At 63.7% G+C, this 55,833-nt stretch carries 57 protein-coding genes (2 of these 57 cut by a window edge); 39 read left to right on the top strand and 18 right to left on the bottom strand.

What is annotated here, in order from left to right:
- Positions 1–275 carry the 3' portion of a MaoC family dehydratase gene (locus ACFUOZ_RS14890; RefSeq protein ID WP_377549454.1) on the top strand. It extends 223 nt beyond the left edge of the window, so only the last 275 of its 498 coding nucleotides appear in the window; the start codon falls outside the window, past its left edge; its stop codon occupies positions 273–275.
- A 20-nt stretch (positions 276–295) separates the two neighbouring features.
- A complete protein-coding gene (locus ACFUOZ_RS14885; protein ID WP_377549452.1) occupies positions 296–1,138 on the top strand; it encodes an HpcH/HpaI aldolase/citrate lyase family protein in 843 nt (280 codons plus the stop codon).
- A 59-nt stretch (positions 1,139–1,197) separates the two neighbouring features.
- Here ACFUOZ_RS14885 and ACFUOZ_RS14880 read toward each other — a convergent pair whose 3' ends face one another.
- The 7 genes from ACFUOZ_RS14880 to ACFUOZ_RS14850 are packed head-to-tail and all read right to left on the bottom strand — an operon-like array spanning position 1,198 to position 8,408.
- Positions 1,198–2,319 (bottom strand): Gfo/Idh/MocA family protein, encoded by a 1,122-nt coding sequence (locus ACFUOZ_RS14880; RefSeq protein ID WP_377549450.1) that lies wholly within the window; start codon positions 2,317–2,319, stop codon positions 1,198–1,200.
- Complete coding sequence (locus ACFUOZ_RS14875) at positions 2,304–3,005, bottom strand: ThuA domain-containing protein (protein WP_377549448.1); 702 nt, start codon at positions 3,003–3,005, stop codon at positions 2,304–2,306. The genes ACFUOZ_RS14880 and ACFUOZ_RS14875 overlap by 16 nt, the downstream gene beginning before the upstream one ends.
- Before the next feature lie 47 nt (positions 3,006–3,052).
- Complete coding sequence (locus ACFUOZ_RS14870; RefSeq protein WP_377549446.1) at positions 3,053–4,057, bottom strand: sugar phosphate isomerase/epimerase family protein; 1,005 nt, start codon at positions 4,055–4,057, stop codon at positions 3,053–3,055.
- On the bottom strand, positions 4,054–5,241 hold the full coding sequence (locus ACFUOZ_RS14865; RefSeq protein ID WP_377549444.1) for a Gfo/Idh/MocA family protein: 1,188 nt from the start codon (positions 5,239–5,241) through the stop codon (positions 4,054–4,056). Before ACFUOZ_RS14865 ends, ACFUOZ_RS14870 begins: the two co-directional genes overlap by 4 nt.
- Before the next feature lie 14 nt (positions 5,242–5,255).
- Positions 5,256–6,161 carry a carbohydrate ABC transporter permease gene (locus ACFUOZ_RS14860; protein ID WP_377549442.1) on the bottom strand — a complete coding sequence of 302 codons (906 nt, stop codon included), beginning with the start codon at positions 6,159–6,161 and terminating at the stop codon, positions 5,256–5,258.
- Between the two features lies 1 nt (position 6,162).
- Entirely contained in the window at positions 6,163–7,086 is a 924-nt protein-coding gene (locus ACFUOZ_RS14855) for a carbohydrate ABC transporter permease (protein WP_377549440.1), read from the bottom strand.
- The gene (locus tag ACFUOZ_RS14850) at positions 7,083–8,408 is read right to left on the bottom strand and encodes an extracellular solute-binding protein (protein WP_377549438.1); all 1,326 of its coding nucleotides are present in this window, start codon (positions 8,406–8,408) and stop codon (positions 7,083–7,085) included. The genes ACFUOZ_RS14855 and ACFUOZ_RS14850 overlap by 4 nt, the downstream gene beginning before the upstream one ends.
- 239 nt (positions 8,409–8,647) lie before the next feature.
- Here ACFUOZ_RS14850 and ACFUOZ_RS14845 point away from each other — a divergent pair, with 239 nt between their 5' ends.
- Entirely contained in the window at positions 8,648–9,688 is a 1,041-nt protein-coding gene (locus tag ACFUOZ_RS14845; RefSeq protein ID WP_377549436.1) for a LacI family DNA-binding transcriptional regulator, read from the top strand.
- Here the strand turns inward: ACFUOZ_RS14845 and ACFUOZ_RS14840 are convergent.
- On the bottom strand, positions 9,680–11,140 hold the full coding sequence (locus tag ACFUOZ_RS14840) for a lipase maturation factor family protein (protein WP_377549434.1): 1,461 nt from the start codon (positions 11,138–11,140) through the stop codon (positions 9,680–9,682). The two genes, ACFUOZ_RS14845 and ACFUOZ_RS14840, sit on opposite strands and share 9 nt — an antisense overlap.
- A gap of 100 nt (positions 11,141–11,240) precedes the next feature.
- On the opposite strand from ACFUOZ_RS14840, the gene dxr reads away from it, so the two are divergent.
- From dxr to ACFUOZ_RS14810, 6 genes are all read left to right on the top strand, one after another.
- Positions 11,241–12,428, top strand: coding sequence for a 1-deoxy-D-xylulose-5-phosphate reductoisomerase (dxr, locus tag ACFUOZ_RS14835; RefSeq protein ID WP_377549432.1), 1,188 nt, complete (start codon positions 11,241–11,243; stop codon positions 12,426–12,428).
- Between the two features lie 33 nt (positions 12,429–12,461).
- Entirely contained in the window at positions 12,462–13,793 is a 1,332-nt protein-coding gene (locus tag ACFUOZ_RS14830; RefSeq protein WP_377549430.1) for a M50 family metallopeptidase, read from the top strand.
- Between the two features lie 63 nt (positions 13,794–13,856).
- Complete coding sequence (locus ACFUOZ_RS14825; RefSeq protein ID WP_377549428.1) at positions 13,857–14,150, top strand: YciI family protein; 294 nt, start codon at positions 13,857–13,859, stop codon at positions 14,148–14,150.
- 48 nt (positions 14,151–14,198) lie between these two features.
- On the top strand, positions 14,199–15,365 hold the full coding sequence (ispG, locus tag ACFUOZ_RS14820; protein WP_377549426.1) for a flavodoxin-dependent (E)-4-hydroxy-3-methylbut-2-enyl-diphosphate synthase: 1,167 nt from the start codon (positions 14,199–14,201) through the stop codon (positions 15,363–15,365).
- Positions 15,328–16,206 (top strand): GNAT family N-acetyltransferase, encoded by an 879-nt coding sequence (locus ACFUOZ_RS14815; protein WP_377549477.1) that lies wholly within the window; start codon positions 15,328–15,330, stop codon positions 16,204–16,206. Before ispG ends, ACFUOZ_RS14815 begins: the two co-directional genes overlap by 38 nt.
- Positions 16,207–16,283: 77 nt before the next feature.
- Entirely contained in the window at positions 16,284–17,018 is a 735-nt protein-coding gene (locus ACFUOZ_RS14810) for a hypothetical protein (protein WP_377549424.1), read from the top strand.
- 58 nt (positions 17,019–17,076) lie between these two features.
- Here the strand turns inward: ACFUOZ_RS14810 and ACFUOZ_RS14805 are convergent, their stop codons facing one another.
- The 3 genes from ACFUOZ_RS14805 to ACFUOZ_RS14795 are packed head-to-tail and all read right to left on the bottom strand — an operon-like array spanning position 17,077 to position 19,216.
- Positions 17,077–17,691 (bottom strand): TetR family transcriptional regulator, encoded by a 615-nt coding sequence (locus ACFUOZ_RS14805; protein ID WP_377549422.1) that lies wholly within the window; start codon positions 17,689–17,691, stop codon positions 17,077–17,079.
- Positions 17,688–18,431, bottom strand: coding sequence for an ABC transporter permease (locus tag ACFUOZ_RS14800; RefSeq protein WP_377549420.1), 744 nt, complete (start codon positions 18,429–18,431; stop codon positions 17,688–17,690). Before ACFUOZ_RS14800 ends, ACFUOZ_RS14805 begins: the two co-directional genes overlap by 4 nt.
- Before the next feature lie 8 nt (positions 18,432–18,439).
- Positions 18,440–19,216, bottom strand: a complete 777-nt coding sequence (locus tag ACFUOZ_RS14795) for an ABC transporter ATP-binding protein (RefSeq protein WP_377549418.1) — start codon at positions 19,214–19,216, stop codon at positions 18,440–18,442.
- A gap of 188 nt (positions 19,217–19,404) precedes the next feature.
- Between ACFUOZ_RS14795 and ACFUOZ_RS14790 the strand changes: the two genes are divergently transcribed.
- The 3 genes from ACFUOZ_RS14790 to ACFUOZ_RS14780 all read left to right on the top strand — a co-directional run bounded on the left by ACFUOZ_RS14790 (position 19,405) and on the right by ACFUOZ_RS14780 (position 22,449).
- The gene (locus tag ACFUOZ_RS14790) at positions 19,405–19,629 is read left to right on the top strand and encodes a hypothetical protein (protein WP_377549475.1); all 225 of its coding nucleotides are present in this window, start codon (positions 19,405–19,407) and stop codon (positions 19,627–19,629) included.
- Positions 19,630–19,846: 217 nt separating this feature from the next.
- On the top strand, positions 19,847–21,658 hold the full coding sequence (locus ACFUOZ_RS14785; protein ID WP_377549416.1) for a proline--tRNA ligase: 1,812 nt from the start codon (positions 19,847–19,849) through the stop codon (positions 21,656–21,658).
- On the top strand, positions 21,655–22,449 hold the full coding sequence (locus tag ACFUOZ_RS14780) for a sulfite exporter TauE/SafE family protein (protein ID WP_377549414.1): 795 nt from the start codon (positions 21,655–21,657) through the stop codon (positions 22,447–22,449). The genes ACFUOZ_RS14785 and ACFUOZ_RS14780 overlap by 4 nt, the downstream gene beginning before the upstream one ends.
- Positions 22,450–22,480: 31 nt before the next feature.
- On the opposite strand, the gene ACFUOZ_RS14775 is transcribed toward ACFUOZ_RS14780, so the two are convergent.
- From ACFUOZ_RS14775 to ACFUOZ_RS14765, 3 genes are read right to left on the bottom strand one after another with little or no spacing between them, the layout of a single operon-like run.
- Positions 22,481–23,485 (bottom strand): aminoglycoside phosphotransferase family protein, encoded by a 1,005-nt coding sequence (locus tag ACFUOZ_RS14775; protein WP_377549473.1) that lies wholly within the window; start codon positions 23,483–23,485, stop codon positions 22,481–22,483.
- 49 nt (positions 23,486–23,534) lie between these two features.
- Positions 23,535–24,263 carry a VIT family protein gene (locus tag ACFUOZ_RS14770; protein ID WP_377549412.1) on the bottom strand — a complete coding sequence of 243 codons (729 nt, stop codon included), beginning with the start codon at positions 24,261–24,263 and terminating at the stop codon, positions 23,535–23,537.
- A 51-nt stretch (positions 24,264–24,314) separates the two neighbouring features.
- Positions 24,315–25,439, bottom strand: coding sequence for a DUF4439 domain-containing protein (locus tag ACFUOZ_RS14765; RefSeq protein WP_377549410.1), 1,125 nt, complete (start codon positions 25,437–25,439; stop codon positions 24,315–24,317).
- 105 nt (positions 25,440–25,544) lie between these two features.
- Between ACFUOZ_RS14765 and rimP the strand changes: the two genes are divergently transcribed.
- From rimP to ACFUOZ_RS14735, 6 genes are all read left to right on the top strand, one after another.
- Positions 25,545–26,156, top strand: a complete 612-nt coding sequence (gene rimP / locus ACFUOZ_RS14760) for a ribosome maturation factor RimP (protein ID WP_377549408.1) — start codon at positions 25,545–25,547, stop codon at positions 26,154–26,156.
- Complete coding sequence (nusA, locus tag ACFUOZ_RS14755; protein ID WP_144663014.1) at positions 26,156–27,136, top strand: transcription termination factor NusA; 981 nt, start codon at positions 26,156–26,158, stop codon at positions 27,134–27,136. The genes rimP and nusA overlap by 1 nt, the downstream gene beginning before the upstream one ends.
- Positions 27,137–27,329: 193 nt before the next feature.
- Positions 27,330–27,671 carry a YlxR family protein gene (locus ACFUOZ_RS14750; RefSeq protein WP_377549406.1) on the top strand — a complete coding sequence of 114 codons (342 nt, stop codon included), beginning with the start codon at positions 27,330–27,332 and terminating at the stop codon, positions 27,669–27,671.
- Between the two features lie 152 nt (positions 27,672–27,823).
- Complete coding sequence (gene infB, locus ACFUOZ_RS14745; RefSeq protein ID WP_377549404.1) at positions 27,824–30,679, top strand: translation initiation factor IF-2; 2,856 nt, start codon at positions 27,824–27,826, stop codon at positions 30,677–30,679.
- A gap of 77 nt (positions 30,680–30,756) precedes the next feature.
- The gene (gene rbfA / locus ACFUOZ_RS14740) at positions 30,757–31,224 is read left to right on the top strand and encodes a 30S ribosome-binding factor RbfA (protein ID WP_377549402.1); all 468 of its coding nucleotides are present in this window, start codon (positions 30,757–30,759) and stop codon (positions 31,222–31,224) included.
- A gap of 85 nt (positions 31,225–31,309) precedes the next feature.
- Positions 31,310–31,792, top strand: a complete 483-nt coding sequence (locus ACFUOZ_RS14735; RefSeq protein WP_377549400.1) for a nucleoside deaminase — start codon at positions 31,310–31,312, stop codon at positions 31,790–31,792.
- Positions 31,793–31,803: 11 nt separating this feature from the next.
- Here the strand turns inward: ACFUOZ_RS14735 and ACFUOZ_RS14730 are convergent, their stop codons facing one another.
- The gene (locus ACFUOZ_RS14730; RefSeq protein WP_377549398.1) at positions 31,804–32,973 is read right to left on the bottom strand and encodes a pyridoxal phosphate-dependent aminotransferase; all 1,170 of its coding nucleotides are present in this window, start codon (positions 32,971–32,973) and stop codon (positions 31,804–31,806) included.
- A 34-nt stretch (positions 32,974–33,007) separates the two neighbouring features.
- On the opposite strand from ACFUOZ_RS14730, the gene truB reads away from it, so the two are divergent.
- The 8 genes from truB to ACFUOZ_RS14690 all read left to right on the top strand — a co-directional run bounded on the left by truB (position 33,008) and on the right by ACFUOZ_RS14690 (position 40,779).
- Positions 33,008–33,973 carry a tRNA pseudouridine(55) synthase TruB gene (gene truB / locus ACFUOZ_RS14725; RefSeq protein WP_377549396.1) on the top strand — a complete coding sequence of 322 codons (966 nt, stop codon included), beginning with the start codon at positions 33,008–33,010 and terminating at the stop codon, positions 33,971–33,973.
- A gap of 2 nt (positions 33,974–33,975) precedes the next feature.
- Positions 33,976–34,329: a hypothetical protein gene (locus ACFUOZ_RS14720; RefSeq protein ID WP_262278037.1), complete on the top strand. Its 354-nt coding sequence runs from the start codon at positions 33,976–33,978 to the stop codon at positions 34,327–34,329.
- A gap of 20 nt (positions 34,330–34,349) precedes the next feature.
- Positions 34,350–34,784, top strand: coding sequence for a hypothetical protein (locus ACFUOZ_RS14715; RefSeq protein ID WP_377549394.1), 435 nt, complete (start codon positions 34,350–34,352; stop codon positions 34,782–34,784).
- 88 nt (positions 34,785–34,872) lie between these two features.
- Positions 34,873–35,856 (top strand): bifunctional riboflavin kinase/FAD synthetase, encoded by a 984-nt coding sequence (locus ACFUOZ_RS14710; RefSeq protein WP_377549392.1) that lies wholly within the window; start codon positions 34,873–34,875, stop codon positions 35,854–35,856.
- 159 nt (positions 35,857–36,015) lie between these two features.
- Positions 36,016–36,285, top strand: coding sequence for a 30S ribosomal protein S15 (gene rpsO / locus ACFUOZ_RS14705; RefSeq protein ID WP_144663024.1), 270 nt, complete (start codon positions 36,016–36,018; stop codon positions 36,283–36,285).
- Between the two features lie 238 nt (positions 36,286–36,523).
- Entirely contained in the window at positions 36,524–38,776 is a 2,253-nt protein-coding gene (locus tag ACFUOZ_RS14700) for a polyribonucleotide nucleotidyltransferase (RefSeq protein ID WP_377549390.1), read from the top strand.
- Positions 38,777–38,864: 88 nt separating this feature from the next.
- Entirely contained in the window at positions 38,865–40,208 is a 1,344-nt protein-coding gene (locus ACFUOZ_RS14695) for a M16 family metallopeptidase (RefSeq protein WP_377549388.1), read from the top strand.
- Between the two features lie 91 nt (positions 40,209–40,299).
- Positions 40,300–40,779: a DUF1579 family protein gene (locus ACFUOZ_RS14690; protein ID WP_377549471.1), complete on the top strand. Its 480-nt coding sequence runs from the start codon at positions 40,300–40,302 to the stop codon at positions 40,777–40,779.
- Here the strand turns inward: ACFUOZ_RS14690 and ACFUOZ_RS14685 are convergent.
- Both ACFUOZ_RS14685 and moaA read right to left on the bottom strand, forming a co-directional pair.
- A complete protein-coding gene (locus ACFUOZ_RS14685) occupies positions 40,776–41,042 on the bottom strand; it encodes a MoaD/ThiS family protein (RefSeq protein ID WP_377549386.1) in 267 nt (88 codons plus the stop codon). The two genes, ACFUOZ_RS14690 and ACFUOZ_RS14685, sit on opposite strands and share 4 nt — an antisense overlap.
- A gap of 6 nt (positions 41,043–41,048) precedes the next feature.
- Positions 41,049–42,188 (bottom strand): GTP 3',8-cyclase MoaA, encoded by a 1,140-nt coding sequence (gene moaA / locus ACFUOZ_RS14680; protein WP_377549385.1) that lies wholly within the window; start codon positions 42,186–42,188, stop codon positions 41,049–41,051.
- Positions 42,189–42,322: 134 nt separating this feature from the next.
- Between moaA and ACFUOZ_RS14675 the strand changes: the two genes are divergently transcribed.
- The 9 genes from ACFUOZ_RS14675 to ACFUOZ_RS14635 are packed head-to-tail and all read left to right on the top strand — an operon-like array spanning position 42,323 to position 49,942.
- A complete protein-coding gene (locus ACFUOZ_RS14675; protein ID WP_377549383.1) occupies positions 42,323–43,069 on the top strand; it encodes a response regulator transcription factor in 747 nt (248 codons plus the stop codon).
- Entirely contained in the window at positions 43,059–44,288 is a 1,230-nt protein-coding gene (locus ACFUOZ_RS14670) for a sensor histidine kinase (RefSeq protein ID WP_377549381.1), read from the top strand. Before ACFUOZ_RS14675 ends, ACFUOZ_RS14670 begins: the two co-directional genes overlap by 11 nt.
- Entirely contained in the window at positions 44,285–45,880 is a 1,596-nt protein-coding gene (locus ACFUOZ_RS14665; protein WP_377549379.1) for a molybdopterin-dependent oxidoreductase, read from the top strand. Before ACFUOZ_RS14670 ends, ACFUOZ_RS14665 begins: the two co-directional genes overlap by 4 nt.
- Before the next feature lie 55 nt (positions 45,881–45,935).
- Positions 45,936–47,168 carry a gephyrin-like molybdotransferase Glp gene (glp, locus tag ACFUOZ_RS14660; protein ID WP_377549469.1) on the top strand — a complete coding sequence of 411 codons (1,233 nt, stop codon included), beginning with the start codon at positions 45,936–45,938 and terminating at the stop codon, positions 47,166–47,168.
- Complete coding sequence (gene moaC, locus ACFUOZ_RS14655) at positions 47,156–47,695, top strand: cyclic pyranopterin monophosphate synthase MoaC (RefSeq protein ID WP_377549377.1); 540 nt, start codon at positions 47,156–47,158, stop codon at positions 47,693–47,695. Before glp ends, moaC begins: the two co-directional genes overlap by 13 nt.
- The gene (locus ACFUOZ_RS14650; protein WP_377549375.1) at positions 47,692–48,195 is read left to right on the top strand and encodes a MogA/MoaB family molybdenum cofactor biosynthesis protein; all 504 of its coding nucleotides are present in this window, start codon (positions 47,692–47,694) and stop codon (positions 48,193–48,195) included. The genes moaC and ACFUOZ_RS14650 overlap by 4 nt, the downstream gene beginning before the upstream one ends.
- A complete protein-coding gene (locus tag ACFUOZ_RS14645) occupies positions 48,185–48,640 on the top strand; it encodes a molybdenum cofactor biosynthesis protein MoaE (protein WP_377549373.1) in 456 nt (151 codons plus the stop codon). The genes ACFUOZ_RS14650 and ACFUOZ_RS14645 overlap by 11 nt, the downstream gene beginning before the upstream one ends.
- 51 nt (positions 48,641–48,691) lie before the next feature.
- A complete protein-coding gene (dapB, locus tag ACFUOZ_RS14640) occupies positions 48,692–49,450 on the top strand; it encodes a 4-hydroxy-tetrahydrodipicolinate reductase (protein ID WP_377549371.1) in 759 nt (252 codons plus the stop codon).
- 3 nt (positions 49,451–49,453) lie between these two features.
- Complete coding sequence (locus tag ACFUOZ_RS14635; protein WP_377549369.1) at positions 49,454–49,942, top strand: hypothetical protein; 489 nt, start codon at positions 49,454–49,456, stop codon at positions 49,940–49,942.
- Here the strand turns inward: ACFUOZ_RS14635 and ACFUOZ_RS14630 are convergent.
- A complete protein-coding gene (locus ACFUOZ_RS14630; RefSeq protein WP_377549367.1) occupies positions 49,918–51,153 on the bottom strand; it encodes a heparan-alpha-glucosaminide N-acetyltransferase domain-containing protein in 1,236 nt (411 codons plus the stop codon). The two genes, ACFUOZ_RS14635 and ACFUOZ_RS14630, sit on opposite strands and share 25 nt — an antisense overlap.
- Positions 51,154–51,257: 104 nt before the next feature.
- On the opposite strand from ACFUOZ_RS14630, the gene ACFUOZ_RS14625 reads away from it, so the two are divergent.
- The 4 genes from ACFUOZ_RS14625 to ACFUOZ_RS14610 form a co-directional block, all read left to right on the top strand.
- On the top strand, positions 51,258–51,593 hold the full coding sequence (locus ACFUOZ_RS14625; RefSeq protein WP_377549365.1) for a hypothetical protein: 336 nt from the start codon (positions 51,258–51,260) through the stop codon (positions 51,591–51,593).
- A 98-nt stretch (positions 51,594–51,691) separates the two neighbouring features.
- On the top strand, positions 51,692–52,624 hold the full coding sequence (gene dapA / locus ACFUOZ_RS14620) for a 4-hydroxy-tetrahydrodipicolinate synthase (RefSeq protein WP_377549363.1): 933 nt from the start codon (positions 51,692–51,694) through the stop codon (positions 52,622–52,624).
- Positions 52,625–52,630: 6 nt separating this feature from the next.
- The gene (locus ACFUOZ_RS14615) at positions 52,631–54,322 is read left to right on the top strand and encodes a ribonuclease J (RefSeq protein WP_377549361.1); all 1,692 of its coding nucleotides are present in this window, start codon (positions 52,631–52,633) and stop codon (positions 54,320–54,322) included.
- A gap of 75 nt (positions 54,323–54,397) precedes the next feature.
- Positions 54,398–55,833: the 5' portion of a DNA translocase FtsK gene (locus ACFUOZ_RS14610; protein WP_377549359.1), read on the top strand. The gene runs 1,429 nt beyond the window's last position; only the first 1,436 of its 2,865 coding nucleotides appear in the window; the start codon lies at positions 54,398–54,400; its stop codon lies off the right edge, out of view.

Raw genomic sequence — 55,833 nt, 5'->3', positions numbered from 1 at the left:
GACAGTCCGTTCCCCAGCTGACGCAGGGAACCATCATTGCCCAACTGGGGCTGACGGATGTCACCTTTCCGTACCCGCTCTATCACGGGGATACGCTGTACACGGAGACGGTGGTTACCGGAAAGCGTTTGTCTTCATCCCGGCCAGGGCAGGGCGTGGTCACCATGCAGCACACCGGCCGCAACCAGGACGGTACCGTGGTGGCCCTGGTTACGCGAACCTGCCTGATGTGGACCAGGCAAGCGCACGCGGCAACCGTTTCGGAACATCAGTAGGCCCAGCAGCAAGGAACTTCATGCACTCTCCCTTCACGATGGGCCCGGCCCTTCTCTTCTGCCCTGCCGACCGTCCGGAGCGGTACGCGAAGGCCGCGGACCGCTCGGATGCGGTCATCCTGGACTTCGAGGACGCCGTGGCTCCCGCGGACAAGGCGCGCGCCCGTGATGCTGTCCTGGAACAGGCAGGAGCTGATGGACTGGACCCCAGCCGGACCATCGTCAGGGTCAACCCCGTTGGCACTCCTGACTTCGACCTTGATCTTCTGGCCTTGGAGAAGACACCGTACCGGAATGTCATGCTGGCCAAAGCGGAGAGCGCGGAGCAGTTGCGGGCTTTGGCTGGTTTCAGTGTGATCGCACTCTGCGAAACAGCAGCGGGGATTGTGAATGCTTCCGCCATCGCCGCCGAGCCCAACGTTGCTGCCTTGATGTGGGGAGCTGAGGATCTGCTGGCGTCGCTGGGCGGGCTCTCCAGCAGGAACGACGACGGCGGGTACCGCGCCGTCGCCCTGCACGCGAGGTCCTCTGTGCTGCTTGCCGCCAAAGCTGCGGGCAAGGAGGCCATCGACGCGGTGTATGTGAACATTCCCGACCTCGACGGCCTCGCAGAAGAGTCCCGGGATTCCGTTGCCAGCGGTTTCGGAGCCAAGGCGTGCATCCATCCGAACCAGGTTGCCGTGGTCCGGGAAGCCTATGCCCCCGCCCCCGAAGCCGTGACCCACGCCACGGAACTCCTGGAAGCAGCGGCCTCGGCGGGCACCGGTGTCTTCCAGTTCCAGGGCAAGATGATTGATGGGCCCATCCTGAAGCATGCGGAGGCCACACTCCGCAGGGCCGGGCACCCGCGAGATGGCAGTTAATGACAATGTTCCCCCAAAACATTGTCATTAACTGCCATCTCGACGATAAGTCTGGAGCCCTAGGCGTGGACCGCCGTCGCGAGTTCCGTCAGTTCCACCGCGGCGGGCCGGGAGGTGGTGCTCTTGATGGCCACCGCTTGCCCGCTCTTGGCTGATGCCAGTACCGATTCCATGACTTCCAGCGCGTGGAAGGCCAGCTGACCGCCGGCCCTCGGCTCTTGCCCTGCAGGTGTTGCTGCGAGGTCGGCGATGCCGAAGCCGCGTCCTGAATCTTTGTAGCCCGCTGAGACCGGCAGGGTTTCCCAGTCCTCGGCGCCGAGGGCGAAGAGCTGGACATCCCCGTCAAAATGGTTGGGATCCGGGACGATCAACGAGCCCTTTTCGCCGTGGATCTCGATGTTGGGACTCTTGGTCTTCACGGCGTCGAAACTCATGAAGAGCGTGGAGAGCGCGCCGGAGGCATGGACCAGGACACCTGTGACGTGCGAGTCGATGTCCACCGGAACGGTTTGCCCTTCACGTGGCCCAGAACCAATCGTGCGTTCGGAGCGTGTGTGGCTTGCGGCGCCCACGACTGATACGACCGGCCCCAGCAAGGTGACCAAGGCCGAAACGTAGTAAGGGCCCATGTCCAGGAGGGGACCACCGCCGGGCTGGTAGTAGAAGTCGGGGTTTGGGTGCCAGCGTTCGTGTCCCGGGGTAGCCATCGTGGCGGTTGCCGATACAGGTGCGCCGATCAGTCCGTCGTCGATCGCCTTCCTGGCGGTTTGGATGCCTGTGCCCAGCACGGTGTCGGGTGCGCAGCCAACCACGACACCCGCTGCGGCGGCCGCCTCCAATACCTCTTTGGCCTCCTCCGTAGTGGCGGCAAGGGGCTTTTCACCGTAGACGGATTTGCCGGCGGCGATCGCCTTGAGCGCGATCTCCGCGTGGGCGGCGGGGATGGTCAGGTTGAGGACCAACTCAACGTCCTCGGCGGCCAGGAGTCCGTCCACGCTGAGGGCACGAACACCCTCGTAGGAGTCGGCCACAGCTTGTGCCCGTGCGGGATCCAGGTCTGCCACGGCGACGAGGTTCACGGAATCGAGGCGCCGGAAGTTGCTCAGGTACTGGGCGATGATGGCGCCGCAGCCGATGATGCCAACATTCAGCGGCTTGGCGGGGTTCAGCGGGATGCCCACAGCATGCCCCTTTCGATGATGGTGCGAACGTTGGTGTCCTGAAGGATTTCCACCCGGTGGCCAGGGGTGCAGACGAAAATTTTGCCCTTGCCCCACTGGCGTGTCCAGATCGCGGGCGAGGTCACTTCGCGGTTCCAGGGATCCCATTCCCGCACCTTTTGGGTGGTGGTGGCCAGGACGTCGATGTAGTCATCGCTAAGCACCCAGTATTGCTCGGTGACCAGGTCAAAGTCGCCGATTCCCTGGGTAATGGGGTGCTCGGCGGCAGCGGGAAGCATATTGACGGTGTAGGGAACATAGTTGTCCGACTGCTCGCCAATCTGCTCGTCCACGTGCTTGCCCGGGTGGCAAGCGAACTGCCCGCCGATCAGGTGGAGGTAATCGGAATTGTTGCGGTATGAATCGGCGATGCCGCCATGCCAGCCCGCCAGCCCGGTGCCGTTTTCGACGGCGGTCCGCAACCCTTGGAACTCGTCCTTTTCGATGGTGGACATGGTCATGCACTGCACGATCAGGTCCACTCCTGCCATGTACTCGGCGTCGGCGTAGATCTTGGGTGATTCTTCGACGCGCACGTCATAGCCGTTGTCCCGCAAATAGGGGAGAAAGAGCTCGGTGGCCTCAATCGGCTGGTGTCCATCCCAGCCGCCGCGGACCACCAATGCGGTCTTGTTATTGCTTGTCATGGTTTCCTTCGTATCAGGGCGTAGTCGTTCGAGTCGGGGTGGAGTGTTCAGCGTGTTGCAAAGGCCGCGTCAAAGGCAGCAGCGGGGGGACGGATGTCGGCCAGTTCGCGGACCATCCGAAGTGCCTGGGGAGCTCCCACCAGACGGTCCATGCCGGCGTCCTCCCATTCGATGCTGGTCGGCCCCTCGTAGCCAACCGCATTCAAGGTGCGGAAGATCGGCTCCCAGTTCACGTCGCCATGGCCGGCAGTAACGAAGTCCCAACCGCGGCGGGGATCGGCCCATGGCAGGTGTGACCCGAGGCGTCCGTTGCGTCCATTGAGCTGCCTGACGGACTCCTTGACGTGGACGTGGATGATCTTTTCGGCGAAGTCCTGCAGGAACATCACCGGGTCCAGGTCCTGCCAGATGAAGTGGGACGGGTCAAAGTTCAGGCCGAAACCATCACGGTGCCCTATGGCCTCGAGGGTGCGCTTGGCCGTCCAGTAGTCGTAGGCGATCTCTGACGGGTGGACTTCCAAGGCGAACCTGACGCCCACTTCGTCAAACACATCCAGGATCGGGTTCCATCGATCTGCAAAATCCTGGTAGCCCCTCTCGATCATCGCCTCCGACGCCGGTGGGAACATGGCCACGCACTTCCAGATGGACGAGCCAGTGAATCCGGTGACCGTCTTGACCCCCAGTTTCGCCGCCGCGCGTGCAGTGGTCTTCATGGCCTCGGCGGCACGTTGGCGCACGCCTTCGGGATCGCCGTCGCCCCAGACCTCCGGGGAGAGGATGTCGCGGTGCCGCTCGTCGATGGGGTCATCGCAGACCGCCTGGCCCGTGAGATGGTTGGCGATGGCGTGGACGCTCAGCTTGTGCTTTTCCAGGATGTCCAGTTTGCCCTGAAGATAGGCGTCGTCCTCCACCACTCGCTGGGGATCCAGGTGGTCTCCCCAGCAGGCAATTTCCAGGCCGTCAAAGCCCCACTCGCCTGCGAGCCGTGCCACTTCTTCGAAGGGCAGGTCGGCCCACTGGCCGGTGAAGAGGGTGATGGGTCGGGTCATGATGCTTCCTTTTCGACATTTTCCCAGCGGCTTGAGTTCTCCGCGCTGGCTTCGACGGCGGCCAGTACCTTCTGGACCTGCAACGCATCAGCGAACGACGGCGAGGGCTGCTCGCCTGCGCCGATGGCATTGACGAGGTCCACCACCTGATGGGTGAACCCGTGCTCGTAACCGAGGCCATGTCCGGTCGGCCACCAGTTGGCGGTATAGGGGTGGGAGGGCTCCGTGACCATGATTTTCCGGAAGCCCGCGTCCGGTTCCAGTGCGGAATCGTAGAACTGGAGCGAGTTCATATCCTCAAAATCGAATGCCACCGAACCCTTGGTCCCGTTGATCTCCACGCGCATGGCATTCTTGCGGCCCAGGGCAAAGCGGGTGGCTTCGAAGATGCCAACAGCGCCGGTCCCAAAGCGTGCAGTGAACAGCGCCGCATCATCCACGGTGACCGGTCCACGGGGTCCATCCGAACCGCCGTGCCCGCCCAACCCCACAAAATCCCCGCCAATCGGGCGTTCCTTCACGAACGTCTCCAGAAGGGCTGAGACACCGGTGATGTTCAGTCCTGTGATCCACTGGGCGGCGTCGATGCTGTGTGCGCCGATATCGCCCAAGGAGCCGGAGCCGGACTTGGATTTGTCCAAGCGCCAGGTCAGTGGAGCGTCGGCGTCGCTGAGCCAGTCCTGGAGGTACTGGGCACGGACGTGGCGGATCTCGCCCAGCCTGCCTTCTTCCACCATTCGCTTGGCCAAAGCCAAAGCAGGCGTTCGGCGGTAGCTGAAGCCGCACATTGACAGGACTCCGCGCTCGGCCGCTGCCTGGGCAACAGCCGTCATCTTGGCGGCCTCTTCCACGGAGTTGGCCAATGGCTTCTCACACAAGACATGCTTGCCGGCCTCCAGGGCAGCGATGGCAATTTCTGCATGGGTGTTGCCCGGTGTGCAGATGTCGATCAAATCGATGTCATCACGCTCGATCAAGCGCCGCCAGTCAGTCTCGGTGGATGCCCAGCCGTACTTCCCGGCCGCTGCCTTGACCCCCTCCGGGTTCCGGCCGGCAACGGCCGTGAGCTCGGGTGTCAATGGCAAGTCAAAGAAGCGTGGCGCCGTACGCCAGGCGTGGGAGTGGGCGGCGCCCATGAACGCGTAGCCCACCATTCCTACGCGGAGTGGTTTTGCGGTTGTCACAGCAAACATCCTTTCTACTTGCTGAAGCCGGCGGTGAGGCCGCTGACCAGCTGGCGGCGTCCAAGGACGTAGATCACCAGGATGGGTAGCGTGCTCAGAACCACGGAGGCAAGGACGGCAGGGATATTGACACTGAACTCACCCTGGAAGGTCCACAATCCCAACGGCAGGACGCGCAGCCCGGGGCTTTGGGTGAGCACCAGCGGGAGGAGGAAGCCGTTCCAAACGTGCAGGCCGTTGTAGATCGCCACCGTGACGATCGCGGGTTTGGTCAGCGGAAGGGCCAAACGCCACATGGTCTGCCACTCGCTGCAGCCGTCCAGGCGCATCGATTCGAAGAGTTCGTTCGGGACGTCGCGGATGAAGTTGGACAGGATCAGGACCGTCAGCGGTATGGCGAAGGCAATGGACGGAAGCATGATCGCCAGGAGGCTGTCATAGAGGTTCAGGCGGATGATCATCAGGTAGATCGGGATGATCGTCGCCTGCAGCGGAATCGCCAGGCCCATGAGGAACATACCGTTGACGAACTTCAGGTACCTTCCGTGCCCACGCACGATCGCGAAGGCGGCCATGAAGGCAATCAGGACCGTTGGGACCACGGAGCCCAGTGTCACGATGACGCTGTTCATGAAGTAGGTGGAGAAGTTGGCCTCAAGGACCATCTTGTAGTTCTCCAGTGTGGGTGCCGTTGGCGGGGCCAACGGATTCTGCCCGAAGTATCCCTCGGAAGTCTTCAGGCTGGTGATGACGATGTAATAGACCGGAAGGATGATGACGGCGAGCCAAATCCAGCCACCGAGGCCGCCGGGGATATTGAGCCGCTTGATACGTGTGCCCAAGCCTTGCTTGGCCCTGACGTCTGGGGCAGCCGAAGCGCGCGTTCCGGTTTTCGAGTCACTCTTGAGGACAGTACTCACGTTACATACCTTCCAATTGGCTGCCCTGTTTGTCTTTGCCTCCGAGGCGTTGGAGGAACAAAGCCAGTGCCAGGCCTACGACGACGAGAATCACCGCGATGACGCTGGCAGGACCCATGAGGTTGGCCCGGAAGCCGCGCAGATACATGTCGAGCGCCAGGATGCGGGTGGAGTTGCCTGGACCGCCTCCTGTGAGGACAAAAATGAGGTCGAAGTACGTCAGCGACCCGACGACCATCAGCGTAGACGACGTGATGATGGTGTATTTCAACTGCGGGAGGGTGATGTGGAAGAACTGCTTTATGGTTCCCGCCCCATCGATCTGGGCCGCTTCGTACAGCGACTTGGGGATCTGCCGGACGCCGCCTTGGTAGATCAGCGTGTGGAATGGCACGAACTGCCAAGCGATCACGAAGATGATCAGGGAAAGGGCGAGCTGAGGGACGCCCAACCAGTCCTGGGCGAGGAACGGAAGCCCCAGTCCCATGGCCAGGCCGAAGTTCGGATCCAAGAGGGCTTTGTAGGCGATGGCGACGGCAGCCGAGGAAAGCAGCAGCGGCAGGAAGTACAGCACGGCCAATGCTGCCCTGTACCGTTGCGTTCCAGCTGTGAAGACACCCAGCAGCAGGCTGATGGGAGTCTGGACGAGCCAGGAGACGATCATGATCATGAACGTCAGGCCCAGGGAGTTGTAGAGCTCGGGGTCGGACAACACCGATGTCCAGTTCTCCATGCCGGCCACGCCGATGGCGCCGATCCCGTCCCAGTTGGCAAAACTCAGGAGCAGTACCCCTCCGAGGGGTATAACGGCGAAGACGACGAAGAAGAACAGAGCCGGAACGGTCAGCCAGGGAAGCGCAGACTTACGCTCAGTTCTCTGGGTCGGCCTGCCTGAGGGAGCCCGGTGCGAAGATATGGCGCTCATTTGCCCAGGGTGGCATTCATGTTCTCAGCAAACTGCTGCGGCGTGATCGACTTCAGGAAGAGCTGGTCAATGTTGTTCAGCAAGGCTTCGGCGGCCGTTGGGCTCAGGGCCTGGTCCCAGGACTGCTGGAAGTTAGGGGCATCCTTGCCTAAGGCATAAACGAAGTTCAGGAAGTCCTTGTCAGGGGAGGAGGCGAGCTTGTCTTCAATGCCTGTGACGATCGGAACCGAACCGGAGTTGATGTAGGCGTCAATGACGGTGTCGGTCATGATGCCCTCCTTGAAGAACTTCTTGGCGGTCTCCTTCTCCTTGTCCGTGGCCTTGGAGGAGATCGACATGTACTGGGCCGGGTTTCCGACGCCGTTCTTGGGATCGCCCTTGCCGCCGGCAACGGTCGGGAAGTTGGCGAAACCGAGTTTTCCGTTCTGGACGAAGTTCTGCCCGTCCTTCTTCATTGCACCGTAGGTCCAGGAACCCTGAAGCATCATGGCTGCCTTGCCGGTGAACAGGAGCGCCTGGTCGGCTTTGGAGTCTGCTGTGATGGAAGAGAAGCCCTTGATGAAGCCGTCCGCGGAAACCAGCTCCTGGATCTTGGCGCCGGTCTCGATGACGGCCGGATCCATCCAGGCGTTGGGCTTGCCCTCGAAGATGGCCTTGAAGACTTCGGGTCCACCGATGCGGTCCAGAAGGTATTCAAGCCACATCATGGAGGTCCAGCGGGACTGGCCGCCAAGGGACAAGGGGGCGACGCCCATGTCGTTGAAGGTCTTGACCAGGGACATCAGGTCGTCCCAGGTCTTGGGCGGCTGGACTCCGGCCTTGTCGAACAGTTCCTTGTTGTAGAACAGGACGATCGGTGCGACGTACTGGTTGGGGAGGGCGTAAATCTTGCCGTTGACCGTTGCGGCACCGAATGATGCGGGGAAGAACTTGTTCTTGAGGTCCGGGTTGGAGTCGAACCAGCTGGTCAGGTCTTCCACCTGGTTGGCCTCAGCGTAGGTCTTCAGGCCACCGCCACCCCAGCCGTAGATGATGGTGGGAGCCTGGCCGGCGCCGATGGCGGTCTTGATCTTGGTCTTGAACGCGTCGTTCTGGAAGTACGTCACGGCGATCTTGTCATTGGGATTCGCCGATCCGAAAGCGTCCACGGCTTTCTGCATGGTGGTCTGGTTCGGCTCACCCGAAAGGAACCACATGCTGGCTCCACCTCCGCTGGCACCACCTGGACCGGACGTGCCGCAGGCGCTCGTTGCCATGACGGCGAAGGGAGTAACAGCCGCGAGGGCCAGGAAGGAACGCCGGGTTGATTGGAACTGCTTCATTGCTTCTCCAGGGGTAGTCGCATCATCGAGCAAGCCTTGGTGCTTACTGCCAAAAAAGAGTGACTGGCTTCGAAATTTCTCGAAATATTTCGAGACCATGATTTAGGTCACGGTCTAAACTAAAGCCTTGTAAACGGTCCGTCAATAGTCTTTACATAAGGTTTTGATGCTCGTTTGCGCTTGCCGCGTTACCAGCCCATACTGAATTGCACGTCGAAAGATTTCGAAAGTTGGGGACCATGGTTCGAGAAGTCCGTCCGCCCAAGTTGACCCTGGCCGCCGTCGCCAAGGAGGTGGGCGTGTCCGCGCCGACGGTTTCCAAGGTGGTCAACGGCCGGCAGGATGTTGCCGAGGAGACCAGGAACCGCGTTCTCGCAGCACTGCAGAGGACGGGCTACAAGTCCCCGCTCCAACGGAAAAGCCCTCCCGTGCAACAGGCTGTGGAGGTGGTCTTCGACTCCCTGAACTCCGCCTACTCCGTGGAAGTACTCAACGGCATCCTGGAGCAAGCCGCAGCCTCCGACATGGAGGTCATCCTCTCTGTCACCAGCCGCCAGGCCGGCTCGCCGTTGGGACCTGAAGAACGCGCACAGCGCATGCTCGACGAGGGCCGCAGCGGCATGATCGTTGTTACGTCAGCCTTTGGTTCCGGGCAACTGGAGCCGTTCCAGCGTCGCCGGATACCTGTCGTCGTGGTCGATCCCCTCAACCCGCCGCCGGGAGACGTGTTCAGTGTTGGGGCCAGCAACTGGGCCGGCGGAAAGGCCGCAGCCACCCACTTGCTTGACCTTGGACACCGTCGTATCGCCCACATAGGAGGGCCCGCCGGAGCCGAGTGCAGCCAAGCCAGGTTGCATGGCTACATGGCCGCCCTGATGGCGGCTGGCGTGCCGGTCGTGGAGGAATATATTTCTGCCGGCCCCTTCCGGTCCACGAACGGAGTGAACGCGATGAAATCGCTCCTGGCCCTGGACGAACCACCGACGGCAATTTTTGCCGGCAGCGACAGTATTGCCCTTGGCGTCCTGGCTGAGGCCAGGCGGCAGGATATCCGGATTCCGGAGGACATGAGCCTGGTCGGATTTGATGGCACCCCCCAGGCGGAAGAGTCGCTCCCGCCGCTGACCTCCGTATCCCAGCCCCTGCAGGACATGGGGCGTTCGGCACTGAACTTCATCCTCCGCCAAAGGAGCGGGGAGGACATCGACTCCCGACGGGTCGAACTGGCCACGCACCTGGTTGTCCGCGAGTCCACTGCACCTCCGCGGGCGCTAGGCTGAGTGTCGCCGATCGGGCCGGGGGCTGAGCGGCGGAATGGCTTCGTAGAGCAGCACCCGCACCCATCGATCACCGGTTTCACGGAACTCTGCGCGGGTGGCGAAGCGGTATAGGTAGCTGCGGGCGCGCACCCAACGAGGACGCTCGCCGTCGAACGGGTCATGGCGAAGCAGCCCAAGCGTTGGCGGGTCCGCCTCCAGGAGTTTGTTGAGGAAAGCGTAAAACCAGTCCTCGTGCACGGTCCGCAGCGGCAGGAACCACATCATCCAGTCCAGCCGCAGATGGTACGGCGCCCATTGCCGGGGCAGGCGGCGGACATCGCCGGGCTTGCCCTTGAAGCCGTATTCCTGCCAGTTGTGATCGGCGGCGTCCGGCTCCGCGGACATCGTGCCTTCCACTACGATCTCGATGCGCTGCTTGGTGACGGTCCCGAACGCTCCATAGGCGTTGACCAGACGCCACCGGTTGAAACTGGCGTTCATGAGCTGTCGTCGTGAAAAGAGGTTCAGGAGCGGACGATAGCTCAGGACCAGCAGCAGGCCGGACACCAGGACGACGACGGCGAGCCACCACGCCGGGGTCCCGGCGCCAGGGTGCCACTGAAGCGGGAGGAACGGCAAGAAAGCGTGCGCCACGGGGTCGCTCACGGCGGCGAAAGCAAGAACGATTGCCGCCCAGTTCAGCCACGCGAAGTTACCCGATGCCACAAGCCAGAGCTGGGTGAGGATGATGATCCCTGCGGCGACGCTGGCCAGAGGCTGCGGTGCAAAGAGGAAGAACGGCACCACCAGCTGCGCAAAGTGGTTTCCCACCACCTCAACTTTGTGCAGCGGCCGGGGGAGAAGATGTGCCTGCCGGCTGAGTGGGCCGGGCATTGGCTGTGTCTCGTGGTGGTAGAACATTGCCGTCATGTCCCGCCACTCCCTTCCGCCCCGGATCTTGATCATGCCGGCGCCGAACTCCAGCCTGAAAACCAGCCAGGTGATCAGGATCAGGATGGGCGTGGGTGGCGGCGTCTGGTCCGAGCCAAGGAATGCCACCACGAATCCGGTCTCAAGGAGCAGGATCTCCCAGCCGAACCCATAGAAAGTCTGGCCGACGTTGACGATAGACATGTATCCAAACCACAGGGCAAGGAAGGCCAGCATCGGCAGCCACGGCGGGCCTGCTTGCGGGACGCCGAGCAACAACAGCGCCGCCAGGGCGATTCCCACCCAGCACACGGTCCTGAGCACCGCATCGGAATAGTGGCGGCGGAAGAGAGTAGGCCGCCTCATCCGACGGGCCAGGTCCAGGAAATCCGGCACTGGCAACAGTCCCCGCTCACCCAACAGGGCGGGGAACTGGTTCAACGTTGACAGAAAGGCGACAGCGTAGAGTGCCGCCGTGCCGCGCTGCAGCACTTGGCGGGCGAACTCGTAGTCCCATGCATCAAACCAGGACAGCCATTCCACAATTCCACCGTACGCAGGGGAGTCCTGCGGTCAAGCAAGGAGGCCTTCCATCAGAGCGCATCCGTTCGCCGCTCCCGGTACCGGCTGGGATACTTAAGCCATGCAGCCGCGCAAGATCGTCATACTCGGGTCCACAGGTTCCATCGGCACACAGGCGATTGACGTCGTCGACGCCGCCCCGCACCGTTTCGAGGTTGTGGCACTGAGCGCCGGCGGAGGGAATCTGGAGCTTCTCGCGAATCAGGCGGTACACACCCAAGCCCGGGCCGTGGGCATATCGCAGGGGGATCCCGCGGCCCTCCAGCGCCTGATTACCGCAGCGGCATCAGAAGCCGGCCTGAAGAACTTCGCCCCTGATATCTTTGCCGGACCCGACGCCTCCACCCGGATCGCTGCCATCGAATGCGATGTCGTCCTCAATGGCATCACCGGCTCCATCGGACTGGCCCCCACGCTCGCAGCGCTCGGCACCGGGGCCACCCTTGCCCTGGCAAACAAGGAATCGCTGATCGTTGGTGGTGCCCTGGTCAAGGCAGCTGCCCGCCCGGGCCAGATCGTTCCTGTCGACTCAGAACACTCCGCGATCGCCCAATGCCTGCGGTCCGGGACCGAGCAGGAAGTCGAGAAGCTGATCCTGACAGCTTCCGGGGGTCCTTTCCGTGGCCGCTCCCGCGAAGAGCTCCACCACGTCACCCCGCAGGAAGCTTTGGCACACCCCACCTGGGACATGGGGCTCATGGTCACCACCAATTCAGCCAGCCTGGTCAACAAGGGCCTGGAAGTGATCGAAGCCCACCTGCTCTTCGACGTTCCCTTGGACCGGATCGACGTCGTGGTCCATCCCCAGTCGGTGGTCCACTCGATGGTGCAGTTCGTGGACGGATCCATCATCGCCCAGGCCTCGCCTCCGGACATGCGCCTGCCTATTGCCCTCGGGCTGGGGTGGCCGGACAGGGTTCCGCATGCGGCGAAGGCGTGCGATTGGACGCAGGCCACAAGCTGGACCTTCGAGCCGCTGGACGCGGTGGCCTTTCCCGCCGTCGACCTCGCCAAGGACGCAGCCAAGCAAGGCAGCACCTTCCCGGCCGTGTTCAACGCAGCCAATGAGGAAGCCGTCGAAGCTTTCCATGCAGGCCGCATCCGTTTCACGGACATCGTCGATACGGTCGAGTCCGTCCTCAGCGAACATTCAGGCTCCTCTGAGCTGACAGTGGAGTCCGTGCTGGATGCTGAGAAGTGGGCACGAGCCCGAACCCACGATCGTTTAGCTTCAAGCAGCGCCCTGTAGTCCCAAACCCCTTACGGAAGCAGTCCCACCGGCATGAGTCCCGTCCTTCTCTTCATTCTTGGAGTCGTCTTCGTCGCAATCGGCGTTGCTGTCTCCATTGCGCTGCACGAGGTAGGCCACCTGGTGCCGGCGAAACTCTTCAAGGTGCGCGTCACCAAGTACATGATCGGTTTCGGCCCCACGCTCTGGTCCAAAAAGAAGGGCGAGACGGAGTACGGCTTCAAGGCACTGCCCTTGGGTGGCTACGTCTCCATGATCGGCATGTACCCGCCCAATAAGGACGACGGCGGTGTCCGCCCCTCCAGTACCGGCATGTTCCAGACGCTTGCGTCCGAAGCGCGCTCCGTGGCCCATGAAGAAGTGGGACCCGGCGATGAGGGCCGTGTCTTCTACAAGCTTCCGGTCTGGAAGAAGATCATCATCATGCTTGGCGGACCGGCCATGAACATGATCATCGGCTTGGTCCTGCTTGCAGTGCTCCTCATGGGCTTCGGTGTCGCCAAAGCGACCACCACCATTGCCGACGTTTCCAAGTGCCAGGTGGCAGCAGGAGAGACCGTTGACCCTGACTCCGCCGACTGCAAGCTCACGCCGGCCGCCGCGGCCGGGCTCCAGCCCAATGACACCGTCACATCGTTTGATGGCAAACCCGTCACCAACTGGGATGAGTTGACCGGCTGGATCAGGGCCTCCGCCGGCAGGGAAGTCCCCATCACGGTGGAACGGAACGGTGCGTCCGTCGAGACAACAGTGACACCTGTACTCTCATCGCGCCCTGTCATCGGCTCCGATGGCCGGCAGGCCCAGGACGCCAACGGGGTTATGCAGTACCAGGAAGTCGGCTTCCTCGGCATCGGCGCGCAAAGCGCCTTGGTGCCCCAACCGGCGTCGGCCGTTCTTCCCATGGCGGGCGAGAACATCAAGCAAATTTCCGGTGTGATCTTCAACCTGCCCGCGAGGGTGGTCGGGGTTGCCAAGGCAGCCTTCAGCGAGGAGCCACGGGATCCCAACGGACCCATCAGTGTGGTGGGCGTGGGCCGGGTTGCCGGAGAAGTAGCAGCCATGGAGCAGGTGCCGCTGCAGGCCCGGATCGCCACCCTGATCGGGCTGCTGGCGGGCCTGAACTTCGCGTTGGCCATCTTCAACCTCATCCCGCTCCTGCCGCTCGACGGCGGCCATGTAGCCGGCGCCCTGTACGAAGGAGTACGACGCCGGGTGGCCAAGTTGCGCGGCAAGCCGGACCCGGGAGCCTTCGACATCGCCAAACTGCTTCCGGTGACCTACGTCGTGGCGGCGTTGCTGCTGGGCATGAGTGTCCTCCTCATTTACGCGGACATCGTCAAGCCCGTGAACATCTTCGGCTGAACCATTGCTGTCCCGATTGACCTGTGAACAATTCAGGCCGGGCGAGGGAGATAGGCTAGCTCCATGACTGTTTTCGCTGTTGAGTATGTATACGTCGCCGATTCCGACGCCCTCCGCGACGAAGCCCGCCCAGCACACCGTGCCTGGCTCGCCGAACTGGCGGAGAACGACCGGCTGCTCGCCAGCGGCCCGTACGGCGACGGTGCCGGTGCATTGTTGATCTTTAAGGCCGCGGAAGAAGCCGAACTCAATAACCTCCTCAAGCAGGACCCATTTGCGGAAGCCGGGGTTATCGCCGGCATCCGCACCACCGAATGGGCACCCATCATCGGCGTCCTGGCAGCCCACGCTTCCTAGCCCCGGCGTCCTCCAACACAACGATCCACCCCAACCCAAGGAGTCCACGTGACCTCGGTCAGCCTGGGAATGCCAGCAGCCCCACCCCCCGTCCTTGCCCCGCGCCGTAAGACGCGGCAAATCAAGGTCGGTTCCGTTGGCGTGGGCTCTGACTCGCCCATCAGTGTTCAGTCGATGACCACTACTCCGACCACGGATATCAACGCCACCCTCCAACAGATCGCCGAACTCACGGCGTCCGGATGCGACATCGTGCGCGTTGCCTGCCCGTCCGCCGACGATGCCGAAGCATTGCCCATCATCGCCCGGAAGTCCCAGATCCCCGTGATCGCCGACATCCACTTCCAGCCCAAGTATGTTTTCGCCGCCATCGAAGCAGGCTGCGCGGCAGTCCGGGTGAACCCGGGCAACATCCGTAAATTCGATGACCAGGTGAAGGAAATCGCAGCCGCTGCCCGCGACCACGGCACGTCCATCCGCATCGGTGTCAACGCGGGCTCCCTTGAGCCGGGGATTTTGAAGAAGTACGGCAAAGCCACTCCCGAAGCCCTCGTTGAGTCTGCTGTCTGGGAGGCGTCCCTGTTCGAAGAGCACGGTTTCCACGATTTCAAGATCTCCGTTAAGCACAATGATCCCGTGGTCATGGTGGCCGCGTACGAGATGCTGGCAGAGCAAGGCGACTGGCCGCTCCACCTCGGAGTTACCGAAGCCGGACCCGCCTTCCAGGGCACCATCAAGTCGGCCACGGCGTTCGGTGCGCTCCTTTCCCGCGGCATCGGGGACACCATTCGCGTTTCCCTCTCCGCCCCGCCGGTGGAAGAGATCAAGGTGGGCAACCAGATCCTGCAGTCCCTGAACCTGCGCCCCCGCAAGCTGGAGATTGTGTCGTGCCCATCCTGTGGCCGTGCCCAGGTGGACGTTTACACCCTCGCGGAGCAGGTGACTGCCGGTCTTGAAGGCATGGAGATTCCGCTGCGCGTTGCTGTGATGGGCTGCGTCGTCAACGGACCGGGTGAAGCACGCGAAGCGGACCTTGGCGTGGCCTCCGGAAACGGCAAGGGCCAGATTTTCGTGAAGGGCGAAGTCATTAAGACTGTGCCCGAGAGCGAAATTGTTGAGACACTGATCGAAGAGGCCATGCGTATCGCTGAAGAGATGGGGGAGGCCGATGGCGAAGATGCTGTCAAGGGTAGCCCCGTGGTTAGCGTCTCGTAACGAGAACGGCTTAGGGGTCAGGGTGCTCGGCGGTGCCGACACCCTGGCTCTTCGCGCGCTCGCAAACGAGGACGCGGTGGCCAACGTCTTTATCCTTGCCCACCTCGAAAGCACGGGAACCGCGGCACCCACCAGCGGCGGGGCCAGCGTGTACGGAGTCTTCGACGGCGACACCCTCCTTGGTGCCTGTTGGGCCGGAGCCAACCTGGTCCCCGTTCAACTGGATCCCGGGCTGGCCGGCTACGTGGCCAACGCCGCCCATCACAACGGGCGCCGCTACGCATCGATTTTCGGACCGGCCGAGACAGTGCTGGCGCTCTATTCCCGCTTCGAGCAGCTGGGCCACCTTGCCCACGAGGTCCGCGCCGAACAGCCACTTCTCTCAATCTCCGGCGGCCCTGTCATCAGCGCCAATCCTGCCCTGACTTTTGGCTCAATGGCCGATTTCGACAGGATCCTGCCCGCATGTGCCGCCATGTTCGAAGAAGAAGTAGGCTACTCGCCGTTCCTCGGTGGCCAGGAGTTCTACAGCAAACGGGTGGCCGGCCTCATCCGGCAAGGCCATTCGCTGGTGCATATCGACGCTTCCGGAACGGTGGTCTTCAAGGCCGAGTTAGGGGCTGTTACCAAGGAAGTCACCCAGGTGCAGGGTGTGTGGATGAATCCGGAGCTGCGTGGCCGCGGCCAGAGCGCCGGTTACATGGCCGCCGTCGTGAATCTCTCAAGGTCCTTTGCGCCCGTGACGAGCCTGTATGTCAACGACTACAACACCAAAGCCCGTGCCACCTACGAGCGCGTGGGTTTTGAACAGGTGGGCACGTTCGCGACGGTCCTGTTTTAGGCCTGGAGTCCGCTGCTTGTAGTCTTATCGCGGTTGGCGCATGCCACCGCATCACTCAAAACTCCGTTGGGGAACAAATGAATAAGAATGCGCTGCGCGGTTTTGCCGTGTCAGGACTGTTGGTTATGGGCCTTGCCGCGTGCAGCGGTGCCTGTACTTCCACGGAAGCGGCGTCCGCGCCGGCCAGCGAAACGGCGACACCGACGCCGACGACCGTTGAGTTCCGCACGTACTCAAAGGCGGAGCTGACTAAGATGGTCGGAGATGTCCGTGACGGCAAAGGCACCAGACTTATGGTGATGCCTGACGACCGCTTGGCAGACACCCTGCAGCAGGTGAAGGACCTCCTGACGAACAGCGTCATTGAGCCCGCGTCCTGCACCAGCTTCCTGACTGGTGGCGGTATCCAGATGGAAGAAGGCGCCACGATGAGCATCGGCGCCTCGGCCAGTTCAACGGCAGAGACGGCTTACCTGCTTTCTTTGTTCTCCGGCGCTTCGGAGGACAAGGTGAAAGCCGTTGCGGAGAACAGTGCCAAGGATCTCGCTGCCTGTGGTGACATCCAGATGACGGTCATGGGAAATGCGGTACACGCCACCATCAAGGCGCTGCCCACCTCCGCGAAGACTCCGGGGGCCATTGCCTACCACAACACCGCGGCCGGGCCAGCTGGATCGCAGGAACAGTTGTTCGTCAGCACAGTCAAGAGTGGAGTCGTCCTGGTGGCACAGTCCACCGGTACGAAGGTCTCGGATTCCGATCTCCCCAAGCTTGAGGCAATGCTGGACCAGGCTGCCGATCTCATCAAGTAGCCGCCGGAAACTGTGTAGCAGTACATGCCGTTTTGTGGCTTCATAACAGCATGTACTGCTACTTACTTGGGGAGGCCAGGTTACCGGTGAGGTAGTGCTGGATGTTCGGGGCCACCAAACGGACCACCTCTTCGCGTGGGGCAGACGCCAGGGGCTGTAGCCGGATCACGTATCGAGCCAGCATGAGACCCACCACCTGGGTGGCCACGAGGTTGCCGCGCAGCCGCACCTCGTCGGCGGAGCCCGGCAATCCGTCCATGATCCGTGGCAGGACCGCCCTGCTGACTACTTCCTTCATGAGCGCCGTCTTGGCCTTGGAGCCGATGGTTCCGCGGGCGAAGGCCACCATGGCGTGCTGTGCCGGGCCTTCCCAGAGCTCCAGGACGGTGCGGACAATGACTTCCGCCCTCACCTGGGGGTCTGCGTTTTCGACGTCGGACAGGACCGCCGCGGGGTCTGCAGGCAACTCGACGCTTGCTGCGAACAGCTCGTCTTTGCCCTTGAAGAAGTGGTGCACCATGGCCGGATCCACGCCGGCTTCGCGGGCTACTTGGCGCAGGCTTGTTCCATCGAACCCCTGCTCCGCGAAAAGCCCCCGGGCGGCAGCCAGTATGGCTTCCCTGGAGTGATCTTCCTGACTGCGTCGGCCGCGTCGCAGCTGCGGGAGGCTCATCGCGTTTGTCGCCGCAAGGTCAGCGACGCCAGGACCAATACGCCCACCACGATCGCAGCCATCACCGAGGCGTCCTGCCACATCGCCGACGTCGCCTCGGAATTGCCCGCGATCTCCTTCAGGGCGTCCACCGAGAACGTCAGCGGCAGGACGCCCGAGATGCCCTCCAGGACCTCATTCATGTGCTCCCGTGCCACGAACAGCCCGCACAGCAGGATCTGGGGGACCACCACCACCGGCATGAACTGCACCGCCTGGAACTCCGTCCGGGCGAACGCCGAGCACAGCAAACCGAGGGCCACGCCCAGAACTGCGTTGATCACCGCAATCAGTACCACCAGGCCAGGGCTTCCTTTGATGTCGAGATTGAAAATCCAGTACGCCACACCGGTAGCCACCAGCGATTGCAGGGCCGCCATGATGGAGAAGGCCAAGGCATAGCCGAACAGCAGGTCCGCTTTGTGGATGGGCGTGGTCAGCAACCGCTCCAGGGTTCCGGAAGTGCGTTCGCGGAGCATGGTGATGGAGGTGACCAGGAACATCACCACGAAGGGGAAGATGGCCAGCATCATCAGGCCCACCCGATCAAACGTCCTGGGCGCCCCTGGTGGCAGGCTTTCGTTTTCGTAGAGGAAGTACACGGCCGTCAGCAGGAGGGCCGGCACCACGAGGATCAGCGCCACACTCCGGTGGTCGTGCCGCAACTGGCCGAGGACGCGGGTGGTGGTTGCGATGGTCATCCGGAGGTTCATGATGATGCCACCTGGCTTTCCTGCTGGCCGCGGCCGGCGGCCTTGATCATGGTCAGGAACGCCCGTTCGAGGTCTTCGCTGTGTCCTCGTTCGGCGAGCTCGGCCGGTGTGAGTTGGGCCAACAAAAGGCCGTCCCTCAACAGCAGCAGGGTGGAGCAATGGGAGGCTTCCTCCATGACGTGGCTGGAGACCAAGAGGGTGGTCCCCTGTTCAGCCATGGCGGCGAAACGCTCCCACAGCTCGGCACGAAGCACGGGATCCAAACCGACAGTTGGCTCGTCCAGAACCAGCAGTTTCGGGTGGGCCACCAGCGCGCATGCCAGGGACACACGGCTGAACTGGCCTCCGGACAGGTCAGCGGCTTTCTGCCGGGCAACGTCCTGGAGCCCGACGGCGGCAATCGCCTCGGTGACGTCGGCCGCCGTCGCGCCGTGCATGGCGCCAAAGTAGCGTACATTCGCCTCGACGCTGAGGTCGCCGTAGACGCTGGCGCCTTGGGTGACGTAGCCGACGTCGTGCCTCAATGGCGCGCTTCCGGCGGGCAAGCCGAGGACGGTGACGGAGCCCCGGGTGATCCGCTGGACTCCGACAATGGCGCGCATGAGGGTGGTCTTTCCGCTTCCCGATGGCCCCAGCAGTCCGGCTATCCGGCCGGATTCCACCGAGAAGTCGAGCCCGCGCAGGACGGGGGTACGTCCCAGCGAAACGTGCAGCCCTGCCGCGCTGATGGCGGCATCGGGTGGGGGTGCGGCGTGACGGGCAATGTGCGACATGGTGGCCTCACGAACATCAAGTAATTCATCAAGTGATGAATTAAAGCTAAGACTGCTTCCCAACCAGGTCAAGGGATTTTCCTTGTCCATCGAAAGTACAAAAATCCTTGAAATCGTGTCCGCCATCACATAGGTTCGTCCCAACCGTGTCGTTGGGGCGCGGATGATCACTGAGGGGAATCGTGACAATGGCAGTTGGCGTTGATCTTTCCAAAGCACTGGACAAGGCGTACGAGGACAAGGGTCTCAAGGAAATTCTGGATGCATCTCCGGCCGCCTTGGCAGGTGTCACGGATGCCACGGCAAAGGCCTTGAAGGATTCCCTGGGTATCGACACCATCCGCGAGCTCGGCAGCAATAAGTTCTTCGCAGTCGCAGGCGTACTCGTCGCCCTGGAGGGCAAGACCAAGTAGTCAACGGATAACGCTTGCGGCCGGCCGGCCGTTGAGCCACGCCCTCGCAGGATGACCAGCCCACGGCGGCCAGGGGCTTCCGCTCGCGAAGGCGTGGCTCTTCCGTGTTCAGGGCCAGGCGGAGGGTGAATCCGTACGTTAAAGGCGCAAGGCCGCAAACCGGTAGATTAGTACGCAGTTGTTTTGCCACACCTGCCAAAGAAACGGATACGTACCCGTGGTCCTTCGCCTTTCCCAGTTATTCCTGCGCACCCTGCGTGAAGATCCCGTCGACGCCGAGGTCGCCAGCCACAAGCTCCTGGTCCGCGCCGGCTACATCCGCCGTGCCGCGCCCGGCATCTACACCTGGTTGCCGCTGGGCCTGAGCGTCCTGCGCAAGGTCGAAGAGATCATCCGCCAGGAAATGGCCGCCATCGGGGCCCAGGAAGTCCACTTCCCGGCTTTGCTTCCGCGCGAACCCTATGAGGCCACCAACCGCTGGACCGAATACGGCGAAGGCCTGTTCCGCCTCCAGGACCGCAAGGGTGCCGACTACCTGCTGGCCCCCACGCACGAGGAAATGTTCACCCTGCTGGTCAAGGACCTGTACTCGTCCTACAAAGACCTGCCGCTGAGCCTCTACCAGATCCAGAACAAATACCGCGATGAAGCCCGTCCCCGCGCGGGCCTCCTCCGCGGCCGCGAGTTCATCATGAAGGACTCCTACTCGTTCGACGTCGACGACGCCGGCTTGGACGCCAGCTACGCCGCCCACCGGGCCGCCTACCTGAAGATCTTCGAACGGCTGGGCCTCGAAGTGATTCCCGTTGCAGCCACAGCCGGCGCCATGGGTGGCTCCAAGAGCGAGGAATTCCTGTTCCCCACCGAGATCGGCGAGGACACGTTCGTTCGCTCCGCAGGCGGCTACTATGCCAACGTCGAAGCTGTCACCACCGTTGTCCCGGACGACATCGACTTCAGCAACGCCCCTGCTGCCGAGGTCCTGGAAACACCGAACACGCCCACCATCGAGACCCTGGTCGCCGCAGCGAACCAGCTTGCTCCGCGCACCGGTTCCGACGACGGCCCCTGGTCTGCCGCCGACACGCTCAAGAATGTGGTCCTCGCCGTCACGCTGCCCACCGGTGAGCGCCAGATCGTGGTGATCGGCGTTCCGGGTGACCGTGCCGTTGACCTCAAGCGCGTGGAAGCAAACATCGGATCCCACCTGCCCATCGCAGGGGAGATCGGGCTTGAGGCCGCGAATGAGGAAGACCTCAAGAAGCTGCCGTGGCTCGTCAAGGGCTACATCGGCCCCGGGCTGTCCCTTGACCAGCCTGTCCTGGGACTCGAAGGCTCCTCCAAAGTGCTGTTCCTGGTGGACCCCCGCGTTGTGTCCGGCACCAGCTGGATCACCGGTGCCAACTCCGAGGGCAAGCACGTCTTCGGCCTGGTGGCCGGCCGCGACTTTACCTGGGACGGCGTCATCGAGAGCACAGAGGTGCGGGCCGGCGATCCCGCCCCCGACGGCTCCGGCCCCCTGGAGACCGCACGCGGCATCGAAATGGGACACATTTTCCAGCTCGGCCGCAAGTACGCCGAAGCCCTGGACCTGAAGGTCCTGGACCAGAACGGCAAACAGGTTGTCGTGACCATGGGCTCCTACGGAGTAGGCGTGACCCGTGCCGTTGCTGCCCTGGCTGAAGCGAACCACGACGAACGCGGCATCGTGTGGCCCCGCTCGGTTGCTCCGGCCGATGTCCACGTCGTGGCTGTCGGACGCGGCGAGGAGATCTTCGAGGCCGCCGAGAGGCTCTCAAGCGAGCTCGAGGCTGCCGGGCTGGACGTCATCTTCGATGACCGGCCCAAGGTATCTCCCGGCGTCAAGTTTGGCGACGCCGAGCTCGTGGGTGTGCCCACCATCCTGGCTGTTGGACGCGGACTGGCAGATGGCGTTGTCGAAATCAAGGACCGTCGCAGCGGCGAGGCCGAGAACGTCGCCGTCGACAAAGCCGTGGATTACGTGGTCAACGCCGTCCGTTCCCGGTGATTTCGGGCTTCGAATCCATCCAGCTCACCACGATCATCCTGATTGTGGTGGCTGGATTCGCGGCCGGCTGGATTGACGCAGTAGTTGGAGGCGGGGGACTGATCCAGCTCCCCGCCCTGCTGCTGGTGCCGGGCATCACGCCTGTTCAGGCGCTGGCGACCAACAAAATGGGTTCCATCTTCGGAACCACCACCAGTGCCGTGACGTACTACCGCCGCGTAGGGCCGGACCTGAAGACCGCAATTCCAATGGCGGTGATTGCGCTGGCCGGGAGCTTCGGCGGCGCGATCCTGGCCGCATCACTGCCCGCGAGTGTTTTCAAGCCGATCATCGTCCTGGCCCTGATCGCCGTCGCGATCTTTACCGCGCTGCGTCCAAGCGCAGGCGAGCTGACGGCCTTGCGCCATGATGGCCACAAACATTACGTCGTGGCCTGCCTCATTGGTGGTGTCATCGGTTTCTACGACGGTCTTATCGGCCCCGGTACTGGTTCGTTCCTGGTGATTGCCCTGGTTTCGGCCATGGGCTACGCGTTCCTGGAAGCCAGCGCCAAAGCCAAGATCGTCAACATGGCAACCAACGCCGGAGCACTGATCTTCTTCCTGCCGCATGGCTCATTGCTGTGGGGCGTGGGCCTGGTCCTCGGACTGGCCAACATGGCAGGAGGCTATCTGGGAGCCAGAACAGCCGTGGCCAGGGGAAGCAAGTTCGTGCGCCTCGTTTTTCTCATCGTGGTGGCGGCGCTGATCGTCAAACTGGGTGTGGATGTCTGGAACGAAAACTTCGCCTGAGGCGGCACGACTGCTCAGTTTCTGAGGGTGCTCAGCTTTTGAGCTCACCTGGGTCAGGAAGTTCGTGGGCTCGCGGCAAATGGTCCAGCGTCCGGCCTGCCATGGTGCTGGCAACCCACAGGGAGCGCGCCAGATCGCCGTCGTGTTCTTGTTTTGCGGCGTACCACAAAGCGTTCGCCACTTCGCGGGCAACGCTCCACTGCCGTGCGATCTCCGGGTCAAGGCCGGCGGCAAGGCTGAAGTCCGTGCAGCGCTCATGCAACGCGGTCTCCGGATCTGTCCGGGAGAGGTCATGAATGCGGTTCCAGAGAAGCGGCGCCACCGAAAACTCCGCCTCGCCGATCTGCGGCTGTGGATCGATGGCGAGATAGCTCCCGCGCCCATGCTGGTCTGCACGCGTGGCAAGGATGTTCATGAAGTGCAGATCGGTGTGCACCAGCACGTCTCTACCCGAACGGCGGCCTACGGCTCCGCGCGTTTGGCACACCTCAAGGGCCGCCTCCAACAACCATCTGGGGAAAGGCCGCTCAAGGCGTTCCCATTCGGCGGGCAGTTCATCGCTCCAGCGCTCCGCGGTCCCCGCTATGTGGTCAAAGGCCCGCCACTGGAGCCCATCGCCGGGCGGGATGGACAGTTCCCGGACAATGCCGCCCCACGCGTCAACTGCCTGGTCCATCGAAGCGTCCTGCAGCCAGCGTGAGGCATCCAACCGTTCCAGGAGCATGGAGCAGCTGGCGGCATCGGAAGCCAGGAGGCGGACAGCGCCACGGCCGTCCCACAGTTCCAGTGCGTACCGCTCCACCCTCGCCTCGTCGTGGGGGAAGGCAATTTTCAAGGCTGCAGCGCCGCTGTCCTGCACGACCGGCACCACCAAAGCGCCGTGGCCGTTCCATGGTTCCTCGCCAGGGGCCAGGTCCACGATGAGCTGCCAGCGTTCCAGTGCTTCGGAGATGAGTCCCGGCAGGCTGGCCAGCCAGTCCCGGCCCGCGGAGTCGCGGTTGTAACGGGCGTGAAGGTCGCCCGGAATGGGAATCATCGCGTGAAGGGTCACGCGAACAGCCTAACTCCGTGGCAAGGCACGGACCTTAGAAAACGCCGCTGGCACCCAAGAGCGTTCCGATCGAGAACGTCGCCGCCAAGGCCAGGGCACCGCCGAGAACCACCCGGACTGCAGCCCGGAAGCGGGACGCCCCGCCAATCCAAGCCCCAATGGCTCCTGTGATGGCGAGTGCCAGTAGCACCGCAACGAACGTCAGGGGCACACGCATTTCCGGGGGAGGAAGCAGGATTGCCAGCATTGGCAGCACTGCTCCCAAAGTGAACGCCACTGCGGAGGCAAGCGCAGCGTTCCAAGGGCTCACGATGTCGTTTTCGTGGATGTTCAGTTCGGCGGACAGGTGGGCAGCCAAGGCATCGTGCTCGGTGAGCTCCTCGGCAACGGTCCTCGCCGTCTTGGGGCTAAGGCCCTTGGATTCGTAGATCGCGGCAAGCTCATTGAGTTCGTCCTCGGGTTGTTCAGCGAGTTCCCGGCGTTCCTTTTCGATCAGGGCCTTTTGCGTGTCGCTCTGGCTGCTGACGGACACGTATTCTCCCAACGCCATGGAGATCGCTCCGCCCACCAAACCCGCTGTTCCCGCGGCGAGGATGCTGCCAGTGTTGGTGGTGGCACCTGCCACGCCCACCACGATTGCGGCGACCGATACGATCCCGTCGTTCGCCCCAAGCACCCCGGCCCGTAGCCAGTTCAGCCGGTGCGCCAGGTCGTCGCGGTGTGGCTCGTTCTCGTGGGTGGTGGCAGTTTCTGTGGAGGCCATGTTCCAAGCCAAGCACCGGTGGACGGCCTTGACCAGCATGGCTAGGCTCGCCTATCCCGCGCTCGTTGCCTGTGCCGGTGCAGAAGTTGCCTGTACCGGTGCAGAAGCAGTACCTGGGGTCGGCAGTGCAGGCAACTGTCCGGCGTCGAACGTCACTCCGGGCAGGGCCGGAAGAGCGGCGCCCCAAGCGACGCTCCTGCGGGCCGAGGCAAGCAGGCCGTCCAACGCCCAGGCGCGGGTTTCGCCGGTGGACAAGGCAACAAGGTCCGCGAAGCCTGGCAAAGAAGACGCTTCGAGCGCACCCAAGGCGGCGGCGGGGTTCTTTGCAAAGAGCTCCGGCAGCTGGTATCCGGCCGATGCCGGGGGAACGTCGCCGCAGTTGGCGCGCGTCAAGGCCTCGGCCTGCCTGAGCAGGAGGGCGTGCACTTGCAAGTCCTTGGCGGCGAGGGTGGCAGCGCCGGCGTCCAGCCTTTTCTGGGCTACCTGGTAGGCATAGACGGCTTCCTGCTGAGAGCGGACCGCTGCGGCGAGAGCCGAATCGGTGGTGGCCGACGACGGTTTTGGCGTCGGGCTGACGGACGGGCAGGCGGCCGCAGTGGGTGTGGCCGCCGGTACCGTCGTTGACGCCTCGGCGTTTGCGGGAGACGAAGGGGCCGCGGGCAAGGGCAACTGCCATGACGCGGCCAGGGTTTCGGAGTGGATCAGTTGGGCAGTGCCGACGGCGGCGAGCAGGCGGGCGATTCCGCCGTCGGCCTCCCGCGCGTCCGCCAGGCGTTTCCTTCCGCTCGCGGAGAGGTGCTCCAGCAGGGAAGCACGCGTCGCAGCTGCGGGGCCGGGCGTGAGGGTGGACGCAGGGGCGGAGCTGACGGTGGTAGCTCCAGGAGCCATGAGTGCCCGGGCTTGCGTTGTCAGCAAAGTCACAACGCCTGCAAGGGCCGGGGTTTTGGCCTCCGGAGCTTCGGCGCTGGACAGGGCTCCGGCCGATTCCAGCAACTCCACTGCATCGGAGGAGGCCTCGGCACGGGCGGATTCGGAGAAGGAAACGGGCGCAGGAGTCCCGGAATCGCGCGGAACCAGCACCATTCCGGTGCCCGCGACCAGCAGGGCCACCACGGCAACCAGCAAAACCCGGCCCCAGTCCGGTGTTCGTCGTTTTTCGCTTGTTTGCCCGTTCACAACACACCATGGTGTCACGTGGGCGGGCGACTCAGTGCACCATGTCGCGCGGAAAATCGTTAGGCTAGTAGTCACAACAACATCTATCGGGAGGCGGCGGGCAACGTGAGTGACTCGGAAGCCACGACTTCAACAGACCGTTCTGAATCGAACTCAACGGCCACCATCCACAACCCGGAAGAGAGCAGGCTCAAAGCGCTGCTCGAACCGGCGGTCCTTGCCAGCAGGCTCTACCTCGAGGATGTTTCCATCCACGTTGCCGGATCCCACCGCACCGTCCACGTCGTCGTGGATCTTCCGCAGGAGGAAACCGGCGGCGTCAGCCTTGATGCTATCGCCGATGTCTCCCGCGGACTGTCGGATATCCTTGACAACGATCCCCACGACGACGGCCGTCCCTATGACCTCGAGGTTTCCTCCCCGGGCGTTGGACGTCCCCTGACCGAACCCCGCCACTGGCACCGGGCCCGTGGCCGCATGGTCCGGGTCAACGTCATCCAGGGCGAGAACGTGCTGGGCCGCATCACGTCCGTCGGTGACAACGATGTGACGCTGATCCCCGAGCACGAAGTCAAGAAGGGCATGAAGCCCAAGCAAGGCGACCCCATCACTATTCCTTTCGACAGGATCCGCCAAGGAAAAGTCGAGATTGAATTCAGCCACCTCCATGAGGCTGCGCTGGAAGACGAGCACAACGGACCTTCCGAGGAGGCCTAATGGATATTGACATGAGCGCACTGAGACTCCTGGAGCGTGAGCGTGAAATCCCGCTGGATCTCCTGATTCCCACCATCGAACAAGCGCTGCTGGTGGCATACCACAAGACGCCCGGCGCCTACGAGAAGGCCCGCGCCGAGCTGGACCGCAAGAGCGGACACGTCACCATCTGGGCGACTGAAATCGACGACGACGGCGAGGCCATCGGCGAGTTTGAAGACACCCCGGCCGGCTTCGGCCGCATCGCGGCAAGCACCGCACGCCAGATCATCCTCCAGCGCCTGCGCGACGTAGAGGACGACAACGTGCTGGGCGAGTTCAAGGGCCGTGAAGGCGAACTCGTTGCTGGAATGATCCAGCAGGGCAACAACCCGCACATGATCCAGGTCAACCTGGGAGCCATCGAAGCGCTGCTTCCCCCGCCCGAGCAGGTTCCCGGCGAGAAGTACCTGCACGGAAGCCGCCTGCGTGCCTTCGTTGTGGACGTCCACCGTGGTGCCAAGGGGCCGTCCATCACCCTCTCCCGCTCGCACCCCGGCCTGGTCCGGAAGCTCTTCGAAATGGAAGTTCCGGAGATCGCTGACCGTTCCGTGGAGATCGTGGCGCTGGCCCGCGAGGCCGGTCACCGTACCAAGATCGCGGTGAAGGCCAACATTCCGGGCGTTAATGCCAAGGGTGCCTGCATCGGTGAAATGGGTTCACGCGTCCGCGCTGTCATGACCGAGTTGAACGACGAAAAGATCGACATTGTCGACTTCAGCGAAGACCCGGCAACCTTCATCGCGAACTCGTTGTCGCCGTCGAGGGTGAATTCGGTCACAATCACGGACGAGGCTACCCGTTCTGCGCGCGTCGTGGTCCCTGACTACCAGCTTTCGCTGGCGATCGGCAAAGAGGGCCAGAATGCCCGGCTTGCGGCCAAGCTGACGGGATGGCGCATCGATATCGTTTCGGACGCCGCGCCCGCCAAGTCTGAATAGCGGGGAACGGGCCTGCCCCGGCCGCCGGTTCCGCGCCACGCTCCCGGCGCCCTGGTTTCAGGACTCAGGGGCCGGGGGGCTAGAATGGATGGAACCGGGCTTACGTCCGGTATCCATGTGTTTTGGTGTGCCACGGCTGATTTGACCAGCCTGGACGCCGGGCGACAGTAGCGTAAGGCAGGTTGGACACGTCGTGGCTGAACTGCTTGAACGCGTCCAAGGGCCTGTTCGCACGTGCATTGGATGCCGGAAGCAAGGCTCCCGGTCCGAGCTTGTCCGGCTGGTCGCCCAAGGCGGCGGTTCACCCGCCGTCCTCGTCGATGTTCGACGCCGGATGACCGGCAGGGGTGCGTGGCTGCACCCCAGCGAGAAGTGCTTGGCATTGGCGATCAAGCGTCGCGCGTTCGGAAGGGCCCTTGCGGGCGCGACTGAAACGGGCGCCGTCGAGCGCTACCTGATGCCGGGTACGCCACCTGTGGAGGCCGCGGCACCCACAGGAAAACCGTCCAAACCTGAAAGCGGGTCAGAAAACTGATGGAAACCCGATGAGTTCCCAGCGATGAGTGCGTAACGATGACAACTTTGTTGCGCTCTGCAATGGGCCTTTCATGCGCGCAAGCGGCGAAGGCCCGCAGTAAGAAGTAGACGGTTCGTGCCTGGCTCGGTGCGGACCGAGACAGGAGAAATGTGGCCAAGGTCCGCGTACATGAGCTCGCCAAAGAGCTCGGTATTACTTCCAAAGATGCAGTGACCAAACTGCAGGAATTGGGCGAATTCGTTCGCTCCGCCTCTTCCACCATTGAGGCCCCCGTCGTGAAGAAGCTTCGCGACGCCTACCCGGGTGCCGGCGCTGCCAAGTCTGCCGCCCCAGCAGCCGCTCCTGCGGCTAACCGTCCCGTATCCCGTCCGGCTGCTCCGGCTCCGGGCCCTGCGACGCCGAAGGCTCCGGCCCCGGCGCCTGCAGCTCCCGCTCCGGCAGCTCCGGCTCCCTCGGCTCCGGCTCCGGCAGCACCTGCTGCTCCGGCCGCATCCACCCCGGTTTCGGCCAAGCCCGGTGCTCGTCCTGCTCCCAAGGCAGAGACTCCTTCTCCGGCACGCCAAGGCGGCCAGGCCCCGCGTCCGGGGGGTCCCCGTCCCGGCAACAACCCGTTCGCTACGTCGCAGGGCATGCCCCGTGGCCGTGGTGGCGATGGTGACCGTCCGCCGCGTCCGGGTAACAACCCGTTCGCACCGTCGCAGGGCATGCCCCGTGGCGAACGTCGCAATGATGGCGAACGTCCGGGTGGTCCCCGCCCCGCGGCCGGCACCGGTGGTCCTCGTCCCGCAGCAGGAACCGGTGGCCCCCGTCCGGGTGCCCCGCGTCCTGGCGCACCCCGTCCGGGCGCTCCGCGTCCTGCCGGTGGTCCTGGTGGCGGAAACCGTCCGACTCCGGGCATGATGCCCAACCGTACTGAGCGTCCGGCTCCGGGTGGCGCAGGCCGTCCCGGCGGCGCTGGCCGTCCGGGTGGCGGCGCTGGCCGTCCGGGTGGCGCTCCGGGTTCAGGCACTGGTGGCGGAGCTCCCGCCGGTGGTGGCTTTGGCAAGGGCGGCCGTGGCCGCGGTGGTACCCAGGGTGCCTTCGGCAAGGGCGGCGCCGGTCGTGGCAAGCAGCGCAAGTCGAAGCGTGCCAAGCGCCAGGAACTGGAGCAGATGAGTGCTCCGTCGCTGGGCGGCGTATCAGTACCCCGCGGTGACGGCGAGACCATCATCCGCCTGCGTCGCGGCTCGTCCATTACGGACTTCGCCGAGAAGATCGATGCGAACCCCGCATCGCTGGTGACCGTACTGTTCCACCTCGGTGAGATGGCAACGGCAACCCAGTCGCTGGACGAAGACACCTTTGGCCTGCTCGGTGCCGAACTTGGCTACAAGCTTCAGGTTGTTTCGCCCGAAGACGAGGAGCGCGAGCTCCTGGACCAGTTCGACATCAACATCCAGGACGAACTCGACGCCGAAGGCGACGACGTCCTCGAACCGCGTCCGCCGGTTGTCACCGTCATGGGTCACGTTGACCACGGTAAGACCCGCCTGCTTGACGCCATCCGCAACTCCAACGTTGTGGCCGGCGAGCACGGTGGAATCACCCAGCACATCGGTGCTTACCAGATCAGCCACATCCACGAGGGCCAGGCCCGCGACATCACCTTCATCGACACCCCCGGTCACGAGGCCTTCACGGCCATGCGTGCCCGTGGTGCGAAGGTGACCGACATCGCGATCCTGGTTGTCGCAGCCGACGACGGCGTCATGCCGCAGACGGTTGAAGCGCTCAACCACGCCCAGGCGGCAAATGTGCCGATCGTTGTCGCTGTGAACAAGATCGACAAGGAAGGCGCCAACCCGGACAAGGTCAAGGGCCAGCTCACTGAGTACGGCCTGGTTCCCGAGGAATACGGTGGCGACACCATGTTCGTTGAGGTTTCTGCCCGCCAGAACCTCAACATCGACGAACTGATCGACGCCGTCCTGCTGACCGCAGATGCCGCCTTGGATCTGCGTGCCAACCCGGACAAGGACGCTCGAGGCATCGCCATCGAAGCGAACCTGGACAAGGGCCGCGGCTCCGTGGCCACCGTCCTGGTGCAGTCGGGTACTTTGGCTGTTGGCGACACGATCGTTGCCGGTACGGCTCACGGCCGCGTCCGCGCAATGTTCGACGAGAACGGCGAGGCACTGGATGTCGCACTGCCGTCCCGTCCGGTCCAGGTGCTCGGTTTGTCCAACGTGCCGCGTGCAGGTGACACCTTCCTGGTGACCCCTGACGAGCGTACGGCCCGCCAGATCGCTGAGAAGCGCGAAGCAGCAGACCGCAACGCCGCCCTGGCCAAGCGTCGCAAGCGCATCAGCCTGGAAGACTTCGACCAGGCAGTTGCCGAAGGCAAGATCGACACCCTCAACCTCATCCTCAAGGGTGACGTGTCCGGTGCCGTGGAAGCCCTCGAAGACGCATTGCTCAAGATCGATGTCGGAGACGACGACGTGCAGCTCCGTGTCATCCACCGTGGTGTGGGTGCCATCACGCAGAACGACGTCAACCTGGCAACGGTGGACAACGCCATCATCATCGGCTTCAACGTCAAGCCGGCTGAACGCGTGGCTGAACTGGCTGACCGTGAAGGCGTGGACATGCGCTTCTACTCGGTCATCTACGCAGCAATCGATGACATTGAGATGGCTCTCAAGGGCATGCTCAAGCCTGAATACGAGGAAGTCCAGCTCGGCACCGCCGAGGTTCGCGAAGTCTTCCGTTCTTCCAAGTTCGGTAACATCGCCGGCTCGATCGTCCGCTCGGGCATCATCCGCCGTAACAGCAAGGCACGTGTCAGCCGCGACGGCAAGGTCATCGGTGACAACCTCACCGTTGAGACGCTCAAGCGCTTCAAGGATGACGCCACCGAAGTCCGTACCGACTTCGAGTGTGGTATCGGTCTTGGCTCCTTCAATGACATCAGCGAAGGCGACATCATCGAGACCTTCGAGATGCGCGAAAAGCCGCGCGTCTAGGTTCCGCATGGAACGGGTCCGTCGGGTAATCCCGGCGGACCCGTTCCGTCCCCGTTTCTACTTTCCAGGAGGAAGTCATGGCTGATCCCGCACGCGCTGCCAAACTTGCACAGCGGATCAAGGTCGTCGTCGCTGAGGCGCTCGGGCGCCGGGTCAAGGATCCGCGCGTCGAGTCCATCACGGTCACTGACGCCCGCGTCACCAACGACCTTCGGCACGCCACCATCTACTACACCGTGTTCGGTGATGAGGCAGCCCACTCCGATGCCGCGAAGGCGCTGGAGAAGGCAAAGGGTGTTCTGCGCCAGGAAGTTGGCCGCAACATTACGGTCCGTCTCACGCCTACCCTCGAATTCGTGGCAGACCAGATCCCGGTCAATGCCTCCAACCTTGAGGAACTGCTGCGCGAAGCCAAGCGTCGCGACGCAGAGGTAGCCGCATTGGCTGCCGGTGCCAAGCACGCAGGCGACGCCGATCCGTACAAGGGCGATGACCCGGACGACCTCGACGAAGACGACGTCGACGACGAGGATGCCGCCCGCTAACCCCCCTCGAGTTTTTGTACAGCTAATGCCCCTAAGACTGAGTTTTAGGGGCATTAGCTGTACAAAAACTCGTTAGGATCGGAGCATGTCGGCGCACAGTGCTCACCAGCGTGATGAATACCTGAACCGGGCCATAGAGCTGGCCGTCCAGAACGTTTCCGACGGCGGCGGACCATTCGGCGCCATTGTGGTCACTCCGGACGGAACCGCCCATGAGGGGGTCAACCGGGTAACCAGGGACCACGATCCCACAGCCCACGCCGAGGTAGTGGCAATCCGCCGGGCCGCCGCTGCCATCAGGAAGTTCGATCTCTCGGGTTCGGTGCTCTACACCAGCTGCGAACCGTGCCCGCTGTGCCTCTCGGCGACGCTGTGGGCCAGGATCGGGCACGTCTACTTCGCGGCTGACAGAAACGGTGCGGCACGGGCGGGCTTTGACGATGCCCTGTTCTACGAATACTTCAACGGTTCCAGGCCCGCGCTTCTGCCCGTGGAACACTTCGAGCTCCCGGCTGCGGACCAGCCCTTCGAAGCATGGCGGAACCACGTCCGACGCACTGCCTACTAGGGCTGTCCCTCTCAGGACGCGCCGGAGCCTGGCCGGGCTGGAAGGCGGCTGACGCCGTCGAGCAGGTCCTCCTGGCCGCCGCACAACGCAATCCGGATCCAGCCCTCACCGATCGACCCGAAGGCCGTTCCGGGCGCAAACGACACGCCTGGGTCCGCAAGGAACTTGCGCACCCAGGTGCGGACGTCGCCGTCGCTCACGTGCGAAACGTCGGCCCACAGGTAGAAGGCTCCCTGCGCACCCAGGTAGGGGATGTTCTTCTCCGCCAGCACGGCCGAGGCTGCGTCGCGGTTGCTCCGATAGTGCTCGCGGGCGGTGGAAATATACTCCTGCGGCCCGGTCAGCGCCGCCAAGGCCGCGTACTGCGACGGCGACGCTACACACGAGACGATCGATTCCATGACATTGTTCATCTTCTGCTCCAACCCCGGCGGGCAGACCAGCGCACCGATACGCAGACCGGTCAGGCCGTACGTTTTGGAAAGCGTCAGGGAAGCGAACACCCTGGACTCGCCGGGTATGGCACTGTCAAAACGGACCGGGCTGACGTGTGGGACGTCGAAGGTAAAGGCTTCATAGCACTCGTCGGAAATGATCCACAGATCGTGCTTGACGGCAAGGGCAACCAGCTGCCGGGTGGTCTCCTCGCTGAAGACCGCGCCGAGCGGATTGGACGGCGAGTTCAGCATCAACACCTTGGTCCGGGGCGTGATGAGGGCTTCGATGTCCTCGATGTGCGGCTGGAAGTCGTTGTGCGGGTACAGCGGATACTGCACGGGAACTGCGTGCAGCAGCCGGGTTGTCATGGCGAACGTGGGGTACCCGGGGTTGGGGATGAGGATTTCGTCACCGGGGGACAGGAGCAGGCTCATGGCGAAATGCAGGCCTTGTTGCGCGCCGTCCACAACGTAGACCCGGTCGGCGCCGATGTCCACGCCTTGCTGTTCCCGGAACCGCGCGGCAAAGGCTTCACGAAGGGCCGGAATGCCCGCGTTGGGCGTGTAGTTGGTCTCGTCCCGGTCCAGGCACGCGATCCCGGCATCCAGGATGTGGCGGGGCAGTGCGAACCCTGGCTCTCCGATGCTCAGGACGATCGCCCCGGGGGTGGCCCAGGCGGCTTCTGTGATTTCGCGGATCTGGTTCACGGGGACGTCGCGGACGTGCGCGGCAAGCTCAGGCATGGGAGCCATCCTAGCCACCCATATACTGGTAAGCGTGCTTTCTGGACTGGTAATCGTTGACAAACCGCAGGGATGGACCAGCCACGACGTGGTTGGACGGATGCGGCGGCTGGCCGGCACCCGGAAAGTGGGGCATGCAGGGACCCTTGATCCCATGGCCACCGGGGTGCTGGTGATCGGCATTAACAAGGCAACACGGCTGCTGACCTACATCGTGGGCACATCCAAGACCTACACCGCCACCATCAGGCTGGGCGAGACCACCATCACCGACGACGCCGAAGGCGAGGTCACAGAAACCCGCAGCGCAGCCGCCGTCACCGATAAAGCCATTGCTGCCGGTGTCGCCGCGCTGACCGGTCCCATCCAGCAGGTCCCCAGCAGTGTCAGTGCCATCAAAGTCAACGGCGAGCGTTCCTACGCCCGTGTCCGCTCGGGGGAAGAGGTCAAACTCGCTGCCCGGCCGGTCACTATCCACCGTTTCGATATCCACGCGGTCAACAGGCCCGACGGCGGCAGGGTGGTTGACGTCGACGTCACCGTCGAATGCTCCTCGGGAACGTACATCCGGGCTTTGGCCCGCGACCTCGGCTACGCACTGGGCGTAGGTGGCCACCTCACCGCCCTCCGACGCACCCAGGTCGGCCCGTATTCCATCGATCAGGCCAGAACCTTGGAGGAACTGGCAGAAGAGCTCGAAGTCCTTGACATGTCCTTGGCCGCACGCGCCCTCATGCCAAACCGTGAGCTGAGCGAGGAAGAAACAACGGAGATCTCCTTCGGCCGCCGCATTGCCGCTGGTCCCGGGGCAGGCACTCCTGATGCGGCCACGGCCGACAAACCTGCCGCAGCGTTCGCGCCGTCGGGGGAGTTGGTGGCACTGTTGGCAGACTCAGGCACCTTCGCCAAGCCGGTGCTGGTCTTTGCGCCCGGGACAGGCTCCGGAACCGGAACGGGCGCCGGAACCGGCGCCGCCTCCGGAACGGGCCAGGCGGAGTAGGCATGGACGGGTATTTTTACGCACTCCTGATCGTCGGGCTGGTTTCGACCATCCTGTGCATCGTCGCCGGTTTGATGAAGAAGGCGCCCAACGATCCCACGATCTACTCCGTGCTGGCGGTCGAAGTGGTGCTGCTGGTGTATCTGGTGGGATCGATCGTCCGCGTTGCCTTGGGCGAGCAGATCGCCGGTGAGCCATGGGAATTCTGGGGCTATATGCTGACCGCGCTGATCATCCCGCTGGGTGCGGTGTACTGGGCAATTCTTGAGCGCACCCGCTGGAGCAACTTCGTCCTGGCGGCGGTGGGTGTGACGGTCCTTGTGATGGGTGCCCGCATGAACCAGATCTGGTACTGACCTTGAAGGAAGAACACGAAGTGACTGGAACCGAGACCAACTCCGCCGGCCAACAGCCGAAGCAAAAAGATACGCCGAACACAGGCCCCGGACGTCTGCTGATTGCGGTGTATGCAGTGTTCGCCCTGTCGGCGACGGCGCGCGCCGGCTACCAGATTGCCACCAAGTTCGCCGAGGCTCCGCTGGCGCACATCCTTTCGGCATTTGCCGCCGTCGTCTACATTGTGGCGACCGTTTCGCTGGCGAAGCCGGGCCGCACCTGGTTCAAGGTCTCGCTGGCTGCGGTGCTCACTGAACTGGTGGGTGTGCTGGTGGTTGGCGCGATCAGCCTCTTCGATCCGGTCGCTTTCCCGCATGACACGGTGTGGTCACTGTTCGGGCGCGGCTATGGCTTCGTACCGTTGCTGCTGCCGATCCTCGGGCTTCTGTGGCTCAACAAGCGGCGACCGTCCTGAGCCGTCTGCCCTTGCGGGTAACCTTAGATTGTTCCGGAGCCGGGAGGTTGCCGGACGGAATGAACATCTGCAGTAAAAGGCGAGGTTGATGGTCCACATCTGGAACGATCCCACTGAGGTCCCCAAGGACTTCGGACCCACCGTTGTCACTATCGGCAATTTTGACGGGGTACATCGGGGCCACCAGCATGTCCTGGCCCAACTGACGGACACCGCGAAGCGGTACGACATTCCCTCGGTTGCTGTGACGTTCGATCCCCACCCGGCGCAGGTCCACCGGCCGGATGCTGCGCCTGAGCTGATCATGGGCCTCCAGGACAAGCTGGACGCACTGGCTGATACCGGCGTCGACGCCGTCCTGGTCATGAAATACACATTGGACCTTGCAGCGATGTCGCCTGTTGAGTTCGTGCGTGACATCCTGCTCGACGGACTCCATGCCGCCCACATAGTAGTGGGCCACGATCTCCGTTTCGGTGCTGGGAATGTGGGCGACGTTGTCACGATGCAGGAGCTGGGCGAACATCTGGGCTTTGGTGTGCAGGTGGTCCATGAATACGGCGCAGGCGGCTTCCCGCTTCATCACGACGGCGATGCCGACCGCCGCTGTTCTTCCACTTGGGTGAGGGAGGCCTTGTCCGAAGGCGACGTGGTCACAGCTGCTGCCGTGCTCGGCAGGCCGCACCGGATGCGGGGCGAAGTGGTTCATGGTGCTGCCCGTGGACGCGATCTCGGATTCCCCACAGCCAACCTTTCCCCGGATTCGACGGGCTACATCCCGGCCGACGGCATCTATGCCGGCTGGCTGATCGATGAATCAGGTACGCGGTGGCCGGCCGCCATCTCCGTGGGTTCAAACCCCACTTTCGATGGCGTCAGCCGCCAGGTCGAGGCCCATGTGATCGACCGTCCCGAAGAGAACGTTGAAGACTTCGACCTCTACGGCCAGACAGTTGCGGTCGAATTCACCCGGCGCCTGCGGGGGATGGTTGCCTACCGTGGGCCGGAAGCGCTGGTGGAACAAATGTGCCTCGACGTGGCCCAGGCACGGGAGCTGCTCGCCCCGCTGTAGGGGATTTTCGACAACACTGGCGGCCTGCCGGTAAACTGGTAAATGGTTCTGGCCGCAGTCCGTGGCAGCTGGACCTGTTTTTGTGTGTGGAGACGCCCCAAGGACAACCCGTCAGCGAGGCGCTGCATCGGGAAGCACGGCACAACTCTAGGAGTTCACGTGGCACTTGACGCCGCTGTAAAGCAGTCCATCATCAAGGAATACGCAACCTCTGAAGGCGACACCGGTTCGCCCGAGGTCCAGGTTGCAGTCCTGACCCAGCGGATCAAGGATCTGACTGAGCACATGAAGGAGCACAAGCACGACTTCCACACCCAGCGCGGTCTCCTCGCACTGGTTGGTCGTCGCAAGCGCATGCTTTCCTACCTGAAGGACACCGACATCGCCCGCTACCGTTCGCTCATCGAGCGTCTCGGCCTGCGCCGCTAGTCTGTCTTTGGCGGCCCGGTCCTTCGAGGAACGGGCCGCCTTCTTCACCAACAACTAAACACAGGAATCAACCGCATCGCGCATTCGCGGTCCTCGGTAGTGATTCCCGGGATATGTGCCGCAGGAGGTGCAGCCCGTGGATCTCGATCGATGACCGGGTGTAGTACAGGCCAGTAAAAAAGAAGAGGCCTGGGTTGATGCGGTGGACTTCCGCTAACAGAAACGGAGGTGACTCTCCATGGAGGGTCCCGAAATCCAGTTCTCCGAAGCCATCATCGACAACGGCCGGTTCGGCAAGCGCGTCATTCGCTTCGAAACCGGTCGCCTTGCCAAGCAGGCAGCCGGCGCTTCGATGGTTTACATCGACGATGACACCGCGCTTCTCTCCGCAACCACCGCCGGCAAGCAGCCGCGCGAAGGTTTCGACTTCTTCCCGCTGACGGTCGACGTCGAAGAGCGCATGTACGCGGCCGGCCGCATCCCGGGCTCGTTCTTCCGCCGCGAAGGCCGCCCGTCCACCGAAGCCATCCTGGCTTGCCGCCTTATGGACCGCCCGCTGCGCCCGGCCTTCGTCAAGGGCCTGCGCAACGAGGTCCAGATCGTCGTCACCGTTCTGGCGATCAACCCCGATGAGCTCTACGACGTCGTCGCCATCAACGCGTCCTCGATGTCCACGCAGCTTTCCGGCCTCCCCTTCTCCGGCCCGATCGGTGGCGTCCGCGTTGCCCTCATCGCCGACGAGCAGGGTTCGCAGTGGGTTGCCTTCCCCAAGCACTCCCAGCTCGAGAACGCCGTGTTCAACATGGTTGTCGCCGGCCGCATCGCCGGTGACGACGTCGCCATCATGATGGTTGAAGCCGAAGCCACGGACAACTCCTGGAGCCTCATCAAGGAACAGGGCGCCACTGCCCCCACCGAAGAGGTTGTTTCCGAGGGTCTTGAGGCCGCCAAGCCGTTCATCAAGGCACTGTGTGAAGCACAGGCGGACCTGGCAGCCCGCGCTGCCAAGCCCACGGTCGAGTTCCCGGTCTTCCTGGACTACCAGGACGACGTCTACGCTGCTGTCGAAGCTGCTGCCGCTGACAAGCTGGCCGCTGTGTTCCAGATCGCTGACAAGCAGGAGCGCGACAACGCTTCCGACGCTCTCAAGGACGAAGTCCTCGGCGCACTCGCCGGCGAGTTCGAGGGCCGCGAAAAGGAGCTGTCCGCAGCGTTCCGCTCGGTCACCAAGCACGTCGTGCGCCAGCGCATCCTCAAGGACCAGATCCGCATCGACGGCCGTGGCCTGACGGACATCCGCCAGCTGACCGCCGAGGTCGAGGTTCTTCCCCGCGTTCACGGCTCGGCCATCTTCGAACGCGGCGAGACCCAGATCATGGGTGTCACCACGCTGAACATGCTCAAGATGGAGCAGCAGATCGACTCGTTGTCGCCGGTAACGCGCAAGCGGTACATGCACAACTACAACTTCCCGCCGTACTCCACCGGCGAGACCGGCCGCGTCGGTTCCCCGAAGCGTCGCGAAATCGGCCACGGTGCCCTCGCAGAGCGTGCCTTGGTTCCGGTTCTGCCCACCCGCGAAGAGTTCCCTTACGCCATCCGCCAGGTTTCCGAAGCCCTCGGTTCCAACGGTTCGACGTCCATGGGCTCGGTCTGCGCCTCGACGCTTTCCATGCTCAACGCAGGTGTGCCGCTGAAGGCTGCCGTTGCCGGTATCGCCATGGGCCTGGTTTCCGACCAGGTTGACGGCCAGACCCGCTACGCTGCCCTGACCGACATCCTCGGCGCCGAAGACGCTTTCGGCGACATGGACTTCAAGGTCGCCGGTACGTCCGAGTTCGTCACGGCCATCCAGCTGGACACCAAGCTGGACGGTATCCCCGCATCCGTGCTGGCAGCAGCACTGAAGCAGGCCCGCGAAGCCCGCCTCCACATCCTCGAGGTCATCAACGCCGCGATCGACACCCCGGACGAGCTCTCCGAGTTCGCCCCGCGCGTTATCGCCGTCAAGATCCCCGTGGACAAGATCGGCGAGGTCATCGGCCCCAAGGGCAAGATGATCAACCAGATCCAGGAAGACACCGGCGCGGACATCTCCATCGAAGATGACGGCACCGTCTACATCGGCGCTACCAACGGCCCGTCCGCAGACGCTGCGCGTTCGGCCATCAACGCCATCGCCAACCCGCAGGTACCGGAAATCGGTGAGCGCTACCTGGGTACGGTCGTCAAGACCACCACCTTCGGCGCCTTCGTTTCCCTTACCCCGGGCAAGGACGGCCTGCTGCACATCTCCGAGCTCCGCAAGCTGGCCAACGGCAAGCGCGTGGACAACGTCGAAGATGTCGTCTCCGTGGGCCAGAAGGTCCAGGTCGAGATCACCAAGATCGATGACCGCGGAAAGCTGTCCCTCTCGCCGGTTGTTGCCGAAGAAGAAGGCGCAACCGCAGAGGAAGCTCCGGCCGAAACCGCTGAAGCTTCTGCAGAGTAGTCTGTAAGCAGTACACCCGGCGGGGCCGGTGGACTTGAAAAGGTCCACCGGCCCTTCCGGCCTTAACCCGAAAACCTGAAAGGCCTTGATGACTGTCGTACCCTTGCCGCTGGAGCAGACCCTTCCCGGCGGCGAATTGATCCATGGTGCCGAGGGCGGTTCCGTCGTTCGGCGTTCGGTCCTTCCCGGCGGCGTGCGCGTCCTGACCGAGGCGATGCCGGGCCAGCGTTCGGCCACCATCGGGTTCTGGGTGGCAGTAGGTTCACGCGACGAGGCAGAAGGCCAGCACGGATCAACACACTTCCTTGAACACCTCTTGTTCAAGGGCACCAAGCGCCGCACCGCCCTGGAAATAGCGTCCGCCTTCGATGAGGTGGGCGGCGAGTCCAACGCCGCAACGGCAAAGGAAAGCACCTGCTACTTCGCCCGGGTCTTGGACACCGATCTCCCCATGGCCATCGATGTCATTGCGGACATGATCACCGGTGCGGTTCTGGACCCCGCCGAGCTTGAGCAGGAACGCGATGTCATCCTCGAGGAAATCGCCATGGACAGTGATGACCCCACGGACGTCGCCCATGAGAAGTTCGTGGCCGCCGTGCTGGGTGAGCATCCATTGGCGCGCCCCATCGGCGGAACGCCGGACGCCATCAAGGCCGTCGCACGCGATTCTGTGTGGGAACACTACCAGCGTTACTACCGCCCGGAAGAGCTGGTCATCACGGCCGCTGGCGGACTGGATCACGACGTCGTCTGCGGGCTGGTGCTCGACGCTTTGACCGCTGCGGGCTGGCAGCTTGACCCCGACGCCGCTCCAGTGAACCGGCGCGGGACCGAACGGGCAGTGATCACCGGTACGTCGGGACTTCACGTGGTCAAGCGTCCCGTGGAACAGGCAAACATCATCATGGGTTGCCCGACGATGGTTGCCACGGACGATCGCCGCTTTGTCATGAGTGTCCTCAACGCGGTACTGGGCGGCGGCATGTCCTCGCGGCTCTTCCAGGAGATCCGCGAAAAGCGCGGGCTGGTGTACTCGACGTACTCCTTCACTGCGGCCTATGCGGATGCCGGATACTTCGGCATGTATGCCGGCTGCACGCCTTCCAAGGTCCGTCAGGTGTTGGAGCTTCTGGGCGTGGAGCTGGACAAACTCGCCAAGGATGGTATTACGGCAGAGGAACTCAGGAAGGCCGTGGGGCAGCTCAGCGGCGGGATTGTCCTGGCCCTCGAGGACACGGGTTCCCGGATGTCGCGGCTTGGCCGGGCAGAGCTGGTTTCCGGTGAGTTCCAGGACATCGACGAAACCCTGGCCCGCATCCAGGCGGTCACGGTGGAGGAAGTACAGGAACTCGCCCGTGAACTGGCCGAGGCTCCGCGAACCATCACAGTGGTGGGACCCTTCGAAGAATCCGAGACGTTCGGACTCTGAGGCGGGCCGGTTTCTGCCGCCGGCTCTGGACGCGCCCAGCCTCAAGGGGGCAGCATGATGGTGATGCTGCCCCGTTGGCTTTGGAGACATGATGGACCTGTCCGCACCCGGTCGTGCCGCCGATATTCTCCGGGACTTCCTCGGCCATTGGACGGGCATAACGGAAATCGCGTCCTCGCCGTGGGGGACCGCCCGGACGGCCGACGCCGAGGTCGTATTTACCGGGACGGCCGGTGGCCATGCGGTGGTCCAGAGTTACAGGCACCGCGAGCCCGACGGGAGCCATTTCGAGGGACACGGCATGTTCACGGTTGACCGTGACCACGGGGACACCCTCTGGTATTACGTCGACAGCATGGGTAAGCCACCGGCCGCGCCGGTCAGGGGAACGTGGAGTGCGGGCATACTGACGTTGGAGCGACGCACGGCCGACGGCGTGGCCAGGCACACTTTCCGCGTGGAGGACGGCGTCTTGGTACACACAGCCGACTTGCGTTTGGAAGGCCATGCAGGCTTCAGCCCGCTGCTGAAGAGCGTCTTCAGGAAAACTGCCGTGCCTTCGGGCCGCTAGCCTCCGGCGAACGGAGGAAGGACATCAATGACGTCGTCGGCTCCGAGCGGCGCAGAGTGGTCCCGCACCGCCACTTCGTTACGCAGGAAGCTGCTGCGCGCCACGATCCTGTCCAGCGTTGGCGTGCCTTCCGGAGGTACAGGACGTTGGACGGCGAGGGCGGCTTCCAGGAGCGCTTCCAGGCTGGTGCCTTCCGGCAGTGCGTGGAGTTCTTCTTCGACTCCCGCTGCCGCGCGCGCGGCAGCGAAGTAACGGACCAACAAAATTCTTCAGCCTCCGATTGCGCTCATGCTGCGGTCCGGCTGCACGAAGTCCGCTGCGCCGAGACCGGTGTGGTCCATGCCATGGGCCTTGGGTTTGATCCACATGGCGTCCTGCCAACGTTCGGCGAGTTCGGCATCTGTTGCCCCACTGCGCAGGAGCCCCAGAAGGTCGAACTCCTCCCGGGAGAAAAGGCAGCTCATGATCTTGCCCTCGGCCGTTATACGTGTGCGCCGGCAGTCGGAGCAGAACGGTTCGGTGACCGAGGCGATGATGCCCACCGTTCCAAGTGCGGGACCTGACGCTTCAGCGGAACCGGAGTCCCGGCGTCGTACTTCAAACCGTTCGGCAGGGGCGCCGTCGCGTTCGCGCGGGTCGGGGGACAGGACGAAGTCGCGGGAAAGGAGCTCCCGGATCTCCGCGGCGGTGATCATGTTGCGGCGCGTCCAGCCGTGGTCGGCGTCCAGGGGCATCTGCTCGATGAATCGCAGTTCGTAGCCGCGTTCCAATGCCCACGCCAGGAGGTCCGGGGACTCGGTGTCGTTGATGCCACGCATGAGCACGGCGTTGAGCTTCACCGGGCCGAGGCCCGCCGCCCAGGCGGCATCGACGCCGGCCAGTACCCGGTCCAGGAACGGACGCCGGGTGAGTTTGGTGAAGGTTTCCTCGTGGAGGGAATCGAGCGAGACGTTGATCCGCGTGAGCCCGGCCGCTTTCAGGACTGCGGCCTTCTTGTCCAACCCCACGCCGTTGGTGGTCATGGAGATGGGAAGGTCCGGATGCTCGCTCCGGATGCCGGAGATGATCTCCGTCAGATCGGCGCGCACCAGCGGTTCACCGCCGGTCAGGCGCAGTTCCCGGACACCCAGCGAGTTGACGCCGATGCGGACGATCCTGACGATTTCGTCCCGGGTCATCACCGCTTGCTTGGAGAGCCATTCGAGGCCTTCTGCCGGCATGCAGTAGGTGCACCGGAGGTTGCATTTATCCGTCAGGGATAGCCGCATGTCAGTGGCGCGACGACCATGGCGGTCCCACAATCCGGCCGGAGTGCCGGCCGGGCGGGGCGGCGGCGTTGCCGCACCGCTTTCCGTGCCGCCCACGGCTCCGATGGAAGGGGGCATTGGCATGCCCAACTGAACACTCATGAATTCAGGCTACGCCACCCGGGCGGGAACAGTGACACCGGTTACAGCCAAGGAGTTCTTACGGAATTCCTACGGTTGCGCCGCTGTTGCTGGAATCGCGTGCCGGGCCTCGTTGGCAAATCTATGCTGAAAGCGTGACCACGAATGCGGCATCATCAGCGGAGCCGGGAAACCGGCGTATCCTCCTGGTCGAGGACGAACAGACCATTGCCGATGTCGTCCGCGATTACCTCGTGATGGCGGGGTTCCAGGTGGACACCGCAGGCGATGGCTTCACCGCCCTGGCCCTCGCGGCCCAGCGCAAGCCGGACCTCGTCATCCTGGACCGTATGCTGCCCGGACTGGACGGGGTTGAAGTGTGCCGAAGGCTGCGTCACACCATGACCGTACCGGTCATCATGGTCACGGCGTTGGGAACCGAAGATGACCGGATCCTGGGGCTGGAGATGGGCGCCGACGACTACGTCACCAAGCCGTTCTCGCCCCGGGAACTGGTGCTGCGCGTCAAGTCCGTGCTGCGGCGAAGCATCAAGGACTACGCTCCCGAACCGTCGGTTGAAGCCGCCGGACTGGAACTTGATCCTGCGTCGCGGACCGTGACGCTGGCAGGGCAGCCCCTCTCGCTGACAGCCCGTGAATTCGACCTCCTTGCCTTCCTGATGCGCAGGCCCAACCAGGTGTTCAGCCGGGAAGAGCTCATCAAGGCCGTGTGGGGGTGGGACTTCGGGGACCTCTCGACCGTTACTGTCCACGTCCGCCGGCTGCGCGAGAAAATCGAAGTCAATCCCACCAAACCGGAACTCATCAAGACCGTGTGGGGTGTCGGCTACCGGTTCGACGCGTCCCCGGACAGCAAGCGGGAGGCGGAGCATGGAGGGTAGCGAACTCTGGACCATCCTGGCCTGGGTCCTTTTCTGGGCCGTTCTCATCGGCGCCGCCACCTTGGCCCTGTTGCGGGTGCTTCGCCGGGCCTCGGTATTGGCCCAAATCTGCCTGGTGGTCGTCGCCACGGTGGCCGTGCTGGTGGCGGGTATGGTCAGCGCATTCAACGCGATGTTCATTTCTGCCAGGGACCTCGAGGTGATGTGGTACATCCTTGCGACCGCATCGGCGGTCGCTGTCGCCCTGTCCCTCGTGCTTGGCGCAGGAGTGTCGAGGAACGCGGCACGGCTTGTGGACGCGGCCCGCAGGATCGGTCGTGGCGAAACGCTGGAGCACTCCCGGGGAGAGGGCGGAAGGACGGCTCCCGCCATGACTTCGGAGCTGGCCGAACTGGCGCAGGAACTTGAAGCAAGCAGCCGGAGCCTCGCTGAATCCCGTGAACGCGAAGCCGCCATCGAGAAGGCCCGGCGCGAGCTGGTGTCCTGGATCTCGCATGACCTGAGGACACCGCTTGCCAGCATGCGCGCCATGACCGAGGCCCTCGAAGACGGAATGGCTCCGGACGTCCAGGGCTACTACCGGAAAATCATCGGGCAGACCGAGCAGATGACCGCGATGGTCAACGACCTCCTTGAACTGTCCAAAATCCAGGCGGGGAGCCTTCGCCTGCGCGCTGAAGCACTGGATCTGTACGACCTCGTCAGCGACGCCCTGTCCGATCTGGCACCTTTGGCAGCCAAGCGGGGTATAACGCTCGACGGCGGTGGCGCCCGCGAGTGCATGGCGGTGGCCGACGGACCCAGCCTGGCCAGGGCGGTACGTAACATCCTCTTGAACGCCATCATCTACAGCCGCCCGGACACCGAAGTCCATGTCAGCGTTGGACGGGATAACGGCAACGCCGTCATCGCGGTCCAGGACCAGTGCGGTGGTATCCCCGAGGAGGACCTTCCGCACCTCTTCGAAACGGGGTGGCAAAAGGACCCGTCGCGGGGCGCTCCGCAGGCCCTGCAGGGAAGCTACAGCGGGGCCGGTATTGGACTGAGCATGGTGGCGGGCATCGTTACCGCGCACGGCGGCGAGGTGAGCGTGGGCAATGTCGACGGCGGTTGCCGCTTCGCGCTCACGCTTCCGGCCGGATCGGTTCCGGAAGCCGCCGCACCGAAGAAGACGGTGGGGACGACCGGATCGAACAACGTCCGTGGAGGCACATCATGAGTACACCGGTACGCAACACAATGAAGACCGGGCGCCCCACAGGCACCCCGCAATTATGGGCCCCTGCTGCCGGGCTCGCTGCCGGTGCGGCAGGGATTGCGGCGGGGGAGCTCACTGCCGGGCTTCTCAGCCCCTTGGTTTCCCCGGTGACGGCCCTCGGCGGGGCTGTGATCGACGCCGTGCCGCCGGGGGTGAAGGATCTTGCCGTTCAGCTCTTCGGAACGGCAGACAAAGTGGTCCTGGTGACCTCCATCGTGCTGGTCGCCGGGTTCCTGGCCGCGCTCGCAGGCATCCTTGAACGACGACGTCCCGGGCTTGGGCTGGCACTTGCCGGACTTGCGGGCGCTGCTGGACTGACCGCCGTCGTGACCCGTGCCCAAACCAGTCCGCAGGCGGCGCTGGCGCCGATCGTAGCCGTCGCCGTCACCATGGTCCTGTTGAGGATGCTCATCCGGAGGCTCAACATCTGGGTTCCCCGGGGAACGAGCATGACGGCCGCAGGACAGGAGCGCGGGCAGGCGCCCCTGGCCAGACGGAGTTTCCTCAATGCAATGACCGGAACGGCCCTTGCCGCTGTGGTGGGAGGAACGGTGACGGCGATATTCACCCGGGCCACCGCCGTGGCCGCGGGGTTCCGCAGTTCGCTGAGACTGCCGTCCCCGGCAACGGCACCACAAGCCGTCCCGGCAGGCGCCTCGCTTTCCTTGCCGGGTATCAGTGCGTTGGTGACCCCCAACGCCGACTTCTACAGGATCGATACCGCACTGACGGTTCCGGCCATCGACCCGCCGGCGTGGAAGCTGAAAGTCACCGGAATGGTGGAACGGGAAGTCGAACTGGATTTCGCCGAGCTCCTGGCCAAACCCATGACGGAGCGCCACATCACCATCGCCTGTGTGTCGAACAATGTCGGTGGCGACCTCATCGGCAACGCCCTGTGGCTGGGGTGGCCGGTCCGTGAGCTTCTGGCCATGGCGGGGCCCAAGGCCGGTGCGGACATGGTGCTCTCCACCAGCAACGACGGCTGGACCGCCAGCACACCCCTTGAAGCGCTGACCGACGATCGCGACGCGCTGTTGGTGGTCGGCATGAACGGAGAACCGCTGCCCTTGGAGCACGGCTTCCCCGTCCGTATGATCGTGCCGGGACTTTACGGGTTCGTTTCCGCCACAAAGTGGTTGACCGAACTGAAAGTGACCCGCTTTGCCGACGACACCGGGTACTGGACTACCCGGGGGTGGAGCGACCATGGACCCATCAAAACGCAGTCCCGCATCGACGTGCCTCGCAACGGACGGACTGTCCAGGCGGGGAACGTTCAGTTTGGCGGCGTTGCCTGGGCGCAGCATCGTGGCCTGGATCGGGTTGAATTGCGCGTCAACCGTGGGCCGTGGCAGAAGGCACAGCTCGCGAGCGCCATCTCCACCGACACCTGGTACCAGTGGCAGATAGGCATCGATCTCACCCCCGGCGATTACGAAGTCCAAGTCCGGGCCACCGACGCAAGTGGCCAGCCGCAAACCGAAGACAAGGCTCCCGTTGCCCCGGACGGCGCAACGGGTTACCACACCATCAGCGTCAAAGTGGCCTGAGCATCTACTCTGGGAACGTCCGGATGTTTGCCGGAAGCCCACGTGCCCCAGGAGGATTCCCGTGCCCCGATCTGTTGCAGCCCATCGCCAGGCAGTGGTGGAACTGCTGACGGCAGCGACCGCCAGGAAGGGCACCTTGCGGCTTCCGCTGGTGGACGCGCTCGGAAAGGCGCTCGCCGTCGACCTCCATGCACCGCTATCCCTGCCGCCGTTCGACAACTCCCAAATGGACGGCTTTGCCGTCCGTTCCGCTGACATTCCGGACGGCGGCGCGAAGCTCCCGGTGTCCGCGCCCGTTCCGGCCGGTGCTGCGCCGGCGCCCCTGAAGCCGGGCCATGCTGCCCCCATCATGACCGGGGCCATGATGCCTGAGGGGGCGGACGCCGTCGTACCGGTTGAGAAGGCGACGCCCAGCAGCTTCCCGGAACCAAGCGTGCAGGACGCGGAAGTGGTGCTGCCGGTGGTCGCACCGGGGACGTACGTGCGCCCAAGCGGCAGTGACATCGACAAGGGCGCGCTGGCGCTGGCTGCCGGCACTTTGCTGGGGCCCGGACAGCTGGGTTTGCTGGCAGCGCTCGGGATGGTGGAAGTGGAGGTCCGTGAGCCCTTGCGGGTCCTGCTGCTCACTACCGGGGACGAGGTCCTCGAGCCGGGCGCGGAACTGACACAGGGCAAGATCTACGACTCCAACGGAACGCTGCTGGAAGCCTCCATGCTGCAGGCGGGCCTCGAGGTGATCCGCACCGGCATCTCGGACGACAAACCCGAGGGCCTGCTGACGGTTCTGGACCGTCACCTTGGAGGGAACGACGACGGCGGCACTCCGGTTGACGTCATCGTCACCACCGGGGGAGTCAGCAAAGGCGCCTATGAAGTCGTACGTCTTGCCATGGCAGGGCAGCCGGTGGACTTCCTCCATGTCGCCATGCAACCGGGCGGGCCCCAAGGATTGGGGACCTTCAACGGTGTCCCGTTCATTGGCTTCCCCGGAAATCCCGTCAGCTGTCTGGTCTCCTTTGAGATGTTCCTCCGCCCCGCCATTTCCCAGCTGACCGGGACACCCGTGCACAGGGCAGTGTTGAAGGCCCGCCTGGCGGAGGCCCTCGCATCCCCGCAGGGCAAACACCAAGTGCGCCGGGGGACCGTCGTGGACGGGGTGGTGCGCATGGAGGGCGGGGCCGGCTCCCACCTCATCCATGCCCTCGCGCGTGCCAATGCCTTGGTGCAGATCCCCGAAGACGTCACGGAACTCGCCGAAGGTGACGAGGTGGAAGTATGGATGCTGTGAACCACACTCCCGATACCCCGGCAGGCCCCACGGGCCTGACCCATCTGAGGCAGGACGGCACTGCCCAGATGGTAGATGTCTCCGATAAAGCCGTGACAACCCGCGAAGCAACGGCCACGGCCACGGTCCGCTCCACTGCTGAAGTCCTGGCCCTGTTGGGCGCGGGCGAACTGCCCAAGGGCGATGCGCTCGCAGTGGCGCGGGTAGCCGGAATCATGGCGGCGAAGAAGACGCCCGAGTTGATCCCGCTGTGCCACCCTTTGCCCCTTTCCAAGGTCACTGTGGACTTCGAACTGTCAACGGACTCGGTGGGGATTCTTGCCACCGTCAAGACCCGGGGCGTGACCGGCGTCGAAATGGAAGCTTTGACGGCCGCCTCCGTTGCTGCGTTGAGCGTCTACGACATGATCAAGGCCGTGGATAAGCACGCAGTCTTGAGCGACATACGCGTTCTGTCCAAGAGCGGCGGCAAGAGCGGAAGCTGGGATGTCACCGGGGATTCGCGGCACGGGGCGGCAGAGGGATGAGCGCGTGCGAGCCGAACGCGCACGGGTCCCGGAAGGCCGGCGTCGTGATTGCCTCCACCCGGGCGGCCGCCGGCCTCTACGCCGACGAAACAGGGCCGGTAATCCTCGACTGGCTCAAGGAGCACGGTTTCGACACCTTCCCCACCATGGTGGTTCCTGACGGCCAACCCGTGGGTGCCGCGCTCAGGGCACTCCTGACCCAGGAACCGGCAGTTGTCATCACCAGCGGAGGAACGGGCCTCAGCCCGGACGACCAAACACCTGAGATGACGCTGCCACTGCTGGACCGGGAAATTCCGGGAATCATGGAAGGCATCCGACGCGCGGGCGCCGCCAAGACTCCCATGGCAATGCTGAGCCGCGGCCACGCCGGCGCAGCCGGAAAGACATTCATCATCAACCTGCCGGGATCGCCCAAGGGAGTCATGGACGGACTGGCCGTCCTTGACCCTGTCATCGGGCATCTCTGCGAGCAACTGGAAGGAAACCATGGGCACTGAAACGGACTTCGAGGTTGTCAGCGCTGTCTTGAGTTCCGAGCCGATCTCGGTGGACCAAGCAATTAACGCAGTGGAATCGGACACTGCCGGCGCCGTAGTCAGCTTCAGTGGCGTGGTACGGAACCACGACGGCGGCAAGGCAGTGGACCGGCTGAGCTACAGCGCCCACCCCACGGCACACCAGGTCATGTCCGACGTCGTCGCGCAGCTGGTCGCTGAACATTCCGGTGAGGCTGACCAACCCGTCCGAATTTGGGCGGCCCACAGAATCGGCACGCTGGAGATCGGTGATCCCGCACTGGTCTGCGCCGTGGCAGCTGCCCACCGGGGACAGGCGTTTGCCGTCTGCTCGGAACTCGTAGACAGGGTCAAGGAGCAGGTTCCCATTTGGAAGGAACAGTTCTTCTCCGACGGCACCGTTGAGTGGGTCGGCGCAGGGGAGTAGGGCGTCGTCACGGTTCCTTGAGTGGCCCGGCCCGGCGGTAGGGTTAACGGCATGACCGAACAACTCGCTGTTGCAGTGCTGGGCGCCCACGGGCGCATGGGAATCGAAGCCGTGAAGGCCGTTGAAGCAGCCGGGGACATGACTTTGGTGGCAGCTCTCGGCCGTGGTGATTCCCTGGACAAGCTGCTCGACGCCGGCGCGCAGTATGTTGTTGACCTCACCGTTCCGGACATCACCGAAACCAACGTGCGGTTTGCCGTTGAGCATGGGATCCACGCTGTTGTGGGTACCACCGGCTGGAATGCACAGCGGCTTGAATCCTTGCGGACCCTCTTGGAGCAAGAGCCGGACACCGGAGTACTGATCGCTCCGAACTTCGCCCTCGGATCGGTGCTGGCCAGTGCTTTCGCCGCCAAAGCATCGCAGTATTTCGAGTCCGTGGAAATCATTGAGCTGCACCACCCCAACAAGGTGGATGCACCCTCCGGCACCGCCGTGCGTACAGCACAGCTGATCGCGGAGGCCCGCCAGGAGGCAGGCGTCCCGGCCAGTCCGGACGCCACCGAAACGTCCCTGGACGGCGCACGGGGTTGTGACGTGGACGGTGTCCGGGTCCACAGCGTCCGGCTCCGCGGGCTGGTGGCACACCAGGAAGTGCTCTTTGGCGGCCCCGGTGAGCAGTTGACCCTGCGCCACGACTCCTTTGACCGTGCGTCCTTCATGCCCGGTGTGCTCCTGGGGCTGCGTAAGGTCGCAGCACACCCCGGACTGACGGTCGGCCTGGACGGCTACTTGGACCTGGGGCTCTAGATCGTGGCGAATTTCCTGGCAGCCCTGAAGAAGAACCGCACCAAGATCTGGGTGGGGGCCATCACCCTGCTGTTGGTGTTGTACCTGGTGGTCTCGGTGCAGCGCTCGTTCCTGCTGCTCGGTGACCCCAACCTGGTGGCAAAGGGGATCGGAGCGGCGTACCTGGTGCTGCCGGTCATCGGTGCATGGGCTTTGATCCGCGAACTTCTCTTCGGTGCCCGCACGGAGCAGATGGCCAAGGTCCTGGAGGCCGAAGGCGGACTGCCTGAGGACACCTTGCCCCGGACACCAGGTGGCAGGATCGTGCGTGCGGCTGCCGATGCCGAGTTTGAGAAGTACCGCGCTGAAGCTGAAGCGGCCCCCAATGATTGGCGTTCGTGGTTCCGGCTCAGCTGCGCCTATGACGCCTCGGGCGACCGCAAACGTGCCAGGGCGTCCATGCGGGATGCCGTGAAGCTCTTCCGCTCTCAGCCCACCGCAGCGGGACGGTAACTGCCCAGCCTTGAGGCCTGGTGGGCCACCCATTCGAGCGGCCCGCGCCGCCGGAGCACGGCAAAGCAAACCCCGATGCTGATGGCGCACAGCGCTTGCGCCCAGTACATGCCCTCGTTGGTCCACCCAGCTGGCAGGGGTTGGTTGGTAAAGCTGGAAACCAGCCATACATGTGCCGAATACAGGCTCAGGGTCATGGCGCCGGGGCCACTGAGCACCAGCAGGAAATTGACCCGGGCACGGTCGGCCAGCCTACCCAGAAGCAGGAAGAAGCCCACAACAGCGGCAGCCACGCCACTGGTGTGCACCAAGTCCAGGGTGGTACCCGCGTGGGGTGACGCTGTGGCCAGCCACCACCACGAATCCACTTGCTGCAACCCGGTGAGATTGACCTGGAGCATGCTTTCCAGGGGGTAACCACTGGTTCCGGGCAACACGGACAGGGCCGCGCGGCCACCCCACGCTTCCATGGCCAGGGTCCCCAGCACTTTTGCGATACTCGCTGCGACAATTCCGTACGTCAGCAACATGAGCTGCACTTTCGCCGTCGTCAGGGCCAGCCGCCCGATCACCAGGCCGACCAGAAGGTAGGAGATCCACTGGCACACCGGGTAGTAGCCAGTGAAGAACACGTCGGCGAGCAGCCGGGCAGGCGTTCCCAAGTCCTCCCAGCCGGGATTGTGCCCCAACTGGAGGGGTGGGTCCGCGTCCAGCAGCATGGGGCGGATCAGATATGCGAGTACGGGTGATCCCACAATCCATCCCGCGGCCCAGAAAATCAGCGCCTTCAGCCGCAAGCCGAGGAACGGCAGGATACACAGGAACAACACCGCGTAGTGCACCAGGATCACCGCGACGTTGACTTCCAGGCCGCCCAGGGCCAGGCCGACGACGGCGATCACCGCCGCGCGCATGGCAACGCCGCCCCTGGCGGACCACAGCTCGACTCCCTTGCGGGGCTCCTGCTTTCCGGTGGAGAGGGCCAGGCCGATTCCAGCGAGTACAGCGAACAGCGCTGCCGAGCGGCCCGAGAAGACCAGGCCCACCATCGTGGGCTCCCACTGGGGCGCGGGGCCGAACGTCGGCATCAGGTGGGTGGCCATCATCCCAAGCAGGGCGGCTCCCCGGGCGGCGTCAACGCCGATCAGCCGGGATGTTGCTTTACCTTGACCCGGGGCTTTTCGCGGAGGCGCCGTCTCTTGCGAAGTCATGCAGCGATCGTCTCACAGCCGGCTTCACAGCCTTACCGGTGACTGGCTCGCCGCGGTCCCCACCCACTCTTGTTTTCGAATATATGTTCGAATAGCATTGCGGCATGAATGAAGTTCCTCTGCAACCGGGCGGTTCCGGCGGCCCGATGAAAGCGATGAGTCCCGGAGTCGTCGACTTCCTTTTCAGGCAACTTGTCACCGGTGAGCCTCCCGAAGACACGCAATGGCGCAGGGAAGGTACCGTTCTGGCTGAGCAAGCTCCCGGTGCGGAATTGGCCCGTCGGTTGTCGGAGACGGATGTGGAATCGCTGACGCCGCTGGAACTCTTCGAATACGTTCGCGCCTCCCAGCGTTTGGTTGCGTGGGCGGAGCAGCTCAAAGACCGTGCCGTAGGCCAGTACTGCACAGGCCAGCCGGCCAAGGCGCCGGGAGCCGCGTAACCTTCGTGGCGTGCAGCTTGGGCGTTGGGGGAGTGAATGAGGACCGTCACGCGGTCTTCATTCTTGTAACAAGGCCGTGACAGGGTAACGTTTTTCCTATGTCTGACGTTCGCACGCCCATTCCCGCCCTTGGTACCCTGCTGACCGCCATGGTCACCCCGTTCACCGAGGACGGCAAGGTGGACTACGACCAAGCCGCGGCACTTGCGGAAAAGCTTGTCCACGACGGCTGCGACGGACTTGTCGTTACCGGCACCACGGGCGAAACATCCACGCTGACGGACGATGAAAACCTGGGCATGTTCCGAGCGGTCAAGGAAGCGGTGGGTGGCAAGGCCGCCATCATCGCCGGTACCGGCACCAACGACACCGCCCACTCGGTCCACCTTTCACAGCGCGCTGCGGAGTTGGGCGTCGATGGTCTCCTGATCGTCACCCCTTACTACAACAAGCCGAGCCAGGCCGGTGTGCGCGCGCACTTCGAAACCATCGCGTCGTCGACGGACCTTCCCGTCATGCTCTATGACATCCCGGGGCGTTCCTCCATCGCTATTGCGCCGGAGACCATGATCGAATTGGCCAAGCACCAGAACATCGTGGCCGTCAAGGACGCGAAGGCTGATTTCGCCGCCGCCACTCGGGTCATGGCCGAGACCGACCTCCTTTTCTACTCCGGTGATGACGGACTGACCCTGCAGTGGATGGCGCTTGGCGCCGTCGGCCTGGTTGGCGTCACCACCCACGTGGCCACGCGTCGCTTCCGTGAGCTGATCGACGCCGTCAACAACAACGACCTCGCCACGGCGCGGTCCATCAACTTTGAATTGGAGCCCGTGGTCCGTGGAACCATGACCCGGGTCCAGGGCGCAGTAGCCGCCAAGCAGATTCTCAAGTGGCAGGGAGTCCTGCCCAACTCGGTTGTCCGTTTGCCCCTCGTGGAGCCGGACGCGGCCGAGATCGCAATCATCCGCGGGGACTTGGCGGAAGCCGGAATGGACTTCAACGTCCAGGATGGTTCCGCCGGAAAGTAGCACAATATGACCCAAACCGCCCTTCCCGGACTGGTTACGCCGCCGAAACTGCCCAAAGGCACGCTGCGGATCGTTCCGCTCGGTGGACTGGGAGAGATCGGCCGCAACATGGCGGTCTTCGAAATCAACGGCAAGTTGCTCATTGTGGACTGCGGGGTACTGTTCCCGGAGGAAACGCAGCCTGGCGTTGATCTGATCCTGCCCGATTTCTCGTACATCGAGAACCGGCTCGACGACGTCGTTGGGGTGGTCCTCACCCATGGCCACGAGGACCACATCGGCGCGGTTCCCTACCTGCTGCGCCTCAAGGCCGACATTCCGCTGATCGGTTCGCAGCTCACCCTTGCCCTGGTGGAAGCGAAGCTCCAGGAGCACCGCATCAAGCCCTATACGCTCACCGTCACCGAGGGGCAGGTGGAGCAGTTCGGTCCGTTCGAGTGCGAGTTTGTTGCGGTCAACCACTCCATCCCGGATGCGCTGGCAGTGTTCATCCGCACTGAGGGCGGTACTGTCCTGCACACCGGCGACTTCAAGATGGACCAGTTGCCGTTGGACGGCCGCATTACGGACCTCCGCCACTTCGCCCGCCTGGGTGAAGAAGGGGTGGACCTCTTCATGGCCGACTCCACCAACGCCGATGTCCCCGGGTTCACCACCGCAGAGAAGGAAATCGGCCCCACCCTGGACCGATTGTTCGGGCAGGCGAAGAAGCGCATCATCGTGGCTTCCTTCTCTTCCCACGTACACCGTGTCCAGCAGGTACTCGACGCTGCGGCGAAGCACGGCCGACAGGTGGCCTTCGTCGGCCGCTCCATGGTCCGGAACATGGCCATTGCGGCCAAGCTGGGATACCTCGAGGTCCCTGACAACATCCTGGTGGACATCAAGAACATCGACAACATCCCCGACGATCGCGTGGTCCTCATGTCTACGGGGTCCCAGGGTGAGCCGATGGCGGCCCTTTCCCGCATGGCCAACGGCGACCACCGGGTCATTGTTGGCAAGGGTGACACCGTCATTCTGGCGTCCAGCCTGATCCCGGGCAACGAGAATGCCGTGTTCCGCATCATCAACGGCCTGCTCAAACTCGGCGCCGACGTCATCCACAAGGGCACCGCCAAAGTGCACGTTTCCGGGCACGCTGCAGCCGGCGAATTGCTCTATTGCTACAACATCCTTGAGCCGCTTAACGCCATGCCTGTACACGGTGAAACGAGGCACCTGATCGCCAACGGCAACATCGCCCTGGAGTCAGGTGTGCCCTCCGATGGCATCATTCTCAGCGACAACGGCACGGTGATCGACCTCAAGGACCACGTGGCCAACATTGTGGGCCAGGTGGAAGTCGGGTTCGTTTACGTCGATGGTTCCAGTGTTGGCGAAATTACCGACGCCGATCTGAAGGACCGCCGGGTACTGGGAGACGAAGGCTTCATTTCCGTCATTACGGTCATCAACCGGGCCACCGGAAAAATCGTGTCCGGCCCCGAGATCCATGCCCGTGGCGTGGCTGAAGACGACTCCGTTTTCGACGAGATCGTCCCCAAGATCAACGCTGCCCTAGAAGAGGCCGTGCTCAACCATGCAGACCACACCAACCACCAGCTTCAGCAAGTGGTGCGCAGGGTCATTGGTACCTGGGTGAACCGCAAGCTCCGCCGCCGTCCGATGATCATTCCGGTGGTCCTCGAGGCGTAGGCTGCCGGCAACATGAATACCCAAGGGGGTCTGAAATCCGCGGATTTCAGACCCCCTTGGGGTAGCGTGGCACGTATGGCGACCCGTACTACCTCCACGCCACGAGGCAGCTCAAGCAGTAAATCCGGCGGCAACGGCCGGGGCGGAGCCGCATCCAAATCCAGCGCCGCGGCGAGCAAAAGCGGCAGGGGCAGCACTGCCCGCACCAAGCAAGCGGCCGCCGTCGAGCCCCAGGCTCCGCTGCCGCTTCGGGTGCTGTCCGGCGCCTGGCAGGGGATAGGGCATATGGTGGGCGCCGGTGTCCGGCGGATCGGCCACGACGTCAGTGACCTCGACCCCGCGGACCGCCGGGACGGCGCGGCCCTGTTCAATTTGGTGCTGGGCATCGCCATCGCCACCTTCGCTTGGTGGGGCCTCACCGGCTGGCTTCCCGACATCGTCTACAGCGTGGTCAACGGGACCTTTGGCTGGATGTCCCTGATCCTTCCCTTCATGCTTTTCGTTTGTGCTTTCCGTTTGTTCCGGAAGCCGCAGGACGGTCGTGGGAACAATCGTGTGGGCATCGGCTTCATGATCATGACCCTGGCCGGTTCCGGACTGGCCCAGATCATCGGCGGGCAACCGACCGTCGCCGACGGTTTTGACGGACTGCGCCGGGCGGGCGGCATGCTGGGCTTCCTTGCCGCAGCGCCGCTTGCCGCCATCCACGTGGCTGTTCCGGTCATCATCTACAGCCTCCTGGCCTTTGTTTCCTTGCTGATTGTCACTGCGACCCCGTTCGGTGCGATTCCTGCCCGGATCCGGGGCGCCTACGAACACCTCATGGGCGTCGACCTCATGGAGGAAGCCGGCCAGGACCAGCACGACCGCAGCTACCTTTACGGCAACGACTCCTCGTCCACGCCGAAAAAGAAGAAGCGCATGCGCCTCTTCGGCAAGGACGAAGAACCCGACGCCGGCCTGGAAGGCTACGTCGGCGACGAGGCGTTCGAGCACGCCATAGTGGACGACGACGAAACGGCGGCTGCGTCCGCACCGCGCGTTCCACCCGGCGTGCGGCGCCCGACGCAAGCCGAAATCGCGGTGGAGAAGATCAAGGCCGCCCAAGGCCTGGCCGGAGCGAACCCCGGCATCGAGAATCCCACCGAGGCCATACCCGTCCTGACGCCGGAGATGACCGCCCCTGTGGCGGCCCAGGTCCCGGCACGCCCAGCGACCCCGCCGCCGCCGCCCACGCCGATTCCCCAGCGCACCGAGCAATTGTCGCTGGCCGGCGATGTCACCTACACCCTCCCGGCCTCGGACTACCTGACGCCGGGCTCCATTCCGAAGGAGCGCACGGAAGCCAATGACGCCGTCGTCGCCGCGCTGACCGACACCCTCACGCAGTTCAACGTCGACGCGCAAGTCACCGGCTTCAGCCGTGGTCCCACCGTGACCCGGTACGAGATCGAGCTTTCCCCCGGCACCAAGGTCGAACGCGTCACGGCGCTGTCCAAGAACATTTCCTA

The organism is Paenarthrobacter sp. NPDC057355 (assembly GCF_042667405.1).
GTDB lineage: Bacteria > Actinomycetota > Actinomycetes > Actinomycetales > Micrococcaceae > Arthrobacter.
This window is presented reverse-complemented; position numbering and strand designations above follow the sequence as displayed.

What these genes read in the sequence shown, in the direction of transcription:
- ACFUOZ_RS14885 (WP_377549452.1), top strand. Translation starts at nt 296, where the DNA reads ATGCACTCTCCCTTCACGATGGGCCCGGCCCTTCTCTTCTGCCCTGCC.
- ACFUOZ_RS14875 (WP_377549448.1), bottom strand. Translation starts at nt 3,005, where the DNA reads ATGACAAGCAATAACAAGACCGCATTGGTGGTCCGCGGCGGCTGGGAT.
- ACFUOZ_RS14870 (WP_377549446.1), bottom strand. Translation starts at nt 4,057, where the DNA reads ATGACCCGACCCATCACCCTCTTCACCGGCCAGTGGGCCGACCTGCCC.
- ACFUOZ_RS14855 (WP_377549440.1), bottom strand. Translation starts at nt 7,086, where the DNA reads ATGAGCGCCATATCTTCGCACCGGGCTCCCTCAGGCAGGCCGACCCAG.
- ACFUOZ_RS14850 (WP_377549438.1), bottom strand. Translation starts at nt 8,408, where the DNA reads ATGAAGCAGTTCCAATCAACCCGGCGTTCCTTCCTGGCCCTCGCGGCT.
- ACFUOZ_RS14845 (WP_377549436.1), top strand. Translation starts at nt 8,648, where the DNA reads ATGGTTCGAGAAGTCCGTCCGCCCAAGTTGACCCTGGCCGCCGTCGCC.
- dxr (WP_377549432.1), top strand. Translation starts at nt 11,241, where the DNA reads ATGCAGCCGCGCAAGATCGTCATACTCGGGTCCACAGGTTCCATCGGC.
- ACFUOZ_RS14830 (WP_377549430.1), top strand. Translation starts at nt 12,462, where the DNA reads ATGAGTCCCGTCCTTCTCTTCATTCTTGGAGTCGTCTTCGTCGCAATC.
- ACFUOZ_RS14825 (WP_377549428.1), top strand. Translation starts at nt 13,857, where the DNA reads ATGACTGTTTTCGCTGTTGAGTATGTATACGTCGCCGATTCCGACGCC.
- ACFUOZ_RS14815 (WP_377549477.1), top strand. Translation starts at nt 15,328, where the DNA reads ATGCTGTCAAGGGTAGCCCCGTGGTTAGCGTCTCGTAACGAGAACGGC.
- ACFUOZ_RS14810 (WP_377549424.1), top strand. Translation starts at nt 16,284, where the DNA reads ATGAATAAGAATGCGCTGCGCGGTTTTGCCGTGTCAGGACTGTTGGTT.
- ACFUOZ_RS14805 (WP_377549422.1), bottom strand. Translation starts at nt 17,691, where the DNA reads ATGAGCCTCCCGCAGCTGCGACGCGGCCGACGCAGTCAGGAAGATCAC.
- ACFUOZ_RS14800 (WP_377549420.1), bottom strand. Translation starts at nt 18,431, where the DNA reads ATGACCATCGCAACCACCACCCGCGTCCTCGGCCAGTTGCGGCACGAC.
- ACFUOZ_RS14795 (WP_377549418.1), bottom strand. Translation starts at nt 19,216, where the DNA reads ATGTCGCACATTGCCCGTCACGCCGCACCCCCACCCGATGCCGCCATC.
- ACFUOZ_RS14790 (WP_377549475.1), top strand. Translation starts at nt 19,405, where the DNA reads ATGGCAGTTGGCGTTGATCTTTCCAAAGCACTGGACAAGGCGTACGAG.
- ACFUOZ_RS14775 (WP_377549473.1), bottom strand. Translation starts at nt 23,485, where the DNA reads ATGATTCCCATTCCGGGCGACCTTCACGCCCGTTACAACCGCGACTCC.
- ACFUOZ_RS14770 (WP_377549412.1), bottom strand. Translation starts at nt 24,263, where the DNA reads ATGGCCTCCACAGAAACTGCCACCACCCACGAGAACGAGCCACACCGC.
- nusA (WP_144663014.1), top strand. Translation starts at nt 26,156, where the DNA reads ATGGATATTGACATGAGCGCACTGAGACTCCTGGAGCGTGAGCGTGAA.
- rbfA (WP_377549402.1), top strand. Translation starts at nt 30,757, where the DNA reads ATGGCTGATCCCGCACGCGCTGCCAAACTTGCACAGCGGATCAAGGTC.
- ACFUOZ_RS14735 (WP_377549400.1), top strand. Translation starts at nt 31,310, where the DNA reads ATGTCGGCGCACAGTGCTCACCAGCGTGATGAATACCTGAACCGGGCC.
- ACFUOZ_RS14730 (WP_377549398.1), bottom strand. Translation starts at nt 32,973, where the DNA reads ATGCCTGAGCTTGCCGCGCACGTCCGCGACGTCCCCGTGAACCAGATC.
- ACFUOZ_RS14720 (WP_262278037.1), top strand. Translation starts at nt 33,976, where the DNA reads ATGGACGGGTATTTTTACGCACTCCTGATCGTCGGGCTGGTTTCGACC.
- ACFUOZ_RS14710 (WP_377549392.1), top strand. Translation starts at nt 34,873, where the DNA reads ATGGTCCACATCTGGAACGATCCCACTGAGGTCCCCAAGGACTTCGGA.
- ACFUOZ_RS14700 (WP_377549390.1), top strand. Translation starts at nt 36,524, where the DNA reads ATGGAGGGTCCCGAAATCCAGTTCTCCGAAGCCATCATCGACAACGGC.
- ACFUOZ_RS14695 (WP_377549388.1), top strand. Translation starts at nt 38,865, where the DNA reads ATGACTGTCGTACCCTTGCCGCTGGAGCAGACCCTTCCCGGCGGCGAA.
- ACFUOZ_RS14690 (WP_377549471.1), top strand. Translation starts at nt 40,300, where the DNA reads ATGGACCTGTCCGCACCCGGTCGTGCCGCCGATATTCTCCGGGACTTC.
- moaA (WP_377549385.1), bottom strand. Translation starts at nt 42,188, where the DNA reads ATGAGTGTTCAGTTGGGCATGCCAATGCCCCCTTCCATCGGAGCCGTG.
- ACFUOZ_RS14670 (WP_377549381.1), top strand. Translation starts at nt 43,059, where the DNA reads ATGGAGGGTAGCGAACTCTGGACCATCCTGGCCTGGGTCCTTTTCTGG.
- ACFUOZ_RS14665 (WP_377549379.1), top strand. Translation starts at nt 44,285, where the DNA reads ATGAGTACACCGGTACGCAACACAATGAAGACCGGGCGCCCCACAGGC.
- moaC (WP_377549377.1), top strand. Translation starts at nt 47,156, where the DNA reads ATGGATGCTGTGAACCACACTCCCGATACCCCGGCAGGCCCCACGGGC.
- ACFUOZ_RS14650 (WP_377549375.1), top strand. Translation starts at nt 47,692, where the DNA reads ATGAGCGCGTGCGAGCCGAACGCGCACGGGTCCCGGAAGGCCGGCGTC.
- ACFUOZ_RS14645 (WP_377549373.1), top strand. Translation starts at nt 48,185, where the DNA reads ATGGGCACTGAAACGGACTTCGAGGTTGTCAGCGCTGTCTTGAGTTCC.
- dapB (WP_377549371.1), top strand. Translation starts at nt 48,692, where the DNA reads ATGACCGAACAACTCGCTGTTGCAGTGCTGGGCGCCCACGGGCGCATG.
- ACFUOZ_RS14630 (WP_377549367.1), bottom strand. Translation starts at nt 51,153, where the DNA reads ATGACTTCGCAAGAGACGGCGCCTCCGCGAAAAGCCCCGGGTCAAGGT.
- ACFUOZ_RS14625 (WP_377549365.1), top strand. Translation starts at nt 51,258, where the DNA reads ATGAATGAAGTTCCTCTGCAACCGGGCGGTTCCGGCGGCCCGATGAAA.
- dapA (WP_377549363.1), top strand. Translation starts at nt 51,692, where the DNA reads ATGTCTGACGTTCGCACGCCCATTCCCGCCCTTGGTACCCTGCTGACC.
- ACFUOZ_RS14615 (WP_377549361.1), top strand. Translation starts at nt 52,631, where the DNA reads ATGACCCAAACCGCCCTTCCCGGACTGGTTACGCCGCCGAAACTGCCC.